Annotated in this window: 61 protein-coding genes and 3 tRNA genes (1 of these 64 only partly in view); 37 read left to right on the plus strand and 27 right to left on the minus strand. The window is 35.5% G+C overall.

The genetic code is table 11. The features are described 5' to 3' along the window. Positions 1–98: 98 nt before the first annotated feature. The 3 genes from CEY12_RS16405 to CEY12_RS16420 all read left to right on the plus strand — a co-directional run bounded on the left by CEY12_RS16405 (position 99) and on the right by CEY12_RS16420 (position 2,874). Positions 99–479, plus strand: coding sequence for a tautomerase family protein (locus CEY12_RS16405; protein WP_089028718.1), 381 nt, complete (start codon positions 99–101; stop codon positions 477–479). Between the two features lie 892 nt (positions 480–1,371). Continuing rightward, on the plus strand, positions 1,372–2,286 hold the full coding sequence (locus CEY12_RS16415) for a hypothetical protein (protein ID WP_089028720.1): 915 nt from the start codon (positions 1,372–1,374) through the stop codon (positions 2,284–2,286). 21 nt (positions 2,287–2,307) lie between these two features. Beyond that, the gene (locus tag CEY12_RS16420) at positions 2,308–2,874 is read left to right on the plus strand and encodes a DUF6705 family protein (RefSeq protein ID WP_089028721.1); all 567 of its coding nucleotides are present in this window, start codon (positions 2,308–2,310) and stop codon (positions 2,872–2,874) included. 637 nt (positions 2,875–3,511) lie between these two features. Here CEY12_RS16420 and CEY12_RS16425 read toward each other — a convergent pair. From CEY12_RS16425 to CEY12_RS16450, 6 genes are all read right to left on the minus strand, one after another. After that, positions 3,512–3,583, minus strand: a tRNA-Glu gene (locus tag CEY12_RS16425). A gap of 69 nt (positions 3,584–3,652) precedes the next feature. Then, a tRNA-Glu gene (locus CEY12_RS16430) sits at positions 3,653–3,724 on the minus strand. Between the two features lie 11 nt (positions 3,725–3,735). Further along, positions 3,736–3,990, minus strand: a complete 255-nt coding sequence (gene rpsT / locus CEY12_RS16435) for a 30S ribosomal protein S20 (protein ID WP_089028722.1) — start codon at positions 3,988–3,990, stop codon at positions 3,736–3,738. 67 nt (positions 3,991–4,057) lie between these two features. Then, entirely contained in the window at positions 4,058–4,378 is a 321-nt protein-coding gene (locus tag CEY12_RS16440; RefSeq protein WP_089028723.1) for a hypothetical protein, read from the minus strand. An 11-nt stretch (positions 4,379–4,389) separates the two neighbouring features. Continuing rightward, positions 4,390–4,464 (minus strand) — tRNA-Glu (locus CEY12_RS16445). A 58-nt stretch (positions 4,465–4,522) separates the two neighbouring features. After that, positions 4,523–5,815, minus strand: a complete 1,293-nt coding sequence (locus CEY12_RS16450) for an N-acetylmuramoyl-L-alanine amidase (RefSeq protein WP_089028724.1) — start codon at positions 5,813–5,815, stop codon at positions 4,523–4,525. A 53-nt stretch (positions 5,816–5,868) separates the two neighbouring features. On the opposite strand from CEY12_RS16450, the gene CEY12_RS16455 reads away from it, so the two are divergent. From CEY12_RS16455 to CEY12_RS16465, 3 genes are all read left to right on the plus strand, one after another. Continuing rightward, positions 5,869–8,460, plus strand: a complete 2,592-nt coding sequence (locus CEY12_RS16455; RefSeq protein WP_089028725.1) for a putative LPS assembly protein LptD — start codon at positions 5,869–5,871, stop codon at positions 8,458–8,460. A gap of 145 nt (positions 8,461–8,605) precedes the next feature. Continuing rightward, positions 8,606–8,986, plus strand: coding sequence for a RidA family protein (locus CEY12_RS16460; RefSeq protein WP_089028726.1), 381 nt, complete (start codon positions 8,606–8,608; stop codon positions 8,984–8,986). Beyond that, on the plus strand, positions 8,986–9,441 hold the full coding sequence (locus tag CEY12_RS16465) for a hypothetical protein (RefSeq protein ID WP_089028727.1): 456 nt from the start codon (positions 8,986–8,988) through the stop codon (positions 9,439–9,441). The genes CEY12_RS16460 and CEY12_RS16465 overlap by 1 nt, the downstream gene beginning before the upstream one ends. A gap of 51 nt (positions 9,442–9,492) precedes the next feature. Here the strand turns inward: CEY12_RS16465 and CEY12_RS16470 are convergent, their stop codons facing one another. Further along, positions 9,493–11,028 carry a trypsin-like peptidase domain-containing protein gene (locus CEY12_RS16470; RefSeq protein ID WP_089028728.1) on the minus strand — a complete coding sequence of 512 codons (1,536 nt, stop codon included), beginning with the start codon at positions 11,026–11,028 and terminating at the stop codon, positions 9,493–9,495. 387 nt (positions 11,029–11,415) lie between these two features. Here CEY12_RS16470 and CEY12_RS16475 point away from each other — a divergent pair, with 387 nt between their 5' ends. Both CEY12_RS16475 and CEY12_RS16480 read left to right on the plus strand, forming a co-directional pair. Beyond that, positions 11,416–12,786 carry a rhodanese-related sulfurtransferase gene (locus tag CEY12_RS16475; protein WP_089028729.1) on the plus strand — a complete coding sequence of 457 codons (1,371 nt, stop codon included), beginning with the start codon at positions 11,416–11,418 and terminating at the stop codon, positions 12,784–12,786. A gap of 80 nt (positions 12,787–12,866) precedes the next feature. Next, a complete protein-coding gene (locus tag CEY12_RS16480) occupies positions 12,867–13,442 on the plus strand; it encodes a 5-formyltetrahydrofolate cyclo-ligase (RefSeq protein WP_089028730.1) in 576 nt (191 codons plus the stop codon). Here the strand turns inward: CEY12_RS16480 and CEY12_RS16485 are convergent. Then, entirely contained in the window at positions 13,391–13,975 is a 585-nt protein-coding gene (locus CEY12_RS16485) for a hypothetical protein (protein ID WP_089028731.1), read from the minus strand. The two genes, CEY12_RS16480 and CEY12_RS16485, sit on opposite strands and share 52 nt — an antisense overlap. Next, positions 13,959–15,140: a hypothetical protein gene (locus CEY12_RS16490; protein WP_089028732.1), complete on the minus strand. Its 1,182-nt coding sequence runs from the start codon at positions 15,138–15,140 to the stop codon at positions 13,959–13,961. The genes CEY12_RS16485 and CEY12_RS16490 overlap by 17 nt, the downstream gene beginning before the upstream one ends. A gap of 183 nt (positions 15,141–15,323) precedes the next feature. On the opposite strand from CEY12_RS16490, the gene CEY12_RS16495 reads away from it, so the two are divergent. After that, positions 15,324–15,665, plus strand: a complete 342-nt coding sequence (locus CEY12_RS16495; protein WP_089028733.1) for a hypothetical protein — start codon at positions 15,324–15,326, stop codon at positions 15,663–15,665. A 74-nt stretch (positions 15,666–15,739) separates the two neighbouring features. Here the strand turns inward: CEY12_RS16495 and CEY12_RS16500 are convergent, their stop codons facing one another. From CEY12_RS16500 to rmuC, 5 genes are all read right to left on the minus strand, one after another. After that, positions 15,740–16,510 (minus strand): TrmH family RNA methyltransferase, encoded by a 771-nt coding sequence (locus tag CEY12_RS16500; protein WP_089028734.1) that lies wholly within the window; start codon positions 16,508–16,510, stop codon positions 15,740–15,742. A gap of 43 nt (positions 16,511–16,553) precedes the next feature. Further along, complete coding sequence (locus CEY12_RS16505) at positions 16,554–17,321, minus strand: CPBP family intramembrane glutamic endopeptidase (RefSeq protein WP_157676841.1); 768 nt, start codon at positions 17,319–17,321, stop codon at positions 16,554–16,556. 86 nt (positions 17,322–17,407) lie between these two features. Beyond that, positions 17,408–18,247: a LytR/AlgR family response regulator transcription factor gene (locus CEY12_RS16510; protein ID WP_089028736.1), complete on the minus strand. Its 840-nt coding sequence runs from the start codon at positions 18,245–18,247 to the stop codon at positions 17,408–17,410. A gap of 25 nt (positions 18,248–18,272) precedes the next feature. Next, positions 18,273–18,695 (minus strand): hypothetical protein, encoded by a 423-nt coding sequence (locus CEY12_RS16515; RefSeq protein WP_089028737.1) that lies wholly within the window; start codon positions 18,693–18,695, stop codon positions 18,273–18,275. Positions 18,696–18,700: 5 nt separating this feature from the next. Beyond that, entirely contained in the window at positions 18,701–20,203 is a 1,503-nt protein-coding gene (gene rmuC, locus CEY12_RS16520) for a DNA recombination protein RmuC (RefSeq protein WP_410493860.1), read from the minus strand. Between the two features lie 222 nt (positions 20,204–20,425). Between rmuC and CEY12_RS16530 the strand changes: the two genes are divergently transcribed. The 5 genes from CEY12_RS16530 to CEY12_RS16550 all read left to right on the plus strand — a co-directional run bounded on the left by CEY12_RS16530 (position 20,426) and on the right by CEY12_RS16550 (position 28,057). Continuing rightward, the gene (locus CEY12_RS16530) at positions 20,426–21,100 is read left to right on the plus strand and encodes a response regulator transcription factor (protein WP_089028740.1); all 675 of its coding nucleotides are present in this window, start codon (positions 20,426–20,428) and stop codon (positions 21,098–21,100) included. A gap of 1 nt (position 21,101) precedes the next feature. Further along, entirely contained in the window at positions 21,102–22,460 is a 1,359-nt protein-coding gene (locus tag CEY12_RS16535; RefSeq protein ID WP_089028741.1) for a sensor histidine kinase, read from the plus strand. Positions 22,461–22,563: 103 nt separating this feature from the next. Beyond that, positions 22,564–23,838: a TolC family protein gene (locus CEY12_RS16540; RefSeq protein ID WP_089028742.1), complete on the plus strand. Its 1,275-nt coding sequence runs from the start codon at positions 22,564–22,566 to the stop codon at positions 23,836–23,838. An 8-nt stretch (positions 23,839–23,846) separates the two neighbouring features. Continuing rightward, positions 23,847–24,959: an efflux RND transporter periplasmic adaptor subunit gene (locus CEY12_RS16545; RefSeq protein WP_228409714.1), complete on the plus strand. Its 1,113-nt coding sequence runs from the start codon at positions 23,847–23,849 to the stop codon at positions 24,957–24,959. Next, positions 24,959–28,057 carry an efflux RND transporter permease subunit gene (locus CEY12_RS16550; protein ID WP_089028744.1) on the plus strand — a complete coding sequence of 1,033 codons (3,099 nt, stop codon included), beginning with the start codon at positions 24,959–24,961 and terminating at the stop codon, positions 28,055–28,057. Before CEY12_RS16545 ends, CEY12_RS16550 begins: the two co-directional genes overlap by 1 nt. A gap of 119 nt (positions 28,058–28,176) precedes the next feature. On the opposite strand, the gene CEY12_RS22330 is transcribed toward CEY12_RS16550, so the two are convergent. The 6 genes from CEY12_RS22330 to CEY12_RS16580 all read right to left on the minus strand — a co-directional run bounded on the left by CEY12_RS22330 (position 28,177) and on the right by CEY12_RS16580 (position 32,695). Beyond that, positions 28,177–28,413: a hypothetical protein gene (locus CEY12_RS22330; RefSeq protein WP_157676842.1), complete on the minus strand. Its 237-nt coding sequence runs from the start codon at positions 28,411–28,413 to the stop codon at positions 28,177–28,179. Positions 28,414–28,751: 338 nt separating this feature from the next. Continuing rightward, a complete protein-coding gene (locus tag CEY12_RS16560) occupies positions 28,752–29,726 on the minus strand; it encodes a DUF6624 domain-containing protein (RefSeq protein WP_185117047.1) in 975 nt (324 codons plus the stop codon). Positions 29,727–29,839: 113 nt separating this feature from the next. Continuing rightward, positions 29,840–30,436: a hypothetical protein gene (locus CEY12_RS16565; RefSeq protein WP_089028746.1), complete on the minus strand. Its 597-nt coding sequence runs from the start codon at positions 30,434–30,436 to the stop codon at positions 29,840–29,842. A gap of 2 nt (positions 30,437–30,438) precedes the next feature. Next, entirely contained in the window at positions 30,439–30,912 is a 474-nt protein-coding gene (locus CEY12_RS16570) for a YciI family protein (RefSeq protein ID WP_228409715.1), read from the minus strand. A 33-nt stretch (positions 30,913–30,945) separates the two neighbouring features. After that, the gene (gene pncB / locus CEY12_RS16575; RefSeq protein WP_089028748.1) at positions 30,946–32,124 is read right to left on the minus strand and encodes a nicotinate phosphoribosyltransferase; all 1,179 of its coding nucleotides are present in this window, start codon (positions 32,122–32,124) and stop codon (positions 30,946–30,948) included. A gap of 94 nt (positions 32,125–32,218) precedes the next feature. Next, complete coding sequence (locus CEY12_RS16580; RefSeq protein WP_089028749.1) at positions 32,219–32,695, minus strand: Dps family protein; 477 nt, start codon at positions 32,693–32,695, stop codon at positions 32,219–32,221. Between the two features lie 440 nt (positions 32,696–33,135). Here CEY12_RS16580 and rpsL point away from each other — a divergent pair, with 440 nt between their 5' ends. The 7 genes from rpsL to CEY12_RS16615 all read left to right on the plus strand — a co-directional run bounded on the left by rpsL (position 33,136) and on the right by CEY12_RS16615 (position 40,258). Then, positions 33,136–33,549, plus strand: coding sequence for a 30S ribosomal protein S12 (gene rpsL / locus CEY12_RS16585; protein ID WP_002983146.1), 414 nt, complete (start codon positions 33,136–33,138; stop codon positions 33,547–33,549). 23 nt (positions 33,550–33,572) lie between these two features. After that, entirely contained in the window at positions 33,573–34,049 is a 477-nt protein-coding gene (gene rpsG / locus CEY12_RS16590) for a 30S ribosomal protein S7 (RefSeq protein ID WP_089028750.1), read from the plus strand. Between the two features lie 6 nt (positions 34,050–34,055). After that, positions 34,056–36,173 (plus strand): elongation factor G, encoded by a 2,118-nt coding sequence (fusA, locus tag CEY12_RS16595; protein WP_089028751.1) that lies wholly within the window; start codon positions 34,056–34,058, stop codon positions 36,171–36,173. Between the two features lie 16 nt (positions 36,174–36,189). Next, the gene (gene rpsJ, locus CEY12_RS16600) at positions 36,190–36,495 is read left to right on the plus strand and encodes a 30S ribosomal protein S10 (RefSeq protein WP_002661363.1); all 306 of its coding nucleotides are present in this window, start codon (positions 36,190–36,192) and stop codon (positions 36,493–36,495) included. 157 nt (positions 36,496–36,652) lie between these two features. Beyond that, a complete protein-coding gene (locus CEY12_RS16605) occupies positions 36,653–37,477 on the plus strand; it encodes a GLPGLI family protein (protein ID WP_089029905.1) in 825 nt (274 codons plus the stop codon). Between the two features lie 211 nt (positions 37,478–37,688). Continuing rightward, positions 37,689–39,695, plus strand: a complete 2,007-nt coding sequence (locus CEY12_RS16610; RefSeq protein ID WP_228409716.1) for a TonB-dependent receptor domain-containing protein — start codon at positions 37,689–37,691, stop codon at positions 39,693–39,695. Between the two features lie 71 nt (positions 39,696–39,766). After that, positions 39,767–40,258 carry a low affinity iron permease family protein gene (locus CEY12_RS16615; RefSeq protein ID WP_089028753.1) on the plus strand — a complete coding sequence of 164 codons (492 nt, stop codon included), beginning with the start codon at positions 39,767–39,769 and terminating at the stop codon, positions 40,256–40,258. 30 nt (positions 40,259–40,288) lie between these two features. Here the strand turns inward: CEY12_RS16615 and CEY12_RS16620 are convergent, their stop codons facing one another. The 7 genes from CEY12_RS16620 to CEY12_RS16650 form a co-directional block, all read right to left on the minus strand. Next, positions 40,289–43,003 carry a hypothetical protein gene (locus CEY12_RS16620; RefSeq protein WP_089028754.1) on the minus strand — a complete coding sequence of 905 codons (2,715 nt, stop codon included), beginning with the start codon at positions 43,001–43,003 and terminating at the stop codon, positions 40,289–40,291. A gap of 47 nt (positions 43,004–43,050) precedes the next feature. Next, entirely contained in the window at positions 43,051–44,052 is a 1,002-nt protein-coding gene (locus CEY12_RS16625; RefSeq protein WP_089028755.1) for a hypothetical protein, read from the minus strand. Next, positions 44,052–44,465, minus strand: a complete 414-nt coding sequence (locus tag CEY12_RS16630) for a hypothetical protein (RefSeq protein ID WP_089028756.1) — start codon at positions 44,463–44,465, stop codon at positions 44,052–44,054. The genes CEY12_RS16625 and CEY12_RS16630 overlap by 1 nt, the downstream gene beginning before the upstream one ends. A 154-nt stretch (positions 44,466–44,619) precedes the next feature. Beyond that, positions 44,620–45,420 carry a hypothetical protein gene (locus CEY12_RS16635; protein ID WP_228409717.1) on the minus strand — a complete coding sequence of 267 codons (801 nt, stop codon included), beginning with the start codon at positions 45,418–45,420 and terminating at the stop codon, positions 44,620–44,622. A 19-nt stretch (positions 45,421–45,439) separates the two neighbouring features. Further along, entirely contained in the window at positions 45,440–46,171 is a 732-nt protein-coding gene (locus CEY12_RS16640; RefSeq protein ID WP_089028758.1) for an MIP/aquaporin family protein, read from the minus strand. Between the two features lie 24 nt (positions 46,172–46,195). Next, positions 46,196–47,692 carry a glycerol kinase GlpK gene (gene glpK / locus CEY12_RS16645; protein ID WP_089028759.1) on the minus strand — a complete coding sequence of 499 codons (1,497 nt, stop codon included), beginning with the start codon at positions 47,690–47,692 and terminating at the stop codon, positions 46,196–46,198. A 19-nt stretch (positions 47,693–47,711) separates the two neighbouring features. Further along, positions 47,712–49,301: a glycerol-3-phosphate dehydrogenase/oxidase gene (locus CEY12_RS16650; RefSeq protein ID WP_089028760.1), complete on the minus strand. Its 1,590-nt coding sequence runs from the start codon at positions 49,299–49,301 to the stop codon at positions 47,712–47,714. A gap of 114 nt (positions 49,302–49,415) precedes the next feature. Here CEY12_RS16650 and CEY12_RS16655 point away from each other — a divergent pair, with 114 nt between their 5' ends. From CEY12_RS16655 to rpsH, 16 genes are all read left to right on the plus strand, one after another. After that, positions 49,416–50,180, plus strand: coding sequence for a DeoR/GlpR family DNA-binding transcription regulator (locus tag CEY12_RS16655; protein WP_089028761.1), 765 nt, complete (start codon positions 49,416–49,418; stop codon positions 50,178–50,180). 227 nt (positions 50,181–50,407) lie between these two features. Beyond that, positions 50,408–51,034 (plus strand): 50S ribosomal protein L3, encoded by a 627-nt coding sequence (gene rplC / locus CEY12_RS16660; protein ID WP_007839520.1) that lies wholly within the window; start codon positions 50,408–50,410, stop codon positions 51,032–51,034. Then, positions 51,025–51,654, plus strand: a complete 630-nt coding sequence (gene rplD / locus CEY12_RS16665) for a 50S ribosomal protein L4 (RefSeq protein ID WP_089028762.1) — start codon at positions 51,025–51,027, stop codon at positions 51,652–51,654. The genes rplC and rplD overlap by 10 nt, the downstream gene beginning before the upstream one ends. A gap of 3 nt (positions 51,655–51,657) precedes the next feature. Further along, positions 51,658–51,948 (plus strand): 50S ribosomal protein L23, encoded by a 291-nt coding sequence (gene rplW, locus CEY12_RS16670; protein ID WP_089028763.1) that lies wholly within the window; start codon positions 51,658–51,660, stop codon positions 51,946–51,948. Positions 51,949–51,970: 22 nt separating this feature from the next. Then, positions 51,971–52,792: a 50S ribosomal protein L2 gene (gene rplB, locus CEY12_RS16675; RefSeq protein WP_089028764.1), complete on the plus strand. Its 822-nt coding sequence runs from the start codon at positions 51,971–51,973 to the stop codon at positions 52,790–52,792. A 2-nt stretch (positions 52,793–52,794) separates the two neighbouring features. Continuing rightward, positions 52,795–53,073, plus strand: coding sequence for a 30S ribosomal protein S19 (rpsS, locus tag CEY12_RS16680; RefSeq protein WP_089028765.1), 279 nt, complete (start codon positions 52,795–52,797; stop codon positions 53,071–53,073). 2 nt (positions 53,074–53,075) lie between these two features. Next, complete coding sequence (rplV, locus tag CEY12_RS16685) at positions 53,076–53,474, plus strand: 50S ribosomal protein L22 (protein WP_089028766.1); 399 nt, start codon at positions 53,076–53,078, stop codon at positions 53,472–53,474. Positions 53,475–53,481: 7 nt separating this feature from the next. Further along, a complete protein-coding gene (gene rpsC, locus CEY12_RS16690) occupies positions 53,482–54,216 on the plus strand; it encodes a 30S ribosomal protein S3 (protein WP_034684829.1) in 735 nt (244 codons plus the stop codon). Positions 54,217–54,294: 78 nt separating this feature from the next. Then, entirely contained in the window at positions 54,295–54,720 is a 426-nt protein-coding gene (gene rplP, locus CEY12_RS16695; RefSeq protein WP_089028767.1) for a 50S ribosomal protein L16, read from the plus strand. A 12-nt stretch (positions 54,721–54,732) separates the two neighbouring features. Continuing rightward, complete coding sequence (rpmC, locus tag CEY12_RS16700; RefSeq protein ID WP_089028768.1) at positions 54,733–54,921, plus strand: 50S ribosomal protein L29; 189 nt, start codon at positions 54,733–54,735, stop codon at positions 54,919–54,921. A gap of 11 nt (positions 54,922–54,932) precedes the next feature. Beyond that, a complete protein-coding gene (rpsQ, locus tag CEY12_RS16705) occupies positions 54,933–55,190 on the plus strand; it encodes a 30S ribosomal protein S17 (RefSeq protein ID WP_052186088.1) in 258 nt (85 codons plus the stop codon). Further along, a complete protein-coding gene (gene rplN, locus CEY12_RS16710; RefSeq protein ID WP_007839504.1) occupies positions 55,190–55,558 on the plus strand; it encodes a 50S ribosomal protein L14 in 369 nt (122 codons plus the stop codon). The genes rpsQ and rplN overlap by 1 nt, the downstream gene beginning before the upstream one ends. 22 nt (positions 55,559–55,580) lie before the next feature. After that, positions 55,581–55,907: a 50S ribosomal protein L24 gene (rplX, locus tag CEY12_RS16715; protein ID WP_089028769.1), complete on the plus strand. Its 327-nt coding sequence runs from the start codon at positions 55,581–55,583 to the stop codon at positions 55,905–55,907. Positions 55,908–55,920: 13 nt separating this feature from the next. Beyond that, positions 55,921–56,472, plus strand: a complete 552-nt coding sequence (gene rplE / locus CEY12_RS16720; protein WP_089028770.1) for a 50S ribosomal protein L5 — start codon at positions 55,921–55,923, stop codon at positions 56,470–56,472. A gap of 3 nt (positions 56,473–56,475) precedes the next feature. After that, positions 56,476–56,745, plus strand: coding sequence for a 30S ribosomal protein S14 (gene rpsN, locus CEY12_RS16725; protein WP_034702868.1), 270 nt, complete (start codon positions 56,476–56,478; stop codon positions 56,743–56,745). A 144-nt stretch (positions 56,746–56,889) separates the two neighbouring features. Continuing rightward, a protein-coding gene (gene rpsH / locus CEY12_RS16730) for a 30S ribosomal protein S8 (protein ID WP_089028771.1) crosses the window boundary here: on the plus strand, positions 56,890–57,130 show its 5' portion. 158 nt of this gene lie beyond the right edge of the window; only the first 241 of its 399 coding nucleotides appear in the window; the start codon lies at positions 56,890–56,892; its stop codon lies off the right edge, out of view.

Raw genomic sequence — 57,130 nt, forward strand, 5'->3', positions numbered from 1 at the left:
GATAGGTCTAATCATCAACTAACAAAAATTTCATTACTGGAGCAGATAAATCAGTCTGGTTGATTTTAAGCAGGTAATTAACATTTAAATTTATAATTATGCCATTTATTACAATTACTTCCCTGAAAGGAAGATCAAAAGAAGAAAAACAAAAGATAGGTGAAGCTATACATGCAGCGATAGTAGAATCAGGGGTGCCCCCTGCAGATCGCTTTCAGAGATTTCTGGATCTAGAACCTGAAAACTTCCTTTATGACAAACATTATCCAAATCTTGAAAAAGGACGTTCAGAGAACTTTGTCGTTATTGAGATTCTGCTTTCTGTTGGTCGAAGCGTTAAAGTGAAGCGTAAAATTCTCGAAAGTTTAATAGCTAAATTAAGAGACCTGTCTTTCGATCCCGAGGATGTATTTGTTTCTTTCCAGGAAACAGCTTGGGAAAACTGGTCCTTTGCAAATGGAGAAATATTACATGCCTAAGACAGAGGACTTTTTAAAAAAGAAAATCTGTTTTTCTTTGGAGCATGTATTAATAAAAAAAGCTGCAAACATTGTTTGCAGCTTTTTTAGACTTTGATATTTAAGCTTTAGTACAGATCCAACATATATAAATCAAAAAAATAGATCATTTTGAGAAAGAGTACAGGTGCTGGACAGTGTATATTTTGGTTTTGATCTTTTATTTACTGTTGATTTCTTTTCAGATGATTTCAAGTTTAATAAGGGCACGAAAGTATCAACAAAAAGCAATGTGTTTATCCATGATCAATCAAAGAAGCTTGTTGTCTTGAAGTTTGAAAGGACAAGACAGATCGAATAAAAATATTCCGCCAAGTTTTGTTGCTTTGTCAGGGTACATTTACTCATAAAAAAGTTGATTCAAAACAATACGGAAAACCCTAAAGGGTGAATTAAAAAATATTTTTATATTAGCTAAGTAAAAACACAAACAATCAATGAAGAAAAATTTAATTATTCGACTGGTGCTTTCGATAGCACTGGTTACCTGTATGGGCTCCTGTAGCTCTGAGGAAGACCTCCTCATCAGGAAAGAAGAAAAGTATTCAAAAAATTTCAGGTATTTACTTCTAAAAAAGAGGAAGCTGTTAACTATGGGAATGGCTTTAAAACTTTATTAGAGCGTTATGATGAAATCAAGAATGTTCAACACACTTTAAAATCAATTAAAAAAGCTTGGAAAAATTCATCAAAAATAGCTGATGAATTTGTAGAATTTAATATTCGGTCTCAGGATATAACAACGAAAAATAAAGAAAAGTATACTCTTTTCCCTCTAATCAAAAATTATACTGTAGAAGGAGTAATTATCGCTGTTTTAAAAGAGAATGATACGCAGGTAGAATTTCTAAAAATGTCTTCTGATGCTGACAATTATAATGAAATATTAGGATTATTCCGGGCTCAATACTTAAAAAGCAATTTAAAAAATAAAAATTTAAATAAAGGAGCTGGAGGACCATGTGGTTTTGATGGTGCCCCTCCATGTGATATAGAAACTGTAGTTATTACCATCGGAGGAGGGGGTGGCGGAGGTTCTTTACCTCCAGGAGGCGGCTGGGTTCCGCCAGGAGGATGTGGACCTTATGAAGATTGCCTACATAATCCTGACGCGGGAGGAACTGCTGGAAGTGGGGATAATCCTAATAATAACCCCAACATAAATCCTTGTGATAAAACAAAAAGTAACTTAGAAAACCCTAATATAAAGGCGAAAATTACTGAACTGAAAGCACAATCAACACAGGGAGGAGAAAAAGGTGTGATGTTTAAAGCAGATGGTACTCCTTCAGCAACAATACCAGGTGGTGACCATAATGTGGGTTTTGGTGATAAGACAGGATATCAGGGAGGTTATCATAATCATACCCCTTCAGGGATACCAATGCTTTCTCCTCCAGATATAGAACAGCTTTTACAATTTGCACTAGCACAGGGAAATGGAAACCCTACAAATGCAAGTAATGCTTACCTAGGAATGGTAGCTCCAAATGGCATGCATTATGTAATATTATTCAATGGAACTTATAATGATGCATTAGTAACTTTTTCGCAACAAGATTTAGATGACCATGTAACTAGGTACCAAACTAGGTATGGTATGTTCAAACCATCAACTCCTGAAGGGTATGAAAAGTTATTTTTCAAATCTCTTAATGACATGGGGCTAAATGGAAAAGTAACCCTACAAAGAATAGAAAGTGATGGAACAATAAAAACAGTAACTAAAAATGATAATGGTACGACAACAGCTATACCATGTCTATAATCTTTAAATTAAATCGAAAAAATGAAAATTATATTATTCTTAACAGTATTCCTTTTCTCAAGTTCATGCTATTCACAACAAGTTTATCCATTGAATACAGATTTTGATGAAGTCCCTCAGAATTCCTATTTAAAGGATTCCAATAATGAATTAACTCCTTATATAGGAACCTATAAATCTTCTTTTCAAAATAGGGAAATCACAATCTATATTACAAAAGAAGTACAAAAGTTTTTTAAAGCCTTAAGGGTTTATCAAGACGCGTTGTCAATAAGATATGTTGTGAAAAATTCAGCAGGAGCTATTCTTCAAGACACACAAAGCATGACTTTTCAACCAAATCAATTTGAACATACTATTTACAGTCATGGGACTTATCCTAATCAGAATATTGTATGGTTCAATTATGGGGGAACAAATTGCAGAGTTGGTTGGGGAGCTATTGAATTAAAAAAGATTAGTACTACTCAGCTATCATGGGAATACAGACCTAATGACATCATACTTGACAGCAGTAAGTGCCCTCAAGGAACAGACATAAATATCTACTTGCCTGAAACAAAAGGTTTGATATTTACTAAACAATAAAATCAACAAATTATAATTATAAATCAACCTTTATCAATTTTGGTAAAGGTTTTTTTGTTGTAGCCTTATACAAAGAGTCTACCCATGAAAGAAAGACTTAAAGAACGTAAGTGATGAAAAATTCTTTCTTCTTTTCAAATATATTCACAGATTAAGATGTTACAAGGGTTTCAAAAAAAGGAATATTTGAGTGCAATTCTACTTCAAAATTTCAAGACAATTTTTAATCGAACAATTCCAAGACAAAACAGACAAATGCTTAGGTAATCCGAATTTATGATTACAGGAATTAATTCTATTATATTTGGTGGAATTCATTAAGAATTGGCTTAAGCAATGAAATGAATGATTTATCATTACTAACAATATAGATGTTCAGATGTTGCAATAAATATAAATGAAATTCTTGAAAGTTTAATAGCTAAATTAAGAGACTTGTCTTTCGATCCTGAGGATGTATTTGTTTCTTTCCAGGAAACAGCCTGGGAAAACTGGTCCTTTGCAAATGGGGAAATATTACATGCCTAAGACAGAGGACTTCTTAAGAAGAAAATCTGTTTTTCTTTGGAGCATATATTAATAAAAAAGCTGCAAACATTGTTTGCAGCTTTTGTAAGCTCTGATCTTTAAGCTTCCGTAGCCCGTAGGGGAATCGAACCCCTCTTACCAGAATGAAAATCTGAGGTCCTAACCGATAGACGAACGGGCCATCTACGCATACACTAATTTGACTCAGTGCGTTAGGTTTTTGTTTTTATAAGTTTACAACTCTTATTAGTAGCCCGTAGGGGAATCGAACCCCTCTTACCAGAATGAAAATCTGAGGTCCTAACCGATAGACGAACGGGCCAACTATCCGTGTTACGCTAATTTATTAACGTGCTTAGTTAATTTACTTTTTAAGTTAGCAGCTTTGTTTTTGTGGATAATATTTTTCTTAGCTAATTTATCCAACAAAGAGATAACCTTTGGCAATTGCCCTGCAGCAGCAGCTTTATCTTCTTCATTTCTCAATATCTTCATAGCTGATCTAGCAGTCTTGTGGTAGTATCTGTTACGAACTTTTCTAACTTCGTTTTGTCTAATTCTCTTTAGTGCTGATTTATGATTTGCCATATCGTTCAAATGTGAGTGCAAAAGTAAAACCTTTTTTCTTATCTGCCAAATTTATTTTTAAATAATTTCAATTTTCTTCAGATAAGTATTTTCTCAGTTTGTCTATTGCTTGTTCTATTTTAAAATTTTCTTGTTCTTTATCTATTTTCTTGATAATATTTCCCAACATTATCATAGCATTGTTCCATTCTCCAGTTGTATTGGTGAAGGTTAGTCCATCTATAGTTACTTCAAAGGCTACCCTTTCTCCATACCTGTAAAGCCTGAAACTTATCTTCTCATCTCTGCCTGTTATCCCATCTTCATTAACTTTCAAGTCGTAACTTTTTGGGTTAGAGTGGATTTTCTTAAAAAGCAATGTTGCTTCTTGAATTTTTAAATCCGGCATGATATCAAATTTGGTAGCCTATAGGGGAATCGAACCCCTGTTGCAAGGATGAAAACCTTGAGTCCTAACCACTAGACGAATAGGCCAAATTTTGAGGTTGCAAAAGTAATAATTAACTTCTTAACTTCAAAATTATTTTTTATACTATCTGTAAACTTTTTGGATGATGGTGTTCTTAATTCCCTTAGATTCAAGGTCTTTCTGTAGTTTTACCGCATCTTCTAAAGTGTATACTTTTCCATAAGTATAATAGAAAACTCCACTTTCTTTGTTCCTTTCTACGTCTTTCAGGGTTTGAAGAATAAATGAATTACCATTTAATTTGTCTCCCACATAAAGCTCAATAGTGTAATATCCTGTGCTGATTTTTTGGTTAGGCATAAACCCTACAGCAAATGCATTTTTAAATCCTGCATCTCTTGCTGTCTTCAGGTTGATATCTTTTACAGATGCCATATTCGTCACTCCATAGTAGTACTTATACTGTCCATTATCTTTTATAGGAAGAATATAATTCAATCCTTTCAGAGCAGGATCACCATCGTTGTATTTAGTAGGAGAGCTCATCAGTAAGATTCTGAAATCATTTTTTAAGGCAACCTCCACCAGTTTTTCCGGTTCAGGTTTTTTGGCAGCGACAATGGAAGCTCCTCCTGATTTTCGGTCAATGGCTTTTTTATAATCAATAATAGCATTATAAATACTTTCTGCAATTTCATCTTGCCCTTTGTCGGAAGCCAGATAATGACTCTCTTCTGCATGGTTGATAAATCCTGTTTCAATAAGCACTGAAGGCATTGCATTCATACGAAGAACGTGTAAGTTCTTTTGAAAAACACCTCGAGAAAATCTTTTATCTTTATTTACGAAGTTGTCTTCTACAAGACCACCTAATAGTAAACTTGATTCCAGATATTTGCTTTGTTGAAGTTTTAAAGCAATTAAAGATTCGGGTGAACTTGCGTCATAAGATCCGAAGGTTTGTTTATCTTTCTCATCCAGAAAGATCACATCATTTTCTCGTTTTGCAACCTCTAAGTTGGTGTTGTTTTGATCAGGTCCCTGAACATAAGTTTCTGTTCCGTAGGCCGAAGATCTCTGTGCTGAGTTACAGTGTACCGAGACAAAAAGGTCAGCTTTACTTCTATTGGCCAGGTTGGTTCGGTCAGAAAGGGATGGGTATTCATCAAACTTACGAGTGTATATAACTTTGAAATCTTTATTTTTTTCAAGCATTCTTCCCAATTTTAACACAACAGAGAGCGTTACGTCTTTTTCTGCAAGAAGCCCTATGTCGCTATAAGTTCTCTTTGCGCCAGAGTCACTTCCCCCATGTCCAGCATCTAAAACGATTGTTAATTTTTTTTGTGAAAAAATAAAATTACTCAAAATGATGAGGAGAAATGATAAAATTATTTTAAATTTTTGTTTGTACATCTTACAGTTTTAAAAATTATATTAATTTTGAGCCTTAATTACATACAATAAAATTGGCCAAAACCGTCCTCAAAAATATATTACAAATTTTAATTATCCTAATTTTTAACAATTTTTTAGCACAGAAAACGCCTGAAAAGTTGCCTAAAAATACGGTAATTAATGATACTATTTCCAAAAAGGATACCATTGTTGCAAAGAAGGAATCACTGGATGATGTTCTTATGACAAAGGCAGATAATATCCGTAGAGATTTTCCGAAAAAAATGATTTATCTGAACCAAAAGGCTCAGGTGAAATACCAGGATATGCAAATCGATGCAGATTATATTTCTATTGATGAGCAAAAGAATTTAATCTACGCACGTGGGAAACAGGATTCTTTAGGAAAGAAGTTTATTGAGCCTGTTATTACAACGCAGGCTGGGAAAAAGTACGAAACAGACCAGTTCAATTACAATTATAAAACAAAACAGGCCATTGCTTATAATGCAAGGACTGAGGAGAGTGAGGGTGTAATTATCGCCAATAAAACAAAGAAGTATAACGATTCTGTTTTTGCCATGAGGCATGCTTTATATACAACCGACGAATATTTCCTGAAGAAAAAAGATACCGCTGCCGATTACCATTTATTGGCTTCCAATATCAAATTGATCAAGACCAAAGAGAAATCACAGATCATCACCGGACCTATACAAATGTATATTGAGCAGGTGCCAACACCTCTCATTATGCCTTTTGCTATTTTACCTTTTTCAAGCAAAAGATCTGCTGGTATCCTGATCCCCAGTTTTGGGGAAAGACAGGATGTAGGATTTTTTCTTAATGGAATTGGATACTATCAACCTATTGGGGAACATTTTGATATGAAGGTTCTTGCCGATATTTATACCAAAGGAAGCTGGAACGTAAGGCCAGAGATGAACTACGTGAAAAAGTACAGGTATTCAGGTAATTTTACAGCGGATATAGGAACGACAATAAGAGGAATTAAAGGATTGGACGATTATTCCAGAAGCAGTACTTACAGAATTGCTTGGAGACATACACAGGATACAAAAGCAAATCCTTTTCTTACATTTTCTGCTTCTGTAGATATTGTAAGTAATAAATTCTATAATAATACCATAAATAACAACTATATATTCAATCAAAATGTATTGAATACCCAGCAAAACTCAACGGTTACGCTTACAAAAAGATTCTTGAAACTTCCGGCTACTATTACTGGAACGGCATCATATTCACAGAATTTTGCTACAGGTCTGGCAGATCTTCGTTTACCACAGATGAATGTTGCGATCAACCAGTTTTATTTATTTAAATCAAAAACCGGAGTAAGACAAGGCTTATTAGAAAATATAACGGTAAATACAGGTTTAAATCTGACAAATTTTGTGACAACCAATGAAGGAGAGCTTTTTACTAAGGCAATGTGGGATAAACTGCAGACTGGTCTAAAGAATAATATTACATTAGGAACCAATACGACAGTAGCTAAGTATTTTACATTCAGTTTAGGGGCTAATATAGATAATGCCCTGACGACTAAAACACTTACAAGATATTATGATCCGTTAAGTAATAAAGTAGTGGATCAGGTTAATAAAAAAATTGGAGGGTACTCTACATTTTCTACGACGGCAAGTTTACAGACCACATTATATGGAATGCTTAATTTCAAGAAAGGAGCTGGAATAGAAGCGATCAGACACATGATGACTCCAAGTATTGGATTTACCTATTCTCCTGATTTTGGAGGAGCAGGGTTCGGATATTATAAGAATTATTATGATGCGAATGGAGCTTTAACTCCGTATTCTATTTTTGATAAGGGAATCGTAGGTTCTCCTACAAGTGGTATGCAAGGGTCTTTAGGTTTTAATATTGGAAATAATATTGAAATGAAAGTTAAATCTAAGAAAGATTCTACAGGAGTTAAGAAAGTAAAAATATTTGAATCCTTAAACCTTTCCGGAAGCTACAACTTTGCAGCGAAAGATCATCCATGGTCGATCTTTACCATTAATGGTCAGTCTTCATTCTTTTCAAACAAATTAAGTGTAAATACAAGTTTGTCATTGGATCCCTATAAAATTCTTTTCGTTCCGGGATCAGATACGGGGATCAGAACGGAGAAATTTGGTGCTTTTAGTGTACAAGGGTTTAATATCCAGGTGTCCTATCCTTTAAGCAGTGAGATTTTCGGAGAAAAAACGGACTATGCCAAAAAATATCAAACCAAAGGAGAAATAAGAAATGAAAACTATTATTTCGATGATGACAATTACGCTCATTTTAATCAGGCCTGGACTTTAAATATTAACGCCAACTATGCTTATTCCAGAAGCTTGTCCCGTTTTGGTAGTAAAATTGCATCTGTAGGATTGGATGGAAGTCTGAAGCTTACTCCATTTTGGAACATTAATGGGAGTACACATTACGATATGATCACTAAGCAATTAGCATATACGAGAATAGGATTTTCAAGAGACCAGCGAAGCTTTACCATAAATTTTAACTGGGTACCTTTCGGACAGTATAAGGTATATGATTTCTTTATAGGAATAAAAGCTAATATATTAAGCGATGCATTAAAGTATAAAGACAGAAGTTTTACACAGCCTAATGCACCTTTCTAATATCAGGTTGACAATTGAAAATATAAATTTATATTTGCACCCAAAAATAAATTATAATAGAGAAATCACTATTGACGAAATTTTCTAAATAGATCATATAATAGATGGTGATTGCACGTTATTCTAAAAAGATAAATATCCACATATGAAACAAATAATTAACACAGTTAACGCTCCTGCAGCTATCGGACCTTATTCACAAGCTAATCTTGCTAATGGTGTACTTTATATATCGGGTCAGATTCCTGTAGATCCTGCGTCAGGGAAATTAGTAGAAGGAATTGAAAAAGAAACGCATCAGGTAATGAAAAACCTGGAAGCAATCCTTACAGAAGCTGGAATGACATTTAAAAATGTTGTAAAGGCGACTATATTTCTTAAAAGTATGGATGATTTTGCTGTGATGAATGATATTTATGCATCATATCTGGATGCTGAAAGCTACCCGGCTCGTGAAACTGTACAGGTTTCTTGCTTGCCTAAGAATGTTGATATTGAAATTTCGATGATCGCACATCAGGATTAATGAGCTTTATTAGAAACACATTTGCGGTGTTGATGGGTCTTAGTATTGCAGGACTCATTATTACTCTGGGAATTAGAGTTTTTCCGCAGTGGATTACTTTTGATGCTTTTGCCCCTTTTGAACATTGGCAAAGATTCCTCTACAGCATGAGGAATGATGAGGCTTTTTTTGGATTCTTATTATTCATTTCCGGCTTAGGGACCACCATAGGAGGTGTAGCAACAGCAATTATTGTAAAATATGCTAAAGTGGCTTATGCTATCCTTATTGGTTTTATAATGTTATTTATAGCTATGCTGGATGTTATTATATTTCCTTACCATCCTACATTCTATAAGATTTCAATATTTCTTACCTTTTTCCCTTTTTCATGGATTGGAGGTAAAATTGTAGAGATTATTTATGAGCGGAATAAAAAGAAAAGGATCGCTGATAAAATGAATAGAACAAAATAAAAAAACGCTGCAATTGCAGCGTTTTTTATGTATAAATATTTGTTTGATCAATTATGGCATTTTGAACCCTTTGGTATACATTCTTCCGTATTCATCTACAAACTTCACCTGAACATTCCCCTGGTATTTTTCCAGAGTTTTTTCAACATCTTTTTGTGAATTTACCGGCTTGCCATTTACTTCTATGATAATATAATTGTCTACAATGCCTATTTTAGCCATTTCACTTCCTTCAGATACATTTTTGGCGATAACACCACTGTTTAACCCATAGCTTGTTTTGAATGAATCGCTAAGAGGTTCAAATTCTGCTCCTATTTTTTCTGTAACGCTTAAATCAGCCTTGGTTCTTGTAGAAGTTCCTCCTTTCTGATCCTTCAAAGTCACCGAGGTTACATTTTCCTTACCGTTTCTTGTATAGGTTACCTGAACTTTATCACCAGGACGTTTGCTTCCTACTGCCATTGAGAGGTCTGCAAAATCCGTAATTGAAGTTCCATCTATTTTTGTAATAATATCTCCGTTTTTAATTCCGGCATTCTCCGCACCGCTATTATCGGTAACTTCTGTAACGTATACCCCGGAACCTACTTTAAGATTAGCTTTCTTCTGTTTGTTGTACATGGCTACCTGCTGATCATCTGAAAGATCTAAAGAAGCCACTCCTAAGAATCCTCTTTGTACAATTCCAAATTTCTTAATGTCTTCAACAATTTTTCTTGCCAGGTTAGCTGGGATGGCAAATCCATAGCCTTGGTAATAACCTGTTGTAGATTGTATAGCGGAGTTGATACCAATTAAATCTCCATTTGCATTAACCAGTGCTCCACCAGAGTTTCCTGGGTTGATTGCTGCATCCGTCTGGATAAAGCTTTCAATTGGGTTGGTCGCTTTTCCTTGGGAACCTAAAATACCAATACCTCTTCCTTTTGCTGAAACAATACCGGCAGTAACCGTTGAATTCAATCCAAGAGGATTTCCAACCGCCAGAACCCATTGACCCACTTCTATATTATCTGAATTAGCAAAATTCAGGTAGGGTAATCCCTTTTCTTCAATCTTTAATAAGGAAATATCTGTATTGGGGTCTGTTCCGATCAATGTGGCGATATATGCCTTTTTATTGCTTAAAACAACTTCCAGCTTATTGGCCCCCGCCACTACGTGGTTGTTGGAGATAATATATCCGTCCGGAGAGATGATAACTCCAGATCCCATTCCTGATGGCATATTTTCCGGAGCTTGTTGCTGCTGCTTCTGTCTTTGTTGGCCATTTCCTCTTCCTCCAAATGGATCGCCGAAGAAAAAGTCAAACAAATCCTGCTCGGACGCTCTGCTCGATGTTCTTGTTTGATAATTTTTAATGGTAACTACTGCTGGAACCGTTGTTTTTGCAGCTTTCACAAAATCATCTCCTGTTGTTGCCGTATTCATTCCTACGAATGAAGTATTGGCTGCAGAAGTAAAATAAGACTGGTCACCATTATTGGCAGTATGACCAAAGTATTGTATCGTGCCAACGGTAGTAGCTCCTGAGATAACTCCTACTACAGCAAATGGTAATAGTTTTTTTAAAGTACTCTTCATTGTATATCTTCTTTTATTTTATTAATTAATTTAGGTTTTAAGGTAAACAAATTTAATGCTAAATAGGTATGCAATTAGCATGAAGTGTTTCAACTTTAACTAAAATTTAACAGCAATTGCGATAATTTATGTATTATACTATAATTCCTGAAATCACAGTTAACGAACCTTAAAATAATATTAAAGACAATATGACCTATGCCCGGTTGTATTGTCATAAAGTTAAAGAATAATACCCGATTATCAGATGTAATTCATGCCGAATAACATGAAATGCCAGATTGTTTATCCATTAATGTACAAAGCTCTGAATTCTCCTGCCAATGTACCCAATTGAAAAATGCTTATATTTGCAAAAATATTTTTCTCACTTAAAACGTTTATAGCATGCAACTGTATAACACCTTAAGCGCAGAAGAAAGAGCTCAACTTATTGATGAAGCTGGTAAGGAACGTCTTACATTGTCTTTCTATGCGTATGCCAAAATTGAAGATCCCAAAAAATTTCGCGATGAATTATTTATAGCCTGGAATGCATTAGATGCCCTTGGCCGTATATATGTTGCACATGAAGGAATTAATGCTCAGATGAGTGTGCCTGCGGATCAATTTGAAAATTTTCGCGATACGCTAGAGGTTTACGATTTTATGAAGGGAATCCGTTTAAATGTAGCTGTTGATCAGGATAATCACTCTTTTTTAAAATTAACCATAAAAGTAAGACATAAAATTGTTGCTGATGGTTTGAATGATGATTCTTTTGATGTTACCAATAAAGGAATTCACCTAAAAGCGAAAGAGTTTAATAATTTACTTGAAGATCCAAATACGATTGTAGTGGACTTTAGAAATCACTATGAAAGTGAAGTAGGACATTTTGAAGGGGCTATTACTCCTGATGTGGAAAATTTCAGAGAAAGTTTACCTATTATAAATGAACAGTTACAGGATTTTAAAGAAGATAAAAATCTTTTAATGTACTGTACGGGTGGAATTCGTTGTGAAAAGGCCAGCGCATATTTCAAGCATCAAGGCTTTAAAAATGTTTATCAACTGGAAGGAGGGATTATTGAATATACCCGTCAGATAAAAGAAGAAGGTATAGAAAGTAAGTTTATTGGTAAAAACTTTGTTTTTGATCACCGTTTAGGTGAAAGGATTACTGAAGATATTATTTCACAGTGCCATCAATGCGGAAAACCTTGTGATAATCATACGAATTGTTCTAATGATGCTTGCCACTTGTTGTTTATTCAATGCGATGAGTGTAAGGCTGCAATGGAAAACTGTTGTTCTACTGAATGTTTGGAAACAATACATTTACCTTTAGCTGAACAGTTGCAATTAAGAAAAGGATTACAGGTTGGAAATAAGGTTTTTAGAAAAGGAAAATCCGATGCTTTGAAATTTAAAAATTCTGGAGACCTATCCGATAAACCATTAGCAAAAGCCGAAACAAAAGATATCCGTAAGAAAATAGCTGTCAAAAAAGTATTGATTGGAAAAGGTGAGCATTACTATTCGAAATCAAAGATTGGACAGTTTTTAATTGAGAATAAGGAGCTGTCAATAGGGGATAGGGTTTTAATCTCTGGTCCAACAACTGGAGAACAGGAATTTACAATTACTCAGATTTATGCAAATGGAAACGCTTGTGAAATTGCGAAGAAAGGGGATCAGGTTACTTTTGAAATTCCGTTTAGAATTCGTTTATCGGATAAATTATATCGGATTATAGAAGCTTCTGAAAAAGTATAAACTAGCAATTGTTTTTATAACCGGATAACAAAGTTGTACTTTTGTCCGGTAAGCGTTATTTCTTTAAATATAATTGAATCATGCTAAAAGCTGAGCTTAGAAAAAAATATATGCAAAAAAGGAAAACCTTGTCTCACGATGAGGTTTTCTTCTTGTCAGAAAGGATTTTTGAAAAATTCGTAGATTTTTTTAATCCATTAAGGAATCAGAAAGTACACATCTTTCTTCCCATCGAAAAATTTATGGAGATTGATACCCAAATTTTTGTTAAGTACTTTTTAAGCCATCATATTCGTGTTTTTGTCCCGAAAGTTGTAGGGCAGCAGCTTATTTCGGTTGAAATATTTTCAGATACTGAATTTGAAATCAATTCCTGGGGGATCTTGGAGCCTCTTTCTAATAAGGATTCAGGAGAGCTGGGGTTTGATTTTGTTGTCACCCCGGTACTGTATTGTGATCATAACGGTAACAGATTAGGGTATGGTAAAGGATTTTACGATGGTTTTTTTCAGAACCTGCCTGAGGGATCAAAAAAAATCGGAGTGAATTATTTCAGCCCCGATGAGACGATCGATGATATCTGGGAAAATGATATCCCTTTAGATTATTTGGTTACACCTACAGAGGTGCTGTCTTTCTTTGCCGGAGAAGAATAAAAATTTAAGAAATAAAATTTAAACTCTTTTTTAAACTTTATAGGTTTTGAAATAAGAGTATATCGTGCATTTTTTTCAAAGACACCTAATGACCTGTTCTTATCATCGAAATATTCCACATTAAACTCAGCATAATCAAGAGTATCTTTTTTATAATAATCTTTGTGAACCTGCAGGTTATTTACTTTCACGGTCTTTACCTTCAAACTATCCAATTCTTTAAATAATTTCCTAAACGTAAGGCTATCAGGCTTATGGAAGTAGCTTTCCATCTGTGAATAGATTACCGTGTCAATTTCTGTATTCCTTTTTCCTGACAGATATAAAGTAGATAGGTCCAGGAGCTCCTGTACTTTTTGTTTTGTGATAGAGTTTATAGCCTGCATGCTGTCCATTTGAACAGCAGGATAAGTTTTTGTATTGTTACTGTTCCTAAGTTTATCCAGATCACTTACTTCATTTTTTTTGTTGTTGCAGGAAACAAAAGCGATCAGTAAAAGGAGGGCAATTAAAAAATTACTTATTCTTTTCATCAGTATTTGCAATTTTAAATTTAATGGATATTATTTTGCCTTTATCATCTTTCTTCATTTCAATTACCTTGAGGTTTTTTAGAGAGGTGGTAGGCGTGGTTACCAGCGTGATATATTTCTGTTTATCTAAGGTTTCTATACCATAAGTGTCATTATCGTATACCTGATAAATGACCGCATTATTGCTGATCAGATTTTCTAATTGTTTTCTTTTTTGTTTAATGAGTGCAAACTGTTCTTCCGGGTTCCCCCCCTTTACATCTTTTATAGAGAAATAGTAAGCTGCCATTTTATAATCATCCGGCTTCATCTCTATCATCTCCTCCTTTGGCGCATTTTCCAGGCTTCTGTTTACGGTAAGAGGCTCGTAGAATGGTGCCGTGATCTGCATTTTTAGAATTTTATCCTTAGTGGAATACCTGAAACATTCACCAGGATTTATTTTAAATAAAATAGGGGATTCATTTTCTTTAAAAACTTTTATTTCTAAAGTATTAATTACAGCAACCCCTCTGTCTGCATCTGTAAAGCAATATTTGTATTCTTTAGAAAAAATTTCGTCTTTAAAACCTAAAACTCCGGTAATGATAATTAAAACCGATGTGATCATTGCCCAGGCATTCTTTTTTAAGAATTTTTTGTCTGGTTCTGATGTTATTTTTTCAAAGGAAGTTTCAGAATTCTTATTTTTTTCAATTGATTGATTATCAGTAGTTGATTTTTGTAAATTAGCATTTTCCGACTCTTTTGTAGCCGTTTTTTGTGGCTGAAGATCAGAAGTTGTTACTTGAGGCAACTGATTGATTGTTTCCTCTAATTCCTGTATCTCTTCATCACTGAGATCTTTCTCATCCAGCAATAATTCTCCCGCAAAAAGATGTTGTTTTTTGAAATCATACCAAGAGTCGTAACCCGCATAGATACTCAATAAATTGAGCATGTCAATCCTTGGTAATTTAGTAACTGGGGCATTTTTAAAATAAGTGTAAAATGACTTTTCACTGATGTTTCCTTTTGCTTTTTTGCGAAGGTCTTCCTGAAAATAGATAATATCAATCCCCTTCCATTTAGAAATATCATCATAGGAAGGAGTGTATTCTTCTAGATATTGAGCCTGTACGTCCTTTTTTAGCTGCTCAAAGTGTAATAGATCTAAATCTGTCAAGTTTATATAAAGTGATTAAGTTATTGATTATCAGTTGTATTTATTTGTAAAATTGTTTTACAAAGGTATTACAATTATTTTTCATAGACAAATTTTCTATCTGCTATACCTTTGTCTTGTTCAAATAATAGAACGAAAGAAAATTTTATAAAACAATATTAACAAAATTAAATTTAATTTATTATGAAAAAGTCATTATTCGTAGCTGCTATCGCTGCAATCTCTCTAGTTGCTTGTAAAAAAACTGAAGCTACTTCTACTGAAGGTACTGCTGATTCTGCTGCTGTTGCTGCTACTGATTCTGCTGCTGTTGTAGCTGATTCTGCTGCTCAAGTTGTTGATTCTGCTGCTACTGCTACTGTAGATGCTGCTAAAGGTGCTGCTGCTGCAACTACTACTGCTGCTGCTGACGCTGCTAAAGGTGCTGCTGCTGGAGCTGCTGATGCTGCTAAAGGAGCTGCTGATGCTGCTAAAGATGCAACTAAAGAAGCTGCTAAAGAAGTTAAAGACGCTGCTAAAAAATAATTTTAGCCAGACTAAAATAAAAGAACCGTTTCGCTTAGCGAAACGGTTTTTTTATGCTTATACTTTTTTAGTGATTATTGTTTCTTTTGTCTTAAAGATTCATAGCAGGTAATAGCAACCGCATTACTGAGATTAAGGGAGTCGATACTTCCAACCATAGGAATTAATGTGTTTTTCCCTTTTCCGTTCCAGAAATCACTTAAGCCTGAATGTTCTGTTCCAAACAATATAGCCGATTTCTGAGATAAATCTCTTTTATAAAGGTCTTCAGCGCTCTCATCCATAATGGTGGTGTAAATACCAAATTGATTATTTTCAAGAAACTCAAGTGTTTCTTTATTCTCTGCTTGAAATACTTCCATTCCGAAAAGACATCCCACACTTGAACGTATAACATTTGGATTATAGAAATCAGCTTTTGTATCAGTGACAATCAATGCATCAATACCAAAGGCTTCACAACTTCTTAAAATAGCTCCTAGATTTCCTGGTTTTTCAATACCTTCAACGATAATGATTGTAGCATTTTCTTTTGGTTTAAATGAGGATAGTTCAAATTCCCTTGCTTTATAGATTCCTATAATACCTTCCGAACTTCCGCGGTACGCTATCTTTTCGTATACTTTATTGCTTACATAATGTATCTTCCCAGTAGAGGGAGCCTCTCCTTTAAAGATATTTTCACAAATAAAGAATTCTATCGGTTCAAAATCAAATTTTTGTGCCCGCTCATTTTCCTGTTGTCCTTCCACTACAAAAACCTTAGATTTTTTGCGAAATCTATTGTCGGTGAGAAGCTTGGTGATATTCTTTATTTTGTCGTTCTGAAAACTTTCTATTAGCATCCTGCAAAATTATGCAAAATTAATGATTGAAGTTCCTTAGTTTTTATAAAAGGTTTTTTCTGGTGATGCTGAATGGTTGCTTTTTGGTTCTTTTATAATACACAATCATAATTACGATCAGGATGAGAGAGAAGAGTTTATATAGGTTCCCAAATGTATTTCCCGAAACATTTTCCGAGACATTGAAAATTTCCCAATACAGATTCATAAAGAAATGTACAAACATGGCTATCCAGATATTGAACTCAAACTCGAAATAGATCCATGCGAAAAATACGGAACCAAGAAAAGTAATTGCAAATATTTCGATAAGTTCTGTTGGGTTTGGGCTTTGATATAAATGCACCTGAGCAAACAATAAAGATCCCAGTATTATGGATCCCAGGAAACCCAGTTTTGTGAATCTGAATAATATTCCTATAAGAAAGGCCCTGAATATAATCTCTTCAAAAAAAGCAGATGAAACCGTATTGATAAATAAAGATTCAAAGTTTAGCTTAGGGGTGATCTTGAAATGGATCAAATATCCTATAACCATAGGCAATGTTCCTATGAAAGCAAAAATAAAACCTTTTAGAATGGATTTGTCTAAAGAGAACAGATCTAACATATTGTTTTTAGGCAATAAAATTTTTAAAGTAATAATTAAGGGTATTAAAGTGATAGAGTAGGCAATGATGTGTGCCAAAGCCTTACTGTGGAAATGTTCTTTTGAGAAATTCTGGATGTTTTTAAAAAAGAACAAGTCAAAAAAATAGTAGATAAGAAATCCTAGAATAAAAATTGAAAAGAAACGGAAACTTTTGCTCATGATTTTTTTGTGCAAAAGTGTCATTTTAGATAAGTCTTGTCAAATTAGTGTGATGAATTACAAAGAAAAGTGACCAATAACAAGCTTTAGATTCCAGTTTGCTGTAATTTTGGGATAATTAACGAAATAAAAGTTCTGGAAACCGGAATTTCAAAATCAATTTCGGACAGAATTAATTTGTAGCCCTGAGCATTTCCTTTAAGATGCTCAACTTTTTTCAGGTTGACGATATATGAACGGTGACATTTTTTTATGGAATCAGTTTCAATTTGTTGAAGTAACTGAGATAAACTGGTCCGTAATAATAGTTTTTTTACTCCTTTATCTTCCAAAATATACAATGTACAGTAGTTTTCCATGGACTGTGCGCATAAAAAGTCCTGTTCGGCAATGGACAGCTTTGTGTTGGCAGTGGAAATATTTAAAAGCCGTTTTTGGGAATCAATTGAATGGCTGACTAATTGCTGTGAAATTTTTTCTGCCGTATTCTCATGGATTCTTTTTAAGTAAATATATCTTGATAAAATATAAATTGTTGAAATAGGCACTCCCAAAGCCAGTGAATAAAGAAGCATATAGAAATAGTTCCCAAAACTAAGCCTTACATGGCTTATAAATAATGAATTATAAAAATAGGAAAGTACAGAGCCTAGCACTAAAACAAGAATTACTTTCAACAGCTCCGAACTGATATACCACTCCTTAAAGTGAGTGGTTGAAAGATTTAAAACAAAAAAGGAAAATCCAAAAATAATAGAGTAGGGAAAGAGCAGAAGATACTTATAAGGATCCTGAAAATTTTCTGTTCCAAACGGTTGAAATATGACCAGAAACAGATATACTAAAAATCCGGCCCCAAATGAGGAAACCAGAATTTCTTTCAGGGATTCAGATTTTGGATATGGGTGTGATGCAAAAGAAAACATTTGAAGTGCCTTTACATGTTATTTTTTAGGAAATCCTTTCAGCCGGAGCTTTTTGCGAGGATCTTAAAATGATTACAGATCCAATAAGTAAAGACAAAAAGCTCGTGATCCAAAGATAATAACCGGGACCATAGGAGACTATTGGAGATTTGGTGCCTGCCTCATTGACGGTTATCGTCTCCGCGGAAAGATAATAAAGCGACATGCAGATTGCAAAGAAACTGAAAACAATTGAAATTTTCACCTGTTTAATCAACAGAAAAAATCCGGCAATAAAAAATAAAGGATTAGCCAACCATGCAGTTCCATCTCCCGTAAGGTCTGCCCAACCTAACATAAAACAAGCCAGGCCATACATTTCACTGTTTTGGGTATATACTGCCGGGAAGGCAAGAGCAACACTGAAAAGGATAATACTTATGATAAGAATCGTATATCGCTTTTTCATAATATTTAATTTTCGGGTTCTATAATAGTACTGGTGTCTATAAGACTTTGCGGAAGTTCTTTTTTGTTTTTGATCCCGAGAGATTTCAGCTTCTGAGTCTGGTTGATCAGGTTGTCATTTCCTGTTGATAGCTGCTTGTAAGCATCATTGAAGACATTTTTTGCCTGATCCAGATTCTTACCTACTTTTTCGAGGTTATCTACAAAACCTACAAATTTATCATATAATCTGGCACCGCGATCCGCAATTTCCATAGAGTTTCTATTCTGGTATTCGCGTTTCCACAGATCAGCGATTAATTTCAGAGAAGTAATTAGATTACTTGGGTTTAAAAGAAGGATTCTCTTATCATATGCAAAATTCCAAAGATTCTGATCTGCCTGCATCGCAGCAATATAAGCCGGTTCACTTGGGATAAACATCATGACGAAATCCAAAGATTTGCCATAGTCGTCATATGCTTTCTGACTGAGTTGGCTAATGTGGTTTTTTACCGAAGATAAATGCTGATTCAGTTTTATCGTATAAATTTCGGGATCAGTTTCGTCTACCAATTCAGTAAAGGCCGTTAAAGAAACTTTGGAGTCTACGATCACATTTCTTTCATCAGGATATTTGACAACAGCATCGGGACGCATCTTTTTTCCGGAAAATTCTGAAAATAGTGCTTTGTTATCTTCATCACGAAGCTCATGTTCGAGAAAATATTCCCGTCCTTTTACCAATCCTGATTTTTCAAGAATACTTTCCAGGATCATCTCTCCCCAATTCCCCTGAGTTTTACTTTCCCCTTTTAAGGCGCGGGTCAGTTTTTTAGCATCTTCAGAGATTTGCTGATTTAATTCTGCAAGCTCTTTTACCTTTTCAGCTAAAGAGAAGCGTTCTTTGTTTTCTTTCTCATAAGCTTCGTTAACTCTATTTTTTAAATCTGTAATTTTTTCCTGGAAAGGTTCAAGGATGGTTTTAAGATTATTTTGATTGAGTGTTGTAAATTTTTCAGCTTTTTCCTCCAGAATTTTATTGGCTAAATTTTCAAATTGATTTTTTGAATCTTCCTGTATCTTAACGATTTCTTCTTTTTGGGTCTCGAGAGATTTTTGTAAGCTCTCATTCACTGCTGAAAGTTCAGAATTTCGGGCGAAGATATTTTGTTTTTCGTTTAAAAGACTTTCAATTTGAGAAGTCTGTTTAATGCTGATTTGTTTCTGTTCATTGAACTGATTGGTTATTGCTGAATGTTCCGCAGAAATTTTAGCATATTCATTTTTTAGATCGTTCAGCAGATCAGACTGATGCTGATTGAACTCTTTTTCCTCATTGACAACTTTTTGTAGGTCTATGATTTTTTGATTGGCGTTCTCCACATCGGAGTTCTTTCTTATATATAAGCTGTTGATTTCATCATAAGAAGTTCTTGAAACCATTGATGATTTCAAGATAAAATATAAAATAATAGCACCCAGAATACCACCTGCTATAAAACCTATGATTAAATATGTCATCTCCATTTTTCAAAATTATGAAAAAAGGCTGGAAGCTGGAAGAGGGATATCGGAAGTTCCCTCTCAAAGGGATAAAAACCAGATGTACTCTCACCATTTGTTTCAATTTTTTTTAAAATGTAAAAAGTCGCATGTAAGTGTTTCACGGAGTTTAATTCCTTCTCTCCTTCTTCTTCCGGCTTTATCTCTTAATAAGAATACTTATATTTATAGGAAATTTCGGAGCACATGAACATTTTGTTAGTAGAAGATGATGAACGAATCAGTAAGTTTCTTATAAAAGGTCTTGGTGAAGCCGGGTATCAAATGGTTTTGGCAGAATCTGGTGAAAAGGCACGGGAACTTATTAATACGTATGATTTTGATATTATTTTAATGGATATTATGCTGCCCGGATTGGATGGAATGCAACTGACACAAATTATAAGATTCAAGAAAAACTATACTCCCATATTGGTTATTAGTGCTTTAAATAGTCCGGATGACAAAATAAAAATGCTCGATCTCGGGGCTGATGATTATTTATCGAAACCGTTCCACTTTGAAGAGCTGATCTCAAGAATTAAAGCTTTAACAAGAAGAAATAAACTAAGTTATCAGGAAGAATCCCAAATACTCAGCTGTGGTAGTCTTACCATAGATACCAATCTCCATAAAGTGATCCAGAATAATAAAGACATAGATCTTTCACCTACAGAATACAAACTTTTGGTCTTTCTGTTAGAGAATAAAAATAAAGTGTTGAGCAGGACACAGATCCTAAATAATGTCTGGGGGATTAATTTTGATAATACAACAAATGTTGTGGATGTATACATTTCTTATGTCCGAAATAAAATTGATGAAACAGAACAGAAAATTATTCATACCATCAAGGGGACAGGGTATCTGATTAAAGATTAATATGACTTTAAGAAACAGGTTTACACTTATTTCAAGCCTTTCGTTTGGCATTGTCACCATCATAACTTTTGCTGTGGTGTTTTTTGCCTATTATGACAGTACAAAGATCTCTTATTTTGAAAGACTGAGGAATACAGCGCTTATTTCCGCAATTTATTATCTGGAAAAAGATGAATTGCCAAAAAGCAGACATGCTCAGATAAAGACAGAATACAATCATTTGATAGAAAATAAGAAGGTAGCGGTATACAATACATACAATGAAGTTACTTTTGGCCAGAATCTTAATGATAAAAATATTAAGGCACTTCATCTGAAAATGGCCAGAAATAATAAGATGGTGCAGTTTATGTCCGGGAATAATTTCTATTATGGAATTTTTTATCCCGACAATCAAGGAGATTTTGTGGTTTTCGTTAAATCTCCCAATGACTCCTTTAAAGCACAGATGCTAAGACTCTCTATTATCATGCTTTCTGTGTTAGTACTCGGATTGCTGACGATCTATTTTCTCAGCAGGTATCTTTCAAAAATTGTTTATAAGCCTCTTTCCAATGTCGTAGATCGGATTAATAATGTAGACTATACGACGATTTCAAATGCTATTACTTCAACAAATACCCATGACGAAATTGAGGAGTTAATCAAGTCTTATAATAAACTGTTTGGAAGAATCTCTGAAAGTATTTTGCTGCAACAGAATTTCATAAATTATGTTTCTCATGAATTTAAGACACCTCTGGCGGCGATTTCGGGGAATCTGGAAGTGTTTGCTCAAAAAGACCGGACTCCGGAAGAGTATCAGAAAGTGGTTAAAGAGTCCCTGGAAAATGTATATGAAATTGAAAATATTCTGAATAATCTCTTACTGATGTCCGGACTTACGAAACTTGAAAGATCTCATCAGCAAGTAAGAGTCGATGAGCTGATCTGGAAGATCTATGAAAAATTGAATGTTAAAGCTCAGGAAAATAATATTTCAATTAAAATCAATCTTGAAGTTAATGCATCGGATCTGTTAGAATTTCCCGGTAATGAAACTTTATTATACCTGGCATTATATAATATTGTAGAAAATGCCATTAAATATTCTTACAATAGTCCCATTGAAATTACCCTTTTGGAGAAAGACTGTCAATTATTGATCGAGGTAAAAGATCATGGTAAAGGTATTTCCGGAGAAGACCTTGGAAAGATTACTGAAACTTTCTATCGCGGTAAAAATGTAGATCATGTAAAAGGAAGTGGGATCGGGCTTTCATTGTCTAAAAGTATTTTTGATCATCATCACATTCAAATGAAAATTACATCAGCTATTGATTCAGGAACCAGTGTCCTGCTTGTATTTCCAGCTAAATAAACCGTTCTAATCGAATTCTAATTTTAGGCTAATCTAATCTTAACGTTATTTGAAATTGGCTTTAATGTTTACAAAATAGCTTTGTGGTCTTAAACCAGAGACCTTGAAGAAGATTATTTTTACATTATTTTATATTCACTTTTTCGGATTCTTTTCTGCTCAGATTGTTGATACATTACAAATTGGAAGAAAAGAAGCAGAAGCATTATTCCTTACCAACAATCTTGATATAATTGCCCAGAAATTAGAAATTTCCCAGGCAGAGGCCCGTGTGGTTCAGGCAAAGTTTTGGCCTAATCCCAAATTAAGCATCAGTGAAGTCAATTTATGGCGGACATATGATATTGAGCAGCAGCCTGCGTTAATTGGAAATTGGGGGAAGAATACTCAGTTTTCCGCTGAAATAGAACAGGTAATTCAGACTGCAGGAAAAAGAAGGAAGAATATTGAACTTCAGAAAATTGAAGTAGAAGGTGAAAGGTACGAACTGCAGGAAGTATTGCGTGAACTTAAAAAGTTATTGCGCAATACACTCACTGAGATGATATACAATCAGGAACAACAAAAACTGTATCAAAATCAGATATCTTCCATTGAGAAACTTACCAAATCTTATCAGAACCAATTAAATCTTGGCAATATCAGCAAATCCGAATATGTTCGTTTGAAAGCCCAGGAAATAGAGTTTAAAAAGAAATTAATTTCATTGCAACAGGATATTCTTGAGCAGCAGGTTGAACTGAAAGCGTTGTTGATTCTTCCGGCTAAATCTTATCTTATTATTAAGGACCCGTTAGTAATGCCGGAAAGACAGCTTTCAGAACTGGAGTTGCCGAAATGGATGGATATGGCCAAGGAAAATCGCCCTGATATTTTAATCACTAAAAATAAAGAGAAATATGCGCAGAAAAATCTGGAGCTGCAGAATGCATTAAAAACTCCGGACCTGGCATTTTCTGTGGGATATGACCGTGGAGGTAATATAATGAAAGACTTTGTTGGAGTGGGGGTGTCATTTGACTTACCCATCTTCGATAGGAATAAAGGGAATATCCAGGAAGCTAAACTCGAAATTTCTAAATCCAACTTTGAAACCCGCAAAAATATTCTAAAATCAGAAAATGAGATTGTTTCCGTATTTCAGAATTACATAAGAACGCAACAGATTTCTCAGGAGCTTGATGGCTCCTATGAAACGACCCTGGATGGGCTATTGACCAGTCATGAAAAGAATTTCAGATTGAGAAATATCAGCATGTTAGAATATATGGACTTTCTGGATACTTATATAGGAAACAAAATGATCATCCTGGATACGAAAAAAGAACTTAATCAATATTATGAAAACCTGCAGTATGTTGTAGGACAAGATTTATAAATATGAAAATGAATACTACAAAATATATAGCAGCAATTTATCTCTCAGCACTTTTTGCATTCACTGGTTGCTCTGAAAAAAAGGACAATCAAGATACTGAGCCCCAAAAGTATTGTATTAGTAAAGAATTAAAAAAAGATTTAAAGCTTGCCAAGGTGGAAATGCGCTCTGTAGAAGAGAGTATTACGCTAACGGGGGAAGTGGAAAGTAATTCTGATAAAACCGTTCCTTTTGTAAGCTTAGTGGATGGGGTAGTTACAGATACTTATTTTTCTTTGGGTGATTATGTGAAAAAAGGGCAGGTGCTGGCAAGTATAAAAAGTGTTTCATTGAATGAAATGCAGGATGATACACAGACTTTGCAGGCGCAACTGGCCGTAGCAAAAAGAAAGCTGTCATCTGTTGAAGCAATGTATAAAGATGATATTGCATCTCAGAAAGATTTGCAGGAAGCAAAATCTGAAGTACAGATCATACAGTCCAATATCGCCAAGACCAGGAAAAATATGCAGCTGTATTCTGCGGGCAGTAATAATTTGCAGGTCAAGGCTCCGGCAGACGGTTATGTGATCGCTAAGAATATTTCGACAGGAATGCCTGTTACTGCTGGGGGAGAACAGCTTTTTACCATTTCCAATCTCGATAAGGTTTGGGTAATGGCTAATGTGTATGCTACGAATATGCGACATGTATACGTTAATCAGCCGGTTGTTGTAAAAACTCTGGCATACCCTGATGATAGCTTTTCAGGTAAAATTAATGTGATATCCCAGGTCTTCAATGAGAATGAGAGGGTTTTGAAAGCTAAGATTATCATGGACAATAATAATATGAAACTCAGACCCGGCATGTCTGCAGATATTGTTCTTCCGATCAATTCGCAAAATAAAACAGCATTGGCAATTCCTGCTAAAGCTTTAATATTTGATAACAACCAAAGCTATGTAGTAGTTTATAAAAAAGACTGCGCCCTTGAGGTAAGAGCGGTTACTGAAGTGGCATCAAACAGTCAGTATATTTATGTGGAAGGAGACCTGAAGCAAGGAGAAAATGTGGTTGCATCCAATGGATTGCTTATCTACGAAAACATGAAAAACCAATCCAATAATTCTACCAAGTAATGCGAAAATTTGTACAGAGTATCGTTTCTTTCTCATTGAAAAACTCACTGATCGTTCTTTTAGGAACGGTTCTTTTGCTGGCGGGCGGGATTTATTCTTATATGCATACCCCAATTGAGGCTTTTCCGGATGTTACCAATACAAGGGTGAGGGTAATTACCCAATGGCCGGGAAGAAGTGCAGAAGAAATAGAAAAATTTGTCACCTTACCCATTTCCAAGGAGATGAATACCATCCCGAATAAAACTTCGGTCAGGTCTATTTCCCTGTTTGGGTTATCTGTAGTGACTATTATTTTTGATGATCATGTAGACGATTTTTATGCCCAGCAATACGCGTCGAACAGATTGGGAAACGTTAAACTTCCGGATGGAGCAGATTACAGTATAGAACCTCCGTCGGGAGCAACGGGCGAGATTTACCGGTATATCATTAAAAGTAAGCTGCCAATTAAAGAAATTACTTCAATCCAGGATTGGGTAATTGAACGAGAACTTTTAGCTGTTCCCGGAGTTGCAGATGTGGTGAGCTTTGGTGGAGAAGAAAAGACCTATGAAATAAAGATTAATCCTACCGAACTGCACAATTATGATCTTTCTCCACTGGATGTCTATGAAGCGGTATCCAAAAGTAATATTAATGTGGGTGGAGATGTGGTTTCGAAAGGTGATCAGGCTTATGTAGTCCGGGGTATTGGCCTTTTAGAAAGCAAAGATGATATTGAAAATATTCAGATTGAAGTGAAAGGTTCCACGCCGATCTTGGTAAAACACGTTGCTGAGGTAAAAGTTTCTGCCAAACCGAGACTGGGACAAGTGGGTTATAATAAAGAGGATGATGTTGTAGAAGGAATTGTCATTATGCTCCGTGGGCAAAATCCAAGCGAAGTTATAGGGAAATTAAAAGATAGAATTGCAGAACTGAACGGAGGTGAATTGCCCGGTGATGTGAAGATCGTTCCCATCATCGACCGTACTGAATTGGTAAATACAACGGTTCATACAGTATCTAAAAATTTAGTTGAAGGGGTCATACTCGTTTCCATCATTGTATTCATCTTTTTATACAACTGGCGTACGACCTTTATTGTGGCCTCTGTTATTCCTTTAGCTTTTCTCTTTGCTATAATCATGCTGAGGATTCAGGGGTTGCCCGCGAATCTTATTTCAATGGGGGCGCTTGACTTTGGATTGCTTTTGGAAGGAACCCTGGTCATTGTAGAACATGTTTTTGTGGCCCTGGAGCAAAAAGCTAATAAAGTGGGATTAAGACGTTTCAATAAAATGTCTAAACTGGGAATTATCAAAAAAAGTGCAGGAAGTGTAGCGAGTTATATATTCTTTGCCCTTTTAATTCTGATTGTTGCTTTAATGCCTATTTTCTCTTTCCAGAAAGTAGAGGGAAAAATGTTTTCACCACTGGCGTTTACTTTAGGATATGCTTTATTAGGTTCTTTGATTTTAAGCTTAACCTATGTTCCTGCCATGTGTAAACTTTTACTCACCAAGAATATAGAAGAAAAAGAGAATTTTATTTCCAGATTTTTTAGAGTAAACATTTATAAGCTTTATGAAGTAAGTGCGACTTACAGAAAGGGCTTTATTATTGGGTTCGGTATTCTTTTAGCTATTTGCGGATGGAAGTTTTCCAATTATGGATCAGAGTTTTTACCTAAACTTAATGAAGGTGCAATTTACGTTCGGGCAACACTTCCCAACAGTGTCAACCTTGATGAATCTGTAAGGCTTACTAAGGAGATGAAACAGATTTTAATCCAATACGATGAGGTGGAATTTGTGATGACGCAAACCGGTCGTCCCAATGACGGAACAGATCCAACCGGATTTTTTAATATTGAATTTAATATTCAGCTGAAACCGGAAGATCAATGGAAGAAAAAAATATCCAAAGAAGAGCTTCTTGAAGAAATGAGGATTTCACTGGAAAAATATCCCGGAATCAACTTTGGTTTCAGTCAGCCTATTCAGGATAATGTGGAAGAATATGTGGCTGGGGTAAAAGCTCCATTGGTCATCAAGATTTTTGGGGACGATCTTTTTCAGCTTGAAAACTACGCCAATCAGGTAGCGAAATCTATTAAAACGGTCCCCGGGATCTCCGATGTGAATGTTTTTAAAAATATAGGCTTACCGGAACTAAGAATACAGCTTCATGATTCTAAAATGGCAAAATATAGGGTTTCTACCGCTGATGCGCAGGCTGTTATTGAAATGACAATTGGAGGGCAGGCCGCAACAAAGTTTTATGAAGAAGAAAGAATGTTTGATGTGATGTTGAGGTTTGAAAAACAATATCGTGATAATCCGGAAAAAATCGGGAATATTCTGATTCCTACCCAGGATAATAAAAAAGTACCCTTGAAAGAAATTGCGACGATCGACTATCATACGGGACCGTCATTTATTTACCGCGAAGGGAACAGCAGATATATTGGGGTTGGATTTAATATTGAAGGCCGTGATTTAGGAAGCACGATTAAAGATGCTAAAGAAAAGGTAGAAAAAGAAGTACATATTCCGAAAAAACATAAAATGACCTGGGCCGGAGAGTTTGAAAGTAAAGAAAGAGCTGCCAAGCAATTGGCAATGGTTGTTCCGGTTTCACTGGTGCTTATCCTGATGCTGCTGTATTTTAACTTTGGAAATATAAAGGATACCCTAATCTCATCAGTAACATTGGCATTTGCTTTCATTGGTGGATTTTTATCACTTTGGTTTACAGGAACTATTTTTGGTATTTCGGCGGGTATTGGCTTTATCATTCTTTTTGGTGTCGCAACCATTGACGGAATTGTATTGATTGGAGTCATGAAAGAGAATCTGCAGAATAAAATGTCTTTAAAAGAAGCAATTGCAGAGGGAGTTAAAAGTAGGATCCGACCTGTAGTAATGATTGCCCTGATGGGTTCCATGGGACTTTTTCCGGCAGCCATATCCAATGGAATGGGCTCTGAAATTCAAAAACCTTTAGCTATTATGATCGTTGGCGGATTGATTATATGTATGGTATTATCTTTTACGGTGTTGCCGATTATATTCTATTATGCCTATCGGAAAAAATACAGAGCAACACTATAATTCTTTCAATTTTATAGGTTTTGTTTTTGTTTGCCGGAATGTGAGGATTCCGGCAATTTTTGTACATAGGAAAATAAAAAAGTGAGCCGGAAAGCTCACTTTATTTATTGTTGGTCAGATTATGGAGTGAGGATAATCGGATCCGGGAAAGGCTCAAGAACCAACGGTTTGCACATTGCTGCCGGTTCGCATCTATTTCCCATACACACAAAGTTAGTCATCGTGGTGGTGCCATCAGGACATCTGATCAGCGCTTCACCAGGACATCCTCCTGGACATGGTGCAGGATACAAAGTCCCTCCAAATACATCTTTCAATTCTGTTCTTGACAGTTTGGATAAGTTCATTTTTTTCATGGTTTAATTTTTTTAGTAATTAATTTGAGTCGTAACCTTCTTATAATTAAATAAGTATGTGTAAAACTATGAGACTAAAATAGTAAATTATTCCATGCAATTTGAATTAATCCAATGTAAATGTCAAAATCCCCTCTTTGTCATTCAGAACAAAGCGCAGCGGAGTATGGAATCTCAGCATCTATAAATAGTTTGGATTCTTTCAGAATGACAAGGCCGGTGAAAAACAAAAGGACGTGAATTCATATCTATACGAGAGTATTGTATAATAATTGTCCCTTTTATCATTCAGAACGAAGCGCAGCGAAGAATCAGAACACCTTAATTCATTGAGGCTTTTATTTACGTTTTGACTTTTCCTCAAGTTTTGGGAGGTCTTTTTTATATTGTTCAACATCCCATGTAATCTGCCAGTTCTTTATGTATTCTGCCAATGGCGGAAGTCCTGCTTCTGCTCGTCTTTTGTCCACGTGATCGGGATCTTCTAAAGGAGATACAAAATAGACTTTTGTTTCGGGATCACGGCCAATTTGACTTCCATAAATTTGTCTTTTACCTTGTCGTAAAGCGACCCTATCTTCCAAAAGAGCCAGACTGCTGCTTTTAGCCTTACCATTTTTTACAGCTTCTCTCATCATTGGTAGATATTTCTCCTGAGTGGCCAGATCCGCATGTTGTATGACAAGAAATATGGTAGTACTTCCCTGACTGCCTACAACATCAGGACCCAGCCACCCATATTGATCAAGAATAGCTTTTACTTCTATTAAATTCAAAGAATCTTTTTGGGCGATAATCTTCCAGTGATCATTTAATTCTTTTGAAACACTGCCATATTTTTTTTCGATGCCCTCAATTTGTTGTCTGTACTTTTGATCTTCATCATAAATGTTTGTCAGACGGGCTACCAAAGGCTTATTAAGATTTGCTTCGGCTTTGTCTTTGTTTTGTTTAACTTGTTCAATGAGTGGTTTCCATCGGGCATCAGCATGTAGAGTGTTTAAATCTGTATCCTTGTTTATGTGGTCGTAATTTGTAAATTGTGGAGCAATCCTGCTAAGTTGAGAAAAAGCACTGTCCGGAACCGCAGCCATTGCCCATGAACATGCTGCATTATACCGGTCATTTAAGGAAGCTTTCCATCCATTAGATTTAAATGCTTCTGAATAGTGTTTAGCAGAGCCCTTGAAATCCTTGTTATTGTAAAGAGATTCAGCAGTCTTTACTTTATCGGTATATTCTTTTGGAACTGCTTGTCCGAATAGCAATTTTGTTGATATTAAAAAAATCAAAACGAATAGTGCTCTTTTCATGGTTGTTATTTGAATGTTTGGTGGTTGAAAGACAAGATAAAATACGAATTGTTTTTGTCTTATTTTTTCTTAAAATTATCTCGTATTTATAAAAGTAAATTTATGTTTTCTTATTATGAATAATAAATAAAAACGGCAAAATAGATACAGTTCAGCACAGTTGCAATAAATGATCCTATAAACACTGCCAGATTATCCCGTGTTTTTCCTGTGATTAATCTTATGATCCAATAATTAATAATATAGAGGGGGATAAGTAAGGCAAAAGCAAAAACTGATAAAAAGATAAATTGATAAAGAATAGTAAAAATGAGGATTGAACTGATAATTGAAGCAATAAAGGCCCCAATAAGACTGTTAGTCCACGTTTTAGAATCCAATTTTAAATTTTCAACATTCACATGGATCTGCTCATACTTTCTTTTTACAATAAGCTGTACACTTTCAGGGTTTAGCATGTCAGACTTTACTATGGATAAACATTCATTCATAGATAAGTTATTCATATAATGGTGATGGGTTTCCCTTATAACCCTGTTAACCTCATTGAGAAAAAGAGTATTATTGTCAATTTTAGCCTGAAACTTTTCAAGAGAACCTCTTTTGAGAATTTCTTCTAAAATTTCTTCACTTGGTTTTCCCTGATAGTCAATTTGATTTTTGTATGATTCAATGAGATCATTTTCTGAGAACTTGGTATAAAAGCCCATTTTTATGGATTCTCTTTGGTGATTTCTTCATGATGCTTTAAATATAGAGGCAAGGCCGCGGAACCATACCAGGGAAATATTTCATAACTGAAAATTCCAGCATTTACTGCAGGATCTGTTTTCACCCATTGCTCGGCCTCCTCTTTTGATTTTGTATTGAAAATAAACATGCCACGATAGTCTTCTTTATTCTTTTCTAAAAAAGGACCGGCTACTATAATTTTTCCTTCGTCGGCTAACTTTCCAATATTAGCCATATGTCCCTTCATCAATTCACTTTTTTTAGCTTTATCTTCAATCTTTGCGGAGCCGGAGGTCAGCATTACAATCGTGTAAGCTTTCATACCATATTGATCAGCTCCAAGAGAAGTTGCCAATTCCTGGTTAAACTTTACTTTTTCTTTTTTCTTTTCCTGTGCGAAGGATAATATTCCTACCAGAAGGCTGAGAGATAAATAAATTTTTAGTTTCATCATAATGATCTATTTATTTAATTATGGGTCTAGTATCTAATCTTTTATTCTTAGGAATTCTTTTGCCAGCTCAATCATTTTAGGATCGCCTGTATATTTCCCATGTTCATCGGATAATTTTACCGTCGGGATCCATTCCTTGTTTGGAGCCTGTACTCCAATTAATTTCATAACGATATTCATTGGTTTTAATCCCACATCATTGGTTAGATTTGTTCCGATTCCAAATGAGACGCCGATTTTTCCCTTGCAGTATTTAGTGATCTCTTCTACTTTTTCAAGGTTTAAAGCATCGGAGAAGATAATATATTTAAATAACGGATTAATTCCATTGTTTTTATAGTGAGCAATTGTTTTATCCGTAAACTCCAATGCATCACCACTGTCATGGCGGACTCCATCAAAAAGCTTTGCGAATTTTTTGTCAAACTGCTGGAAAAATACATCAGTGGTATAAGTGTCGGAAAGAGCAACTCCAAGATCTCCCCTGTATACATCTACCCAGTGTTCTAAAGCTAATTCATTAGCCATTTTGAAACCATATTCAGCTCCATGGAACATAAACCATTCATGAGCGTGGGTTCCTATAGGCTTTACGCCAAACTTCATCGCGAAATGAACATTTGAACTTCCTGCAAAAGTAGAATCTTTCTTTTGAGTTAATGCCTCCATAACCAGATTTTGTACCTTATAAGAATGTCTTCTTCGGGTACCAAATTCTGCGAAGGTAACTCCAAGTTTGTTTAGCGAATCGGCTTTTTCGATTGTTTTGTTCATGACAACCTCATTAGAATCCCTTTCCATGTGATTCATTTCATAGTGTAACTCACTGATCAGAGCCAGCAATGGAACCTCCCAAAGGATGGTTCTGTACCACAATCCTTCGACTGTGACAGAGAGTTCACTTCCATTTTGAACAATTTTTACTTCAGATGGATCATAATGATATCCTTCAAGAAAGTCTAAATAGGGTAGGTCTATGTATGGGCAAGTTCTTGCCATGAATTTTTTCTCATCTTTAGTAAGTTTGAGCTCAGCCATTTTGTTAACAGCTTCTCTTAAAGCAACATCAAAACCTTCTGGGAAAAGATGTTGTCCTCTATTAATGAATTCATATTTTACAATTGAGCTTGGAAATAATTTTACCACTGCATTTTGCATGGTTATCTTGTAGAAATCATTATCTAGAATAGAATTCAATCGTACCTCGTGCATATTGTGTAATTTTAACGCAAATTTAATAATTAAAAATAAAAATCGTCTAAATGTAAGACGATTTTTTTAAAATATATCGATGATCTTTGTTCGATTATTTACCCAGATAAGAGTTGTACATCCAAACTTCTTTTTCCTGTTCGGTAATATAGTCGCTCATTTGAGAATTGGTTCCTTCATCCCCTGCTTTATCAGTGATATCTAAAAGCTCCCGCTGTAAATCCAGGACAACTTTAAAAGAACTTAGAATAATCTCTACACTCTTTGTACCGTCACTCACTTCTTTACTTTCTTTTATCGTAGAAACTTTTAAATAATCTGAATAATTATGTGCCGGTGTTGCTCCAAGAGTTAAAATTCTTTCTGCAATTTCATCAATCTTTAATACAAGACTGTTGTAGAGTTCCTCAAATTTTGGATGTAATGTAAAAAACTGATCCCCTTTAATATTCCAGTGGGAACCTCGTGTGTTTTGATAGAATACTGAATAATTAGCTAAAAGAACATTTAGCTTTTCTGAAATGTTTTTACAATCGGCTTCTTTCAGGCCGATAATGCTTGCATTTTTCATACGTTTATTTTTTATGGTAGATATGCAGTAAATATTGTGCCGAAGTACCGGGTAAGTGATTGATGATACTTATCTCTTGTATTCTTAAAATTGATGATAAAATAATGGAACTTAAAAATTTTGTTTTTGTGTCTTTTGATATTCTGTTATTTGACATTTACTGCTATTTATTTATATAGTATATAGTAATGTATACCGTTAAAAAGTAAACACCGTCTATAGGAGATGAGGTTTCTTTATATGGTGCGGATCAAACTTTATAGGTAGAGTTAAAATCAAATTTCTGCAGTTTTGGTTTGTTTAAAAACCATGGGGTGAAAATCCTCGATTAATCGTAAGTGTCTGTTATTTAATTTTTAATAAAAATAATTATTTGCATATAGCCGCTTGTCAATTAAAAAAATATTACTATTTTTGCAGCTTAAAATAAAAAGCAATAAATGCCTACTATTCAACAATTAGTAAGAAAAGGAAGAGCCACGCTTGCCAAGAAGAGCAAATCGGCTGCCCTTGATTCTTGTCCACAAAGACGAGGTGTATGTACGAGAGTATATACTACCACTCCTAAGAAACCTAACTCTGCACTTAGAAAAGTTGCAAGGGTAAGACTTTCAAACGGTAAAGAAGTCAACGCCTACATCCCGGGCGAAGGACATAATCTTCAAGAGCACTCGATAGTATTGGTAAGAGGCGGAAGGGTGAAAGACCTACCGGGAGTACGTTACCACATCGTAAGAGGTGCATTAGACACCGCTGGTGTTAATGGAAGAACACAGAGAAGATCTAAGTACGGAGCTAAGAGACCTAAACCAGGTCAGGCAGCTGCTGCACCAGCAAAAGGAAAGAAAAAATAATCATTAAATAAGGTACAGAAACAATGAGAAAGACAAAAGCGAAAAAAAGACCGTTGTTACCAGATCCGAAGTTTAATGATCAATTGGTAACTAGATTCGTAAACAACTTAATGCTTGACGGTAAGAAGTCAATTGCATTCAAAATTTTCTATGATGCTTTAGAGATCGTAGAAACTAAAAAAGGAGAAACTGAGAAAACTTCCCTTGAAATCTGGAAAGATGCATTAACTAACGTAATGCCTCACGTAGAAGTACGTTCTAGAAGAGTAGGTGGAGCTAACTTCCAGATCCCTATGCCAATCAGAGCTGATAGAAAAATTTCTATGGCAATGAAATGGTTAATCAAATATTCAAAAGCTAGAAATGATAAGTCAATGGCTTTGAAATTAGCTAACGAAGTTGTAGCTGCTTCAAGAGAAGAAGGTGCTGCTTACAAGAAAAAGAGTGATACTCACAAAATGGCGGAAGCTAACAAAGCTTTCTCACACTTTAAATTCTAATTAGAAATGAGTAGAGATCTTAAATTTACAAGAAATATTGGTATTGCCGCTCACATTGATGCTGGTAAAACTACTACTACAGAAAGAATTTTATTCTATACAGGGGTAAACCATAAAATTGGAGAGGTTCACGATGGAGCTTCTACAATGGACTGGATGGAGCAGGAAGCAGAAAGAGGTATTACGATTACTTCTGCAGCTACTACTTGTAACTGGAACTTCCCAACTGATCAAGGAAAAGCTTTACCTGAAACTAAACCTTATCACTTCAACATCATCGATACACCGGGACACGTTGACTTCACTGTAGAAGTAAACAGATCTTTAAGAGTATTGGATGGATTGGTATTCTTATTCTCTGCAGTAGATGGAGTAGAGCCTCAGTCTGAAACAAACTGGAGACTTGCTGACAACTACAAAGTAGCAAGAATGGGATTCGTAAACAAAATGGACAGACAAGGTGCTGACTTCCTTAACGTGGTAAACCAGGTTAAGACTATGTTAGGATCTAATGCAGTTCCAATCGTTTTACCAATCGGTGCTGAAGAAGATTTCAAAGGTGTTGTAGACTTAATTAAAAACAGAGCTATCATCTGGGATGAAGCAGGACAAGGAGCTACTTTCGAGGTAGTGCCAATTCCTGAAGACATGAAGGCTGAAGTTCTTGAATATAGAGAGAAATTAGTAGAAGCTGTTGCTGACTACGATGAGACTTTGATGGAGAAATTCTTCGAAGATCCAGATTCAATCTCTGAAGAAGAAATCAACGAAGCTCTTAGAAAAGCTACTATTGATTTATCTATTATCCCAATGACTTGTGGTTCTTCATTCAAAAATAAAGGAGTACAGTTTATGTTGGATGCAGTATGTAAATACTTGCCTTCTCCATTAGATAAAGATGATATCAAAGGTACTGACCCTAGAACTGACGCTGAAATCGTAAGAAAACCAGACGTAAACGAGCCTTTCTCGGCTTTAGCATTTAAGATTGCTACTGACCCATTCGTGGGAAGATTAGCTTTCTTCAGAGCATACTCTGGAAGATTAGATGCAGGTTCTTATATCTTGAACACTCGTTCAGGAGATAAAGAAAGAATCTCTAGAATCTATCAGATGCACGCTAACAAGCAAAATCCTGTAGAGTATATTGAAGCAGGAGATATTGGTGCTGCGGTAGGATTCAAATCTATCAAAACTGGTGATACAATGTGTGACGAGAAAAACCCAATCGTTCTTGAATCGATGGTTTTCCCTGATCCGGTAATTGGTATCGCTGTTGAGCCTAAAACTAAAGCTGACCAGGATAAAATGGGTAACGCATTAGCTAAATTGGCTGAAGAAGATCCAACGTTTACAGTAAGAACTGACGAAGCTTCTGGACAAACGATTATCTCTGGTATGGGTGAGCTTCACTTGGATATCATTGTAGATCGTATGAGAAGAGAATTCAAAGTTGAAGTAAACCAAGGACAACCTCAGGTAGAGTACAAAGAAAACTTAACAAAAGTTGCGAGCCACAGAGAAGTTTACAAAAAACAATCTGGTGGTAAAGGTAAATTTGCTGATATTGTATTTGAACTAGGACCTGCAGACGAAGGTAAAATTGGTTTAGAATTCATCAATGAGATCAAAGGTGGTAACGTTCCTAGAGAATTTGTTCCTGCAATTGAAAAAGGCTTTAAAGCTGCAATGAAGAACGGTCCTTTGGCTGGTTTCGAAGTTGAAGGTATTAAAGTTACTCTTAAAGACGGATCTTTCCACGCGGTGGATTCTGATGCTCTTTCTTTCGAATTAGCTGCTAAATTAGGATTTAAAGAAGCGGGACGTGCTGCTAAGCCAGTAATCATGGAGCCTATTATGAAATTGGAAGTTGTAACTCCAGAAGAATATATGGGTAACATTATTGGTGACCTTAACAAAAGAAGAGGTACGATCAGTGGTCAGGAAGAAAAGAACGGTGCTGTTGTAATCAAGGGTTCAGTTCCACTTTCTGAGATGTTTGGATATGTAACAACTCTAAGAACACTTTCATCAGGAAGAGCTACTTCTTCTATGGAATTAGAGAAATACGCACAAACTCCACAAAACGTTGCTGAAGAAATCATTGCTAAAGCAAAAGGTTAATTTTTAAATTAAAGAAATGTCACAAAGAATCAGAATAAAACTAAAATCTTACGATTATAACTTGGTAGACAAGTCTGCTGAGAAAATCGTAAAAACGGTAAAGGCTACTGGTGCTGTTGTAAACGGTCCAATTCCATTGCCAACTAATAAGAGAATCTTCACTGTATTGAGATCTCCACACGTTAATAAAAAGGCTAGAGAACAGTTCCAACTTTCTGCTCACAAGAGATTGATGGATATCTATTCTTCTTCTTCTAAAACGGTGGATGCTCTAATGAAATTGGAGTTACCAAGCGGTGTAGATGTTGAAATCAAAGTGTGATAATTAGCATACTTCGCATTAATTATATAATCCGTCCCTGTAAAGGGGCGGATTTTTTTTGTGTTAAAATAGACTATATTATACATATTAATATTTAAAAGTTACTATTTGGTATTGCATAGTTCTATATAATATGTATATTTGTGAAAAAATTACTATGAAAAGATTCTTTTTAATACTGCTGTTTGTCGGATTGGCTGTTCAGGCACAGACGCATCGCTTTATTTATGAGCTACAGTACAGGAGTGATTCGACAAATAATCATCTGGACAAGATTAACCTTGTATTGGATGTTAATCCCAATGATGTTAAATTTTATGAATATGATTACCTTAAAGCAGATTCTATTAATCGTGTCAATGGCAACTATGAATATGTTTATGGGGGAAGATTTGAATCTATTAAAAGACAGAGAAACTCTTTTAAGAACCAAAATTATGAGTTGATCGGAGAAGATATGTATAGCTATCCTACAGAAGATAAAATGATATGGGACCTAAGCAATGAAACTAAGAAAGTAGGTGGGTATACCCTGCAGAAAGCAACAACTCACTTTGGGGGTAGGTTTTGGACAGCGTGGTTTACCAAAGACATCAATATGTCTGAAGGACCCTATAAATTTTATGGATTACCTGGTATGATTTTTCAGTTGCAAGATTCAAAATCTAACTTCATATTCACATTGATTAAGAGTAAAAACCTTAAAGAAACATATGATACGGTTGGATTTATTGAAACGTTTTATGGACGGAAGCCACTGGAGATTTCTGAGAAAGTAAGACAACGGAAGAGACTGGAAATGTACAATGATCCCCTTATCGAAATGAGAAAGAATTTTAAAGAAAACTCAGGAGGCGAAATGAATGTAATGGGTACTAAAATTACTCATATTGAACAATTTAAAGATCTTACGGTAAAGGTACAGGAGTATCTAAGAAAAAGTAATAATCCAATTGATCTTGATAAAGCAATAAAATATTAATGCCACTAAGAAAATGAGCATTTGAAAGAAGTAACTGATCAGTTACTTCTTTTTTTTGGTTTAATGGATATAATGGGTTATGGTTATTAGTATTTCCGGTAATTGTGTGGTTATATTAAAACTTTATAAATGACAATTCTTCCCAATGAGATATATCACCTGGTGTTATTTATTTAGAATCATTAAAAATAATATTTTGCAAAAAATGATTATGAAGAAAATAATATCTATCTCTTTAGTCATACTAGGGATTGGTTTTTCCGACGCCCAGAAGGTAAAAGACTCATTAAAGAATGGAAGTATTGATGAAGTGGTGATAACAGGATCCGGATATGCACAGAAAATTAAGGATACACCAGCTACTATTTCTGTAATTACTCAAGCAGATCTTAAAAAAAGAGCCTATCGGGATATTACCGATGCATTGCAGGATGTTCCAGGGGTCTTTATTACAGGAGGGGGAAGTACCAGTGATTTCTCAATAAGGGGAGCTGAATCCGGGCAAACGCTTGTGCTGATTGATGGAAAGAGGATTAATACGAGAGAAACAAGACCAAACTCTGATGGTCCCGGAATTGAACAAGGCTGGATGCCTCCATTAGAAACTATTGAGAGAATAGAAGTCGTAAAAGGCCCGATGTCGTCTTTATATGGTTCAGATGCAATGGGAGGTGTAATCAATATTATTACTAAGAAACTTACAGATAGCTGGAAAGGTTCGATAGCGACCAGTCTGATACAGCAAGTTCACAAAGAATCGGGTAATACTTATCAAATAGATGGATATGCAGCAGGATCTTTAATCAAAAATCTTCTTCAATTGAAATTTACCGGAAGTTATTCGGATAGGAATGAAGATAAGTTCATTGGTGGATTTACAGAACGTATTATTAAAGCTTTTGGAACAGAACTTAGTCTTACTCCTGATACGAAAAATACCTTTAAGTTAAATTATGATTTTAATCGTCAGGAAAGAAATCAGAATGCCGGGTATTCATTAGCTGCTAATGCAAAAAGTTCCAGTAATAATTATGAAAGAAATGTGCTTGCGTTAAGTCATAAAGGAGATTATTCTAACTTTCACACCAATTCTTATTTGCAATATGACAATACCAACAATCCAAACAGGAATATGAGGTATGAAACTTTTGTAGCGTATAGTCTTAATAATTTTAATATCAAAAAACATGTGATCAGCTTTGGAGCTGAATACAGATATGAAAGACTGAATGATTTAGGAAATACTTTTAAATCCGGGAGTGATATGGTCAGTCAATTGACCCGTTGGAACTGGTCGGCATTTGCTGAAGGAAACTGGAAACTTCTGGAAAAATTGAACGTAGTTACCGGTGCCCGGTTGGATAATGATCAGAATTACGGTTCTAACTTTACACCGAGAGGTTACCTGGTATGGAGTATTAATAATAATTTTACAGCAAAAGGGGGTGCTTCCTGGGGGTATAAGGCACCGGGACTGAGAGCGGTAAATCCAGCTTGGGGACAAGTAACAGGCGGAGGCTCACAGGATGGTGTGATTATCGGAAATAAAGACCTGCAGCCAGAGAAAAGTTTTAATCAGGAAATAACTGTAATGTTTGAGGATAATAAAAAAATCATCAATCTAAGTGTAACCGGTTTCAATACGGACTTCAAAAACAAGTTGGTAGAAGTAAGGAAATGTAACAATACAGCAGAGTGTGCACAGTTCGAAAGCTTATATAATCACGTTTATGATTTTATTTCAACAAGAGAAAATTTAGGTAAAGCTAAAAGTATCGGTATGGAAGCTAATCTTGGAATTAATGTTACAAAAGATCTAACATTAAAAACCAATTACACCTATACGGATACCAAAATTAAATCCAATGAAGTTCCTCTTCTTTACAATAAAGCATATGCAAGAATACCAAAGCATATGGTTAACGCTAATTTGGCCTGGAAAGCAAACTATAGCTTTGAATTTTGGTCAAGGATGAACTATAGAAGTGAAAGTCAGCCGGGAGTATCAAGGGGAAGAGCACAGGAATTTCCGATTCCTGCTTACTTTTTATTAGACCTGGGAGCAGTATACCGACTGAATAAAAATGTTCGTTTTACATTCGGGGTGTATAATCTATTGGATAAAAATATCCGTAATGACAATACTGATCCAGCTAATAACTTCGGTTTCAGAATTGACGGGATCAGATATCAATTTGGAGCAAATTACTTTTTCTAAAAGCGCCAGTAGTTATTTTATGTAAAGAACCAGATTATTTAATACATTTATTCTTTAAAACAATAACTACAATGGGACATAAGACTAATAATTTTTTTGAAAGGTTTTCGGATTGGGCAACCAAATTTACTGGGAGTTCTTATGCTTTTATGGGAGCTACTGCTATTGTTATCATTTGGGCTCTTTCAGGGCCCGTGTTTCACTATTCGGAAACCTGGCAGCTGGTGATCAATACTGGAACAACAATTATTACTTTCCTGATGGTATTTCTTATTCAGAAAGCTCAAAATAAAGACTCTAAAGCCATACAAATTAAATTGAATGAATTGATCGCAGCTCATGAAAAAGCAAGTAACCGGATCGTAGATATAGAAGATTTGTCTGAAAAAGAATTGGATCAGCTTCATATGTATTACGAAAAATTAGCTGACTTTGCTCAAGATGATGTTGATATTCATACTTCTCATTCTATTGATGCCGCTAAAAGAAATCAGAACTATAAGAATGATCTCTTTAAAAAGAAACATGAAGAATGGCTCGAAAAACAAAAAAAGGAATCGTAATGATTCCTTTTTTGTTTTTATAAATATAAATTACTTCATAAAATAACTAAAATAAGAACAGCTTCCCATAAGACTTTTTGCTGTTTCGGTATCAGAATACTGTGTTTTCAGTAAAGCAAAGTATGTGCGGAATTTTTGATTCTTAGTATCATCCAACTGCTTTTGATAAGCATCACTTTTCTCAGAGTATTTAGGGTCGGAATAACTAATATTAGACGGATTCTTTGCCTCATACTGATAATATTTCCCCTGTTCTGCACTGGCCATCTGGAAAAGTATTCTTGCTTTTTCTTCTTTACTGGTGGAAAGTTCTAAAGCCTTTTTATAGTAATTAATAGCGAGGTCAAAATTATCAGGTTCCATATATGACTTATACAGGAAGTTCTTATAATAATATTGGTAAGGAGTTTTCTTATCTGTATTCCAGAAGTCATATTTGCCTCCATTGGTGTTATCAACATCCATTACGAATAACTGCCTGTAGTATCCAAGAATAGAAGTGTTGTACAATAGGTTTCCAATGAGCTGGCTTGCTTTTGCTGATTTTCCATCCTTTCCTCCTGCTATTTTTTTAAGCTGGATAGCTGCGTCGGCCAATTCAAGTTTATCCATTGTTGTTTTAATAAAAGGGAATTGAGAATAATCTTCATTTTCCATGCTGGTTGAGGCTTCGCTTTCATAGCTCTCCCATACATTATGTCCAAAAACGTAACTTGAAATATTTCTGAAACCATTGTATTCACCTTGTGCATATTGATGCGGAACTTTTGGTTTTTCATTTGACACCCAATCATAGTTAATCCGTGGGATTCCAACAAAGCCTTGTGCCTTTTGATAATACGTTCTGGCCTTTTCGAAATCTGCCGTTCTCATGGCACGGTCTCCATAAATCACACTAAAAAATGCTTCAATATCTCCCACATCATCCATGTTCTTAGCAATAATTTGTTGTTCAAACTGGTTCTTGTTTGGTTTTCTGTAAAAATCTTCAACGCTCTTCACTAAGCTTGAATTAGGATTGTACTGGAGGTCAGATAATTTATTGCTCATTAAAAATGATTTTCCATCTTCTTTCTGTAAGAAATAACGATTGGCTAAAACATCTTTGAGGAATGAAGCTGTAGAAGGGACAGGACCATAATAATTATCATAATCACTATTTGTACTGTCTGTTTTCACTTCTTTTTCAATAAAGTATTCAGGATAATCCTTCATCAGATGATTCTCATATTCTGAAGTTATCTTCGGTTGGGATACAATATCGTTAAGCACTTTCATCCTTTTGATCTCTTCCAGATACTCAGGATTTGTGGTTTTGATATCTTCTAGGATTTCCGTACTTTCTTTATAGTCTTTTTTCAAAAATTTAAGATAAGCGTCTGCAATCTGCCAATACTCATCTTTGGATTTCTCTTTCGTTTTTTCAGTGAACTTTTCAAGATCATTAAGGTAGTCTATCTGCTTATTGTCACCATACCAGTAATTTTGATTCTTTGAATGGAATGGAATTCGGTCGGGATTATCTAGTAATTCATCATCACTCTGATCGGAAGTACCATCAGCAGTCTTTTCTGATTTTGATCCCCCAAACAGGTTTTTAAAAAATCTTACGATCTTCTGCCAGAATGAAAGTTCCTTTGGTTTAGCTTCAGTAGTTTCTGACTTGGCTTGGGGGTCAGAAGTTTTGGAATCTTTCTGGGCGGTGGTGTGATCTGTGTCATCAGAAGTATAATAATAAGTGGGAAGATAAGTTCTTTCCAACTCATTAATGCTTCGTACTGCCATAACTTTTAAAATCTCCGAATCTGGATTGATGGCGTACATTTTTTCCATGATAGGAATTGGATTCGTAAAATCTTCATACCCTAAAAGGAAATAGGCCATATTCTTTTCATTATCTGTGCCGGCTCTTTTTAAAATATTATTAAATGAAGCAGTGTCCGAGAGCTTCATAGAGACAAAAGCGGATTCCTTACGACTGTCACTGTTCATAAAAACCTGAAAGAAATTCCAGTTGGCATCACTGTTCATCTGTAAGCCTCTTTGTGCTCCGGCTAGCTGATCAAGTGACATGAAATAAGGAGCTCCCTTTAATCTTATAGGCTCGACATAAGTTTTGAACGCCTGAACCGCTGCGTCATAATTTCTTGTATAATGATTAAAGCGGACCAGTTGATACCCGTATCGTTGTTTAACTTCCGGATTTTTAGCTGCATTATATAAAGAGGTTAATGCTGAAATCGTTTTATTGTAGTCAAGGCTGGTTGCATTCTTATCGTTTTGAGTTCCTCCATAAAAATAAGAATTAGGATTTTCTACAAAATTAATTCTCATATAAGGTTCAAGATATTTAGCTTCAATTAAATAATCAATTCCCTCACGATATTTTTGGTAAAAACCGTTCCCAAGCTTTTTAAGTAGCTGATTGTTTGGATTCCCCTTTTTCAGATCATTCAGCTCATTAAGGCCAATGGTATTGATCAGATAGTCTGTTTCTCCGTAGCTTAGTTGATTTCCAAAAAACTTTTTCCAGGAGCCAATATTCTCATCCGGAATTTGACCCGGCTTAAAATCAGTATAGAATCTTGTCGAGTAGCTGTGTAGAAATGGTAAATAAGATTTATCTTTTATAATACTTTGTGTAAAAAGATTGAAATATTCATAATCCGGATCTGACCATGCACAAGCTTCAGAGTTTGTATAGAATAGGGACAAGACCGCAAAGGAGAGGATATACTTTTTCATATAGATTTGTGATATTTGTACGTTGTGTTTTATGATATACCATGATTTTAAAAATCACCTTGAAATTTAGATATCAATTTAAAATTTTGGTTAATAACAAATTTAGCATCTAATTGATAATAAATGATAGTAAACTCTGGTATTTTTTTATCTAAAAACGTAATCACATCTCTAAGCTGATCATTGGTAATTTCTTCAACCTTTATCATAAACCCCTTGTTTAGATAATTTCCAAAATAAAAACCGTCTTTTAAAATCTCAATTTCATGATCTGAAACTTTTTTAAAGTTAGGATTTTTAAGATCATTTTGAGAAAGTGCATTGATCAATTTATGTTTTCCCAAATGATTGGTAACAATTCCCCAGGAATAGATTGGCAGGGCCACTTCAATTTTCTTAATCGGATAATCTTCCAATTTGGAGAGGTAGCTTTTTAAGATATTAACATCCAGAATCGAATTTTTATCAGAGTTCTCCAGAGGGGAAGAAGTAGAATAGCACATCAGGTATACTTTTTCAACGGGAGGTATTCCCATGAGAGCTTTGTCTTTTACCTGATGAAGACGAAGAGTACAGCTGACACCTTTATGCGAAATTTTTTTTAACTGTTTTAAAAAAGAAAAATAATCATCCCGTGTCCCGGCTGTCCAGTCACAATCTATCTGAATTTCCTGACCGGCATTCAGGTGATATTCTTTTATTTTCTTTTCAATTAAATGATGAATGTTTTCAGCAAGGAATTGTATTTCTTCTTTTGAAATGTTTAGAAATGTCTGATTGGTTATAAAGACTGTTGGAACAATTTGTTTATCCGTATCGAAACTTTTATTTTCAGTAATAACTGCAACCGGCTGAAATCTTCCATTGACCTTATTGATGTCAAAAAAGCGGGTATAGAGATAGGGAGCAGTAGCTTTATCCAATGCTTTTTTTTCTTCCTGATCCAATGCCAGTTTTGTTTTCCAATAATAGAATGTGTATGGATGTTTATCCTTTTCACTGCACGATGTAAGTAAAATAAGGACTAATAAAAATGTGGAAATTCTCATTATTGATAAAAAGCGCTTTCGCAGGTACAACTTCCTTTGTCACTCTCTAAAACTGAACAGCAGTCTTCTGATTTTTGAATATTTCCGTTTTCATCTGTAAGGTAGATCTTTTCTTTGTCAAACTTTACATAAAAGGTTTCGTTGAACTTTTTGAATTGAGCTTTCATTACTTTAGGATTATATTTTCCAGAATTGATTTCTTCAGCTGTTTCCTCTCCGCTTGCCTGGTTTACCTGAACATATCCAAAATGCACATCACCGTTCTTTTTTACATCAAGATAGTAGGCGGGTGTGCCTGTACCGCTATATCCCTCCATAATATTGAAGGATCTTTTTCCTGTGAATGGTACTTTCGACTGTGCGAAAGAGAGAATACTAATGCAAAGAATAAACAGACCGAATACCTTTTTCATTTTTTTTTCTCAAATTTAAAAATATTTAACTAAGAATTAAATAGTGAAAACCCGGTATTTAATTTGTTTTACAGCTTTAGCGTAAAAAAAAATGAAAAAACAAAACCATTCCATATAATAATGGAATGGTTTTTATATTTGAGAAAAAATACTCTTAAAATACGGTTGCAGCTAATTGAATTCTTGCATATTTATTAGAAGGATTCCACATAGCCATCATGGAAACAGGAAGTGTGTAGTGATCTGTTATTTTTAAAGCTTTAGTAGCTTTAATACCCACATTCACGATATCAAAGCTATTTTTTCCATTTCCGTACAGGAATGTGCCGTCATTGAAAGCGAATCCGCCGCCAACGAATGCGTCAAGATTTACTTTTTGATGAGCAATCACAGGGTAGCTTACCTGTACATACGTAGAATATTTATTTTTTTTATAGCTTCCATCAGGTTCCAGAACTACTTCTCCAGCATTTGCTCCTCCATAGAGCATAATATCGGCTTCAACGTTTAACGGAAATGAAGGACCGAAAGTGTAATTCGTTCTTAGGTCAATAATATGAGCAGTCCTTCTGTTTGAATAGTTGAAAATATCATCTGATGCAACTGCTGTATTAATATTTCTGGAATTAAATAAATCCCATAATCCAATATAAAGCCTTCCGTCGGAGTATTGTACATAATAATTGATTTCTTTGTAATGAGTGCCATCTTTATCATCAGCTAAAGAAGAGGCTCCCCATATTCCGACTTTCCATTTCTTCTCTTTGTCCAAAGCATAAGAAAGATTTCCCATCACTACAGGCTTATCCGTGATAATTAATCCTCTCCAAAGGTGATTGTTCTGAATGTTGGCTGTGAAATCTAAACGACCATCGTCTTTAGTTTCTGTACTGTCCTGGGCAAAAAGATTCCCTCTGCCCAAAATAATAAGGCATATAAAAAATAATTTTTTCATGATGTAAACTTTTTGTGGTTTAACTTAAAGCAAGATGCAGTAAGGCTGCAAGAGTTGCTCCCAGAACAGGGCCTGCAATAGGAATCCAGGCATACCCCCAATCACTGCTTCCTTTTACAGGAAGGATAGCGTGCATAATTCTAGGTCCTAAATCACGGGCGGGGTTAATAGCATAACCTGTGGTTCCCCCTAAAGATAGACCAATAGCCCAGACTAATAAGGTCACCGGTAAAGCTCCTACTGTTCCCAGACCGATTTTGGCAGTTGGGTCATTACTTACACTGAGACTGGGATCAGCAAAATGGAAGATTACAAAAACAAGGACAAAAGTTCCGATGATTTCGCTAATGATATTTGAGATAGGCTTCCTGATCGCAGGACCTGTACTGAAACAGGCTAGCTTTGCACCTTCATCTTCTGTAATTGCGAAATGATCCTTATTGAATAACCAAACTAAAAAAGCTCCTAACATTGCACCAATCATTTCTCCTGCAATGTAAGTTGGAACCAGATCCCAGGAAAATTTCCCTGCTATGGCTAGGCCCAATGTTACTGCTGGATTCAAATGGGCACCACTGATAGGTCCGGCAACGGTTACACCAACGAATACGGCCAAAGCCCAGGCTGTAGTAATTACGATCCAGCCGGAATTATTGCCTTTCGTTCCTTTTAAAACAACGTTTGCCACTACACCGTTTCCTAGTAGTATCATAAGCATTGTTCCGATAATTTCTGCTACAAATGGAGTCATAGTTTATGTTTTATTTAATGAGAATTAGTCTTCTATCCAGTTTTGTGAACGTTTTACCGCCTTGTTCCAGAAATGAATCATCTTGTCAGCTTTTTCTTTTTCCAGTTGAGGGTGGAAATCTTTGTCGACGATCCACTGGGATTGGATTTCATCAATGCTTTTCCAGTATCCAACAGCAAGTCCCGCGAGGTAAGCAGCTCCTAATGCTGTAGTTTCAAGGGTTTTTGGTCTTGTAATCTTAAAGCCGAACAGGTCAGACTGGATTTGCATGAGCAGGTCACTGTTGGAAGCTCCACCATCTACTCTCAGTTCAAGACTGCCTGTCCCGGAGTCAGCCTCCATTGCTTTTACGATATCATACACCTGAAATGCAATACCTTCCAGAGTGGCTCTTGCAATGTGTCCGTCAGTTGTTCCACGAGTGATTCCAACAATAGTTCCTCTGGCGTATTGATCCCAATAAGGTGCTCCTAAGCCCGTAAGTGCCGGAACAAAATAAACACCACCATTATCTTCAACTGTTTCAGCTAGGCCATTAATCTCATCAGCCGAGTTGATTAATTTAAGCCCATCTCTCACCCATTGAATTGCTGCCCCTCCTACAAAAACGCTGCCTTCTAAAGCATAGTTGACCTCTCCGTTTATTTTCCATGCAACAGTGGTTAGCAGGTTATTTTTTGAATGTACAGCTTCCTTACCTGTATTCATCAAAAGAAAGCACCCTGTTCCATAAGTGTTTTTTACCATTCCCGGGGTCGTACACATTTGTCCGAATAAGGCTGCTTGCTGGTCTCCTGCGATACCGGCAATAGGAATTTTTGTTGAAAATAGGGTAGTGGCAGTTTCTCCATAGATTTCACTGCTTTGCTTTACTTCAGGAAGGATAGCTGCGGGTATATTGAATAATTCCAAAAGCTCATTATCCCACTCTAATGTTTGTATATTGAAAAGCATCGTCCTGCTTGCATTAGAAACATCGGTGATAAACATTTTACCACGGGTAAGTTTCCATACCAGCCAGGTGTCAACCGTTCCAAAACATAGTTTACCTGCTTCTGCTTTTTCTCTTGCTCCTTCGACATTGTCCAGGATCCATTTCAGTTTGGTTGCTGAAAAATAAGCATCCAATACCAACCCTGTCTTATCTTTGATCATATCGGTATATCCCTGTTCTTTCAGAGAATCACAATATTTAGACGTCCTCCTGTCTTGCCAGACAATCGCATTGTAAACGGGGTCGCCTGTTTCCCGATCCCACACGATGGTAGTTTCCCTCTGATTGGTAATTCCTATTGCAGCAACTTCCAGTCCTGAAATTCCGGCTTTGGCAATAACTTCTGCTGCCACCGAAACCTGGGAGGACCAGATCTCATTGGGGTCGTGCTCTACCCAACCGGGAGTAGGAAATATCTGTTCAAAACTTTTCTGAGAAACAAATTTTATTTCTCCGCTGTGATTGAATAAAATGGCTCTTGACGAGGTCGTACCTTGGTCCAGAGCGAGAATTAACTTTTCACTCATGATGTGACATTAATTAAGGTTAAATAGATCTTGGTGAATAAGGAGTCAGTAAATATCCTTTCGCCAATTCGATAAACTCTCTTTCCTGTTCATTTGCCCATTCTTGTGAATGGCCGTTTTCTTTTGCAATGATAGAGGCGATCTTGTGTGCACTGTCGATCGCTGCTCTCGCATCCAAAAATAAAAGGCGGACTCTTCGGGCAAGGATGTCCTCAATGGTCTGTGCCATTTCGTTTCGGATTGCCCAAATTGCTTCAGCAATGGTAAATGGATGATCAGGATGTATTTTTTCTGAAAATTCAGGATTGCTTTGTTGTAGTTTTTTGATTTCCGGAATGTCGGAACCGTACACATATAAATGGCTGCTTCTGTCAACCGCTTCAGGTTTCATATTTCCGTGAATTGAAAGGTGTTCAGTTTTAGAAGCTGCTGTTCCCAATTGGTGAACCTGCATGGCCTTATCGATAGTATCCTCTGCCATTTTTCGGTAAGTGGTCCATTTTCCTCCGATAATAGAAACCAATCCTGTATCAGATGTTATCACTTTATGACTTCTTGAAACTTCCTTCGTACTTTTACTTCCATCTTTAGGAGCGGCAAGTGGACGAAGTCCCGCGTAAACCGATTTTACGTCTTCGCGTGTTGGTTTTTTTGCTAAATATTGTCTTGCTGTATTGAGCACAAATTTCACTTCTTCTTCCAATGCACGGGGTTCAAAGCTTTCACTTTCCAATAGAGTGTCCGTGGTTCCCACTAAAGCTCTGTCGTGCCAAGGAACGACAAATAGAACTCTACCGTCTGAAGTTTTTGGAATCATGATCGCATCATCACTTTTCAAGAAAGATTTATCTAAAACCAAATGGATCCCCTGACTCGGAACGACGAATTTTCCGTGCTTCGGATTATTCATATTTAAGATGTCGTTCGTAAAAACTCCGGTTGCGTTGATCACAACTTTTGCATGAATTTCAAATTGCTGTTTAGTAAACTGATCTTCTGCAATGACACCGATTACTTTATCAGAATCGTTTTTAATTAAATTGATTACCTTAACATAATTAACAGCTGCTCCTCCTTTTTCAATAATTGTCTGCGTTAAATTAACTGCTAATCTGGCATCATCAAACTGTCCATCCTGATAAACGACACCGCTTGCCAGGTTTTTTTGTTCAATGGTTGGAAGTTTCTCAACTGTTTTTGATTTGCTGATGTATTTCGTTTTTCCTAAACTTAGTTTTCCCGCTAGGAAATCATAAATCGAAAGCCCGATTTTATAATAAATTCCTCCCCACCAAGTATAGTTTGGAATAATAAAAGACTGATTTTTTACAACATGAGCGGCGTTTTTTGCCAGCAATCCTCTTTCCTTTAAAGCTTCCTTTACCAAACCGATGTCTCCCTGTGCTAAATACCGTACACCACCGTGTACCAGTTTTGTACTCCTGCTGGAAGTCGCTTTCGCAAAATCGTGAGATTCCAACAGTACTGTTTTAAATCCTCTGCTTACTGCATCCAATGCCGAACCTAAACCGCTTGCTCCTCCACCGATGACCAAAAAGTCCCATTCTTTTACAGAGGTTAATTTGCTGAGTTCTTCGTTTCGTTTCATAATGTTTCGTTAAGTTTCGAAATCAAAGCTAGTAATTAAAAATGAAAGTAAAAAGAAAATAATCGAAATTTTTCTAATCTTAGAAAAAATAATAACTTTGGTAAAAGAAAAAGAATGGAAAAATTAATACCAAGGCATAACGAGATACTGCAGGAACTAGATAAAAAAGACTATGTTCTTGTTCAGGAGCTATGCGAAAAGTATAATGTTTCTTCTGTTACGATTCGAAAGGATTTGAACTATTTAGAAAGTTTGGGTCTTCTTTTCCGGAATCATGGAGGTGCGAGTAAGCATGTAAGGTATGCGTATGAAAAGAATGTGGATGAAAAGGAAAATATCAACGTAGAAGCGAAACAAAGTATTGCAAAAGCTGCTTTGAAGCTTATCGAAGAAAACGACTGCATTATTCTGGCTTCTGGGACAACGATGCATTATCTTGCCAGAATGTTGGTGAACTTTGGCAGACTTACTGTTCTTACTTCCTCTTTAAGGGTGGCATTAGAGTTATGCAATAATCCTAACATTAATATTATACAATTAGGGGGAGAGGTGAGAAAAAGTTCAACTTCTATAGTAGGTTCTATTTCTGAAACTATTCTTGCTCAGTTTTCCTGTAATAAATTATTTCTCGGTGTAGATGGTATTGATATGGAGTTTGGGATCAGTACATCCAATGCAGCAGAGGCACATTTAAATCAACTGATGATAGAGTGTTCTGATAAGGTTATGATATTGGCGGATTCTTCAAAGCTAAATAAAAAAGGCTTCGGTAAGATCTCCTCACTGGATAAAATAGATTATCTGATTACAGATGATGGTATTTTAGGAGAGGATAAAAAGAAGCTCGAAGAAATTGGCTTAAGCGTTATTACCAAGTAGTCCGGATCTTGTTCTAAGGTCATTTTAGATAATAGCTAAAAGCAGGTTTGATTTTGTAAACGACTAAAAATCAAAATATTTTGCTATAAAATTTGTCAATCTAAAAATTATCCATAAATTTGCACACTCATTTTAGGGGAAAAGTATGCCCATCTCAAACGTGGAAATTACTTTAGCTTGCTAAAAATGAGCATAAATAAAGGATAAATTTTATTATAACATAAACAATGTCAGGTATTATTGGTAAAAAAATCGGTATGACGTCTTTGTTTAACGAAGAAGGAAAAAACATTCCTTGTACAGTTATTCAAGCTGGTCCGTGCTCGGTTTTACAGGTCAGAACCATTGAAAAGGACGGCTATAAGTCAGTTCAGTTAGGTTTCGATGACAAGAGTGAAAAGAACGTTGGTAAAGCGTTAGCTGGCCATTTTAAAAAGGCTGGTTCTGCTCCTAAAGCTAAATTAGTAGAATTCTACAGGGAATTCGTTGATGAAGTAAAAGTAGGAGAAGAAGTAAAAGTTGATCTATTCGCTGAAGGTGAATATGTTGACGTAACAGGAACTTCAAAAGGTAAAGGCTTCCAGGGTGTTGTTAAAAGACACGGATTTGGAGGTGTAATGCAAGCTACTCATGGTCAGCACAACAGACTTAGAGCTCCAGGTTCTATCGGTGCTGGATCGGATCCTTCAAGAGTATTCAAAGGAATGAGAATGGCGGGTAGAATGGGAGGTAAGCAGGTAACTGTTCAAAACCTTCAAGTATTAAAAGTGGATCAAGAACAAAATCTTTTAGTAGTAAAAGGTGCTGTTCCGGGAGCTAAAAATTCTTATGTAATTATCAGAAAATGGAATTAGTAGTATTAAATACATCAGGAAAAGAGACCGGAAAAAAAGTAACTCTAGACGAATCTGTATTCGGTATCGAGCCAAATAAGCACGCGGTTTACTTAGAAGTTAAGCAATATCTTGCCGCTCAGAGACAAGGTACTCATAAATCAAAAGAAAGAAGCGAAATTACTGCTTCTACGAAAAAACTTAAGAAGCAAAAAGGATCTGGTTCTGCTAGATATGGTGATATTAAATCTCCAACATTTAGAGGTGGAGGTAGAGTATTCGGTCCAAAACCAAGAGACTACAGATTCAAATTGAACAAAGCTCTTAAGAGATTAGCGAAAAAATCTGTTTTATCTCAGAAAATGAGAGATAACAGTATTAAAATTGTGGAAGGTTTGAGCATTTCTGCTCCTAAAACTAAAGATTTCATCACAATCTTGAATGCATTAGCATTGAGCGATAAGAAATCTTTATTCATTCTTCCTGATACTAATAAGAATGTATATTTATCTTCAAGAAACTTACCTAAGACTAAAGTGATGAAGTTCAATGAGATTAGCTCTTATGACTTAATCAATGCAGGTGAGATTGTATTCTTAGAAGGTGCAGTTGAAAAATTCCAGGAAAATCTAAAGAAATAAATCATGTCAGTTATTATTAAACCAGTTATTTCAGAAAAAGCAAACTATCTTACAGATTTAAGAGGTGCTTATTCTTTCTTGGTGCAAACTAAGGCGAATAAAATCCAGATTAAGAAAGCTGTAGAGGCAACTTATGGTGTGAAAGTAGCAGACGTTAGAACAATGATTTATGCTCCGAAGGTTTCTTCGAAACACACTAAAAAAGGTCTTCAAGTAGGGAAGACAAACAAATTGAAAAAAGCGGTTATTACTCTTGCTGAAGGGGAAGTAATCGATATTTTCGCTGTAAATTAATTATTAATTATAAATAATAGTAATGTCTGTTAGAAAATTAAAACCTATCACCCCAGGACAGAGATTCAGAATTGTAAACAATTTTGAGGAAATTACTACCAACAAACCAGAGAAGTCTCTAACAGTTGGTATTAGTAAGTCAGGTGGACGTAACCAAACTGGTAAAATGACCATGCGTTACACCGGAGGTGGACACAAAAAGAAATACAGAATTATCGACTTCAAAAGAAACAAGCATGATGTTGAAGCAACGGTAAAAACTGTAGAATATGATCCAAACAGAACTGCATTTATCGCTTTATTAGAGTACGCAGACGGAGAGAAGAGATACATCATCGCTCCAAACGGTATTAAAGTAGATCAAAAGGTAGTTTCAGGAGAAAGCGTAGAACCGAATATCGGTAACGCAATGAAATTGAAAAACATTCCATTGGGTACTGTAATTTCTTGTGTTGAAATGAAGCCTGGACAAGGTGCTATTTTAGCAAGAAGTGCTGGTTCTTCAGCTCAATTAACTTCAAGAGATGGAAAATATGCAATCATCAAATTGCCTTCAGGAGAATCTAGAATGATCCTTACTGAGTGTTATGCAATGATTGGATCTGTTTCTAACTCTGATCATCAGTTAACTGTTTCAGGTAAGGCTGGTAGAAGCAGATGGTTAGGTAGAAGACCTAGAACTAGACCGGTAGTAATGAACCCTGTAGATCACCCAATGGGAGGTGGTGAAGGACGTTCTTCTGGAGGTCACCCAAGATCTAGAAACGGTAAGCCTGCTAAAGGTTACAAAACTAGAAAGAAAAACAAAGTGTCTAACCGTTACATCGTATCTAAAAGAAAATAATTATGGCAAGATCACTTAAAAAAGGACCGTTCATTCATCATACTTTAGATAAGAAGGTTCAGGCAAATATAGAGTCTAGTAAAAAGACAGTTATCAAAACTTGGTCTAGAGCATCGATGATCTCTCCGGACTTTGTAGGACAAACTATTGCTGTACACAACGGGAAATCTTTTATCCCTGTATATGTTACAGAAAACATGGTTGGTCACAAGTTAGGCGAATTTTCTCCAACAAGATCTTTTAGAGGTCATGGTGGTAACAAAAATAAAGGAAGCAGATAATCATGGGATCAAGAAAACAAGATAGTTCAATCGCAAGAAAAGAAGCTAACAAAGACGTTGTAAAAGCTTCATTAAATAATTGCCCGTCTTCTCCTAGAAAAATGAGATTAGTAGTTGATATCATTAGAGGAGAGCAGGTAGATAAAGCTCTTTATATCCTAAAATATTCTAAGAAGGATGCATCTAACAAATTAGAGAAATTACTTCTTTCTGCTATGGCAAACTGGCAGGCTAAAAACGAGGGTGCTGATATTGAAGAAGCAAACCTTATCATTAAAGAAATATTCGTGGATAGTGCAAGACAATTGAAGAGACTAAGACCAGCTCCACAAGGTAGAGGTCATAGAATCAGAAAAAGATCTAACCACGTTACACTAATCTTAGGTAATAAAGAAAATTAATCAAGGTATGGGACAGAAGACAAATCCAATTGGTAACAGATTAGGTATCATCAGAGGATGGGATTCTAACTGGTTTGGTGGAAACGATTATGGAGACAGAATCGCTGAAGACTACAAAATCAGAAGATACCTTGAAGCTAGATTATCTAAAGGTGGTATTTCAAAAATTTATATTGAAAGAACACTGAAATTAGTAACAGTTACTATTACTACTGCTAGACCGGGACTTATCATCGGTAAAGGAGGTCAGGAAGTTGATAAATTAAAAGAAGAGTTGAAGAAATTGACTAAAAAGGATATTCAAATCAACATTTTCGAAATCAAAAGACCTGAACTTGACGCAGTATTAGTTGCTGATAGCATTGCTAAGCAAATTGAAAACAGAATTTCTTACAGAAGAGCTGTTAAAATGGCGATCGCAAGCACAATGAGAATGGGTGCAGAAGGTATCAAAGTTCAGATCTCTGGTAGATTGAATGGTGCTGAAATGGCAAGAAGCGAATCTTTCAAAGACGGAAGAATTCCTTTGTCTACTTTCAGAGCTGATATCGATTATCATATTGGAGAAGCATTGACTCAATATGGTAAACTAGGAGTGAAAGTTTGGATCATGAAAGGTGAAGTTTACGGTAAAAGAGAACTTTCTCCACTAGTGGGACAACAGAAAAAAGGACCTTCAGGAGGTGGAAACAGAGGAGATAGAGATAACAGAAGACCTTCAAGAGATAAAAAAAATAATTAATAAAATTTTAGAGGATAGTTTTTAAATGACCGTTACTTTTTTAAAATCTAAATTCTAAAATCTAAAATTTAAGAAATTATGTTACAACCAAAAAGAACCAAATTCCGTAAAGTTCATAAGATGAAGATGAAGGGGATTGCTCAGAGAGGTAATCAACTTGCTTATGGTACTTTCGGAATCAAAGCTACAGAAGGAGCTTGGATCACTGCAAGACAAATTGAAGCTGCTCGTATCGCTGCGACAAGATATATGAAGAGAGAAGGTCAACTATGGATCAAAATATTCCCGGATAAGCCGATTACTAAAAAACCAGCCGAAGTAAGGATGGGTAAAGGTAAAGGTGCTGTGGAATATTGGGTAGCTGTAGTAAAACCAGGTAAAATTTTATTCGAGATCGGAGGTGTATCTTACGATATCGCTAAAGAAGCATTAAGACTTGCTGCTCAAAAATTACCGGTAGTTACCAATTTTGTAGTTGCTAATGATTTTGTTAAACCTCTATAATCTTTGAATACAATGAAAAAAGCTGAAATTAAAAATCTAAGCGCAGAAGATATTCAAGCTAAATTAACTGAAGCAAAAGCTGAATTCAATAAAATGAAATTAGCTCATAAAATCAGCCCGCTTGAAAATCCAATTCAAATCAAAGATTTGAGAAAGACAATCGCGAGACTAAATACAGAGTTAACCACTAAACAACAATAAGATTTTCATACATTATGGAAAGAAACTTAAGAAAAGAAAGAATCGGAATAGTTTCCAGCAATAAAATGGAAAAGACCATTGTTGTAAGTGAGACTACTAGAGTGAAACACCCTATGTACGGTAAATTCGTATTGAAAACGAAAAAATATACTGCACACGACGAAAATAACGAATGCACAGAAGGAGATACAGTTCTTATCCAAGAAACTAGACCTATGAGCAAGAGTAAAAGATGGAGATTAGTAAGAATCATTGAAAAAGCTAAGTAATGTTACAAACAGAATCAAGATTAAAAGTTGCTGATAACACAGGTGCTAAAGAAGTATTGGTGATCAGAGTTCTGGGAGGAACCAGAAGAAGATATGCTTCAGTTGGTGATAAAATCGTAGTTACGATCAAAGATTCTACACCATCAGGAAATGCTAAAAAAGGTCAGGTATCTAAAGCTGTAGTAGTAAGAACTAAAAAAGCAGTTAGAAGAAAAGATGGATCATACATCAAATTCGAAGACAACGCTTGTGTATTACTAAACGCAGCAGGAGAAATGAGAGGAACACGTGTTTTCGGACCTGTGGCTCGTGAGTTGAGAGACAAAGAATATATGAAAATCATTTCATTAGCTCCTGAAGTACTTTAATTTTTAAAATTTTTATAAGAAAATGTCAAAGTTAAAAATAAAAAGAGGAGATAACGTAATCATTACTACTGGTAAGAAAGATATCAAAGGTAAGACTGGTGAAGTTATTGAAGTGATCAAAAAAGAAGGAAGAGACCCTAGAGTAATCGTTGCAGGACTTAACATCATTAAGAAACACGTTAAGCCTTCAGCTTCAAATCCTCAAGGAGGAATCGTTGAAAGAGAAGCTTCTATTCATATCTCTAATGTAGCTTTAGTTGGTAAAGACGGAAAAGCTGTAAAAGTAGGTTATAAGACTGAAGGAGATAAGAAAGTAAGAATCGACAAAAAAACGGGTGAAACTTTATAATTTTAAATAACACATGGAATATATAGCAAGACCCAAGAAAGCATATAAAGAAACAATTGTTCCTGCAATGATGGAAGAATTTGGGTACAAATCTGTAATGCAGGTACCTAAATTGGAAAAAATCATCTTATCTCAAGGATTAGGTGATGCTACTGCAGACAAGAAAATCATTGATTATGCTGTAGAAGAACTTACAAATATTACTGGACAAAAAGCTGTTGGTACGATCTCTAAGAAAGATGAAGCTGCCTTCAAATTGAGAAAAGGAATGCCTGTAGGTGCTAAAGTTACTTTAAGAGCTCACAAAATGTATGAATTCTTAGACAGACTTACTGCTTCAGCTTTACCACGTATTAGAGATTTTTCTGGTATCAAAGCTGATGGTTTTGATGGTAGAGGTAATTATAACTTAGGTATTACTGAGCAGATTATCTTCCCTGAGATCGTAATTGACAAAGTGAAAAAAATCCAAGGGATGGACATCACTTTCGTTACAACTGCGAAAACAGATAAAGAAGCGAAAGCATTATTAACTCACTTCGGTTTACCATTTAAAAAGAACTAAGAAATGGCTAAAGAATCAATGAAAGCGCGTGAGCGCAAAAGAGAAGCACTAGTTGCTAAATACGCTGACAAAAGAAAAGCTTTAAAAGAAGCAGGTGATTATGAAGGACTTCAGAAATTACCAAAAAATGCTTCTCCTGTAAGATTACACAACAGATGTAAACTAACAGGAAGACCAAGAGGTTACATGAGAACTTTCGGTCTTTCAAGAGTAACTTTCAGAGAAATGGCTAACAATGGTCTTATCCCTGGAGTGAAAAAAGCAAGTTGGTAATAAACAATCAATAATCGGGACAATTAAGTTGTCGAGATACTAAAGAAAAAAAATATCAGACCTAAGATTTCTGAAGTCTGATATTTTCCTCTTCAAGTCTTTTCAAAACTGATTGTTCTTCAACCAATAATTTAAAATAGAAAAATGGTAACAGATCCAATTTCAGATTTCCTAACAAGAGTAAGGAACGCACAAAGCGCAGGCCACAAAGTGGTGGAAATTCCTGCATCGAAAATCAAAAAGGAGATTACGAAAATCTTATTTGATCAAGGGTATATCTTAAACTTCAAGTTTGAAGATAGCGCTGTTCAAGGGACAATCAAAATCGCTTTAAAGTATGACAAGCAAACTAACAAACCAGCTATTAAATCTATCCAGAGAGCTT

This window comes from Chryseobacterium sp. T16E-39, from assembly GCF_002216065.1.
Classification (GTDB): Bacteria; Bacteroidota; Bacteroidia; order Flavobacteriales; family Weeksellaceae; genus Chryseobacterium.

Excerpts from the sequence above, each read along its gene's own strand:
- CEY12_RS16635 (WP_228409717.1), bottom strand. The coding sequence starts at position 45,420 with ATGAAAAAATTATTTTTTATATGCCTTATTATTTTGGGCAGAGGGAAT.
- rpsL (WP_002983146.1), top strand. The coding sequence starts at position 33,136 with ATGCCTACTATTCAACAATTAGTAAGAAAAGGAAGAGCCACGCTTGCC.
- rplW (WP_089028763.1), top strand. The coding sequence starts at position 51,658 with ATGTCAGTTATTATTAAACCAGTTATTTCAGAAAAAGCAAACTATCTT.
- CEY12_RS16580 (WP_089028749.1), bottom strand. The coding sequence starts at position 32,695 with ATGAAAAATGCAAGCATTATCGGCCTGAAAGAAGCCGATTGTAAAAAC.
- CEY12_RS16470 (WP_089028728.1), bottom strand. The coding sequence starts at position 11,028 with ATGAAGAGTACTTTAAAAAAACTATTACCATTTGCTGTAGTAGGAGTT.
- CEY12_RS16530 (WP_089028740.1), top strand. The coding sequence starts at position 20,426 with ATGAACATTTTGTTAGTAGAAGATGATGAACGAATCAGTAAGTTTCTT.
- CEY12_RS16620 (WP_089028754.1), bottom strand. The coding sequence starts at position 43,003 with ATGAAAAAGTATATCCTCTCCTTTGCGGTCTTGTCCCTATTCTATACA.
- CEY12_RS16415 (WP_089028720.1), top strand. The coding sequence starts at position 1,372 with ATGTCTTCTGATGCTGACAATTATAATGAAATATTAGGATTATTCCGG.
- CEY12_RS16655 (WP_089028761.1), top strand. The coding sequence starts at position 49,416 with ATGGAAAAATTAATACCAAGGCATAACGAGATACTGCAGGAACTAGAT.
- CEY12_RS16450 (WP_089028724.1), bottom strand. The coding sequence starts at position 5,815 with ATGTACAAACAAAAATTTAAAATAATTTTATCATTTCTCCTCATCATT.
- CEY12_RS16500 (WP_089028734.1), bottom strand. The coding sequence starts at position 16,510 with ATGCTAATAGAAAGTTTTCAGAACGACAAAATAAAGAATATCACCAAG.
- glpK (WP_089028759.1), bottom strand. The coding sequence starts at position 47,692 with ATGAGTGAAAAGTTAATTCTCGCTCTGGACCAAGGTACGACCTCGTCA.
- rpsG (WP_089028750.1), top strand. The coding sequence starts at position 33,573 with ATGAGAAAGACAAAAGCGAAAAAAAGACCGTTGTTACCAGATCCGAAG.
- CEY12_RS16560 (WP_185117047.1), bottom strand. The coding sequence starts at position 29,726 with ATGAAAAGAGCACTATTCGTTTTGATTTTTTTAATATCAACAAAATTG.
- CEY12_RS16510 (WP_089028736.1), bottom strand. The coding sequence starts at position 18,247 with ATGTTTTCTTTTGCATCACACCCATATCCAAAATCTGAATCCCTGAAA.
- CEY12_RS16565 (WP_089028746.1), bottom strand. The coding sequence starts at position 30,436 with ATGGGCTTTTATACCAAGTTCTCAGAAAATGATCTCATTGAATCATAC.
- rpsN (WP_034702868.1), top strand. The coding sequence starts at position 56,476 with ATGGCTAAAGAATCAATGAAAGCGCGTGAGCGCAAAAGAGAAGCACTA.
- CEY12_RS16605 (WP_089029905.1), top strand. The coding sequence starts at position 36,653 with ATGAAAAGATTCTTTTTAATACTGCTGTTTGTCGGATTGGCTGTTCAG.
- rplX (WP_089028769.1), top strand. The coding sequence starts at position 55,581 with ATGTCAAAGTTAAAAATAAAAAGAGGAGATAACGTAATCATTACTACT.
- CEY12_RS16650 (WP_089028760.1), bottom strand. The coding sequence starts at position 49,301 with ATGAAACGAAACGAAGAACTCAGCAAATTAACCTCTGTAAAAGAATGG.
- rplN (WP_007839504.1), top strand. The coding sequence starts at position 55,190 with ATGTTACAAACAGAATCAAGATTAAAAGTTGCTGATAACACAGGTGCT.
- CEY12_RS16475 (WP_089028729.1), top strand. The coding sequence starts at position 11,416 with ATGCAACTGTATAACACCTTAAGCGCAGAAGAAAGAGCTCAACTTATT.
- rplV (WP_089028766.1), top strand. The coding sequence starts at position 53,076 with ATGGGATCAAGAAAACAAGATAGTTCAATCGCAAGAAAAGAAGCTAAC.
- CEY12_RS16640 (WP_089028758.1), bottom strand. The coding sequence starts at position 46,171 with ATGACTCCATTTGTAGCAGAAATTATCGGAACAATGCTTATGATACTA.
- CEY12_RS16465 (WP_089028727.1), top strand. The coding sequence starts at position 8,986 with ATGAGCTTTATTAGAAACACATTTGCGGTGTTGATGGGTCTTAGTATT.
- CEY12_RS16570 (WP_228409715.1), bottom strand. The coding sequence starts at position 30,912 with ATGATGAAACTAAAAATTTATTTATCTCTCAGCCTTCTGGTAGGAATA.
- rplD (WP_089028762.1), top strand. The coding sequence starts at position 51,025 with ATGGAATTAGTAGTATTAAATACATCAGGAAAAGAGACCGGAAAAAAA.
- rmuC (WP_410493860.1), bottom strand. The coding sequence starts at position 20,203 with ATGGAGATGACATATTTAATCATAGGTTTTATAGCAGGTGGTATTCTG.
- CEY12_RS16485 (WP_089028731.1), bottom strand. The coding sequence starts at position 13,975 with ATGAAAAGAATAAGTAATTTTTTAATTGCCCTCCTTTTACTGATCGCT.
- pncB (WP_089028748.1), bottom strand. The coding sequence starts at position 32,124 with ATGCACGAGGTACGATTGAATTCTATTCTAGATAATGATTTCTACAAG.
- rpsC (WP_034684829.1), top strand. The coding sequence starts at position 53,482 with ATGGGACAGAAGACAAATCCAATTGGTAACAGATTAGGTATCATCAGA.
- rplC (WP_007839520.1), top strand. The coding sequence starts at position 50,408 with ATGTCAGGTATTATTGGTAAAAAAATCGGTATGACGTCTTTGTTTAAC.
- rpsJ (WP_002661363.1), top strand. The coding sequence starts at position 36,190 with ATGTCACAAAGAATCAGAATAAAACTAAAATCTTACGATTATAACTTG.
- CEY12_RS16535 (WP_089028741.1), top strand. The coding sequence starts at position 21,102 with ATGACTTTAAGAAACAGGTTTACACTTATTTCAAGCCTTTCGTTTGGC.
- CEY12_RS16610 (WP_228409716.1), top strand. The coding sequence starts at position 37,689 with ATGAAGAAAATAATATCTATCTCTTTAGTCATACTAGGGATTGGTTTT.
- CEY12_RS16615 (WP_089028753.1), top strand. The coding sequence starts at position 39,767 with ATGGGACATAAGACTAATAATTTTTTTGAAAGGTTTTCGGATTGGGCA.
- rpsS (WP_089028765.1), top strand. The coding sequence starts at position 52,795 with ATGGCAAGATCACTTAAAAAAGGACCGTTCATTCATCATACTTTAGAT.
- CEY12_RS16460 (WP_089028726.1), top strand. The coding sequence starts at position 8,606 with ATGAAACAAATAATTAACACAGTTAACGCTCCTGCAGCTATCGGACCT.
- CEY12_RS16545 (WP_228409714.1), top strand. The coding sequence starts at position 23,847 with ATGAATACTACAAAATATATAGCAGCAATTTATCTCTCAGCACTTTTT.
- CEY12_RS16440 (WP_089028723.1), bottom strand. The coding sequence starts at position 4,378 with ATGCCGGATTTAAAAATTCAAGAAGCAACATTGCTTTTTAAGAAAATC.
- rplB (WP_089028764.1), top strand. The coding sequence starts at position 51,971 with ATGTCTGTTAGAAAATTAAAACCTATCACCCCAGGACAGAGATTCAGA.
- CEY12_RS22330 (WP_157676842.1), bottom strand. The coding sequence starts at position 28,413 with ATGAAAAAAATGAACTTATCCAAACTGTCAAGAACAGAATTGAAAGAT.
- CEY12_RS16420 (WP_089028721.1), top strand. The coding sequence starts at position 2,308 with ATGAAAATTATATTATTCTTAACAGTATTCCTTTTCTCAAGTTCATGC.
- rpmC (WP_089028768.1), top strand. The coding sequence starts at position 54,733 with ATGAAAAAAGCTGAAATTAAAAATCTAAGCGCAGAAGATATTCAAGCT.
- CEY12_RS16630 (WP_089028756.1), bottom strand. The coding sequence starts at position 44,465 with ATGAAAAAGGTATTCGGTCTGTTTATTCTTTGCATTAGTATTCTCTCT.
- rplP (WP_089028767.1), top strand. The coding sequence starts at position 54,295 with ATGTTACAACCAAAAAGAACCAAATTCCGTAAAGTTCATAAGATGAAG.
- CEY12_RS16625 (WP_089028755.1), bottom strand. The coding sequence starts at position 44,052 with ATGAGAATTTCCACATTTTTATTAGTCCTTATTTTACTTACATCGTGC.
- CEY12_RS16550 (WP_089028744.1), top strand. The coding sequence starts at position 24,959 with ATGCGAAAATTTGTACAGAGTATCGTTTCTTTCTCATTGAAAAACTCA.
- CEY12_RS16505 (WP_157676841.1), bottom strand. The coding sequence starts at position 17,321 with ATGAGCAAAAGTTTCCGTTTCTTTTCAATTTTTATTCTAGGATTTCTT.
- CEY12_RS16405 (WP_089028718.1), top strand. The coding sequence starts at position 99 with ATGCCATTTATTACAATTACTTCCCTGAAAGGAAGATCAAAAGAAGAA.
- CEY12_RS16515 (WP_089028737.1), bottom strand. The coding sequence starts at position 18,695 with ATGAAAAAGCGATATACGATTCTTATCATAAGTATTATCCTTTTCAGT.
- rpsT (WP_089028722.1), bottom strand. The coding sequence starts at position 3,990 with ATGGCAAATCATAAATCAGCACTAAAGAGAATTAGACAAAACGAAGTT.
- CEY12_RS16480 (WP_089028730.1), top strand. The coding sequence starts at position 12,867 with ATGCTAAAAGCTGAGCTTAGAAAAAAATATATGCAAAAAAGGAAAACC.
- fusA (WP_089028751.1), top strand. The coding sequence starts at position 34,056 with ATGAGTAGAGATCTTAAATTTACAAGAAATATTGGTATTGCCGCTCAC.
- rplE (WP_089028770.1), top strand. The coding sequence starts at position 55,921 with ATGGAATATATAGCAAGACCCAAGAAAGCATATAAAGAAACAATTGTT.
- CEY12_RS16495 (WP_089028733.1), top strand. The coding sequence starts at position 15,324 with ATGAAAAAGTCATTATTCGTAGCTGCTATCGCTGCAATCTCTCTAGTT.